The sequence below is a fragment of the Niabella terrae genome, assembly GCF_054783135.1.
Genome location: NZ_BAAGRD010000005.1, coordinates 1 through 57,671 on the forward strand (window position 1 = coordinate 1; position 57,671 = coordinate 57,671).

The following is a 57,671-nucleotide window of genomic DNA, read 5'->3' on the forward strand; positions in this document are numbered from 1 at the left end:
GATGGAAAGTAGAATTGTTTTTTAAATGGATTAAGCAGCATCTAAAAATAAAATCGTTTTGGGGTACTTCTGCGAATGCTGTAAAAATCCAGATCCATGTTGCCATCATTACTTATACGTTGGTAGCTATTATAAAAAGCCGATTGAAACTTGATCAATCAACGTATGAGATCTTACAGATATTAAATGTATCTCTGTTAGACAAAACGCCTTTGCGGCAGCTTTTTGAAAACCCTTTATCCCAAGATGTCAAAGAACAAAATTATACTCAGTTGAAAATCAATCTAATTTAACCGGACACTAATGAATTATTATAATGAACGTTCAATAGATAGTTTATGTTCATTATTTCCTCTCAAAAAAAGCGAAGAGGGGCTTTGCTTTTGGAAAACGCTGGAACGAAATAGTGAAAAGTCTGTTTATGATGAATATGGCATGATAAAAAATTACGAGTATCTCGGAGTTGATTCAACAGATTCGAAAGGGGTTGCTGTTTTCAAAGTACAATTTGCTAACAAAGGAGCCAAGGCTTTGAGCTTTAATCTTAAGAACCAAAAATTTGAAATTTTTCGCTTGAATACGTCTTCCGATTTTATAGAAGAAATGCTAAAGAAGAAAAAGTGACTGGCCGCTGACCTATCATAATAACGTAAATTCTTTTTAACAATGGTAGCACCAATGCATTTCCTGAGGTTCGTTAACGCTGAAATCAACGTGTCCACTGCCACATCGAGAGTATCAACGATATTTGCAGCTTCTCTTTTTCCAGATTTTTTATATAAACTTATGCTTATAATAGCGGATCCTGGATTATACCCTTGATCCGGTTTAGTCGCATTTTTAGTCGCAAAATCGGGTAGGAAGGTAGCGATTATTTCGCTACCTGACCTCCCACACCACCGTACGTACGGTTCCGTATACGGCGGTTCCTTAGCTAACCTGATGGCGTGATTGCAACTCCTTGAAGTAATCCAAGNGCAGCTATTTAAAAAAATGCCCGCTCATAAACGTATTCTATAAATATCGAATGATCGCTCGTGCAGCGATAACGCTAATCCAATATACATTAATTATGATGGAGGTTAAGGAAAAGACAGACATTGATCAGTATTTGGCCACGCATTATATCCACCGCAGTAACTGGCTGCGCGCAGCTGTGCTGGGAGCGAATGACGGCATCATTTCTGTTTCGAGCCTGGCGATTGGGGTCACGGCTGCCAGTTCTGAACGAACGCCGTTATTATTGGCGACCCTGGCAGCAGTAGTGGCGGGGGCACTATCCATGGCTGCAGGTGAATACGTATCCGTCAGTTCACAAATGGATATTGAGCGGGCGGATACGGAAAGAGAACGACAGGAACTGGAAGCCATGCCAGAGGCGGAGTTACAGATGTTAACGGCCATCTATGAAAAAAGGGGCCTGAAAGCCGAGACGGCTCAACTGGTTGCGCGGGAGCTAACGGCACATGATGCGCTGGGTACCCATATCAGGGAGGAGCTGGGCATCACTGAAACCAGTACAGCCAAACCGATCCAGGCGGCATTCGCCTCAGCGGCGGCTTTCCTAACCGGCGGCCTGTTGCCACTGCTGGTAACATTGTTGGTGCCGCTCAGCCAAATGGTGTATTTTTTATACGGCTCAACCATACTGGCACTGGTAGTGCTGGGAGCCATTTCAGCTAAAGCCGGTGGCACACCTGCCAAAGGCCCCATCTTTCGGATTGTCATATGGGGTACCGTTGCCATGGGACTTTCTGCGCTGGTGGGCTATTTGTTTGGTGTATCTATTTAGGCGAAAGGAATTGCATCGGTAGGGACCTGAAAAAATGAGACGATCCGTACAATAATTGATATAGTTTGACGCCATCGAAGGGACTGGGTTATTTAATTTTGGCTATTTTATGCATACTTCAATAGCTGCCATCGAGCCCCCGCGTAGTGTCCCACTTTCCACAAAACCCCATTATCCCATATTGGACGGTTTGCGCGGTCTCGCAGCCATTGTCGTTGTTACTTTTCACCTGACGGAACCATTAGGTACCGGTTACCTGGATATTCTGGTCAATCACGGCTACCTGGCAGTTGATTTTTTCTTTCTGCTTTCGGGATTCGTAATTGGCTATGCCTACGATGATCGTTGGTCCAAAATGTCGGTGAAGACCTTCTTTAAACGGAGGCTGATCCGCTTGCAACCGATGGTAGTGTTAGGGATGACCCTGGGTGCGATCGGTTTCTATTTTACCGACTCCGCCATCTGGCCCCTGATACATCAAATTCCCCTTTGGAAAATGCTGCTGGTGATGCTGATTGGTTATACGATACTGCCGGTTCCGCTGTCGATGGACATCCGGGGCTGGCAGGAAATGCATCCGCTCAATAGCGTAGGCTGGTCGCTATTTTTCGAATATATCGCTAATATACTTTATGCCATAGGCATTAGAAAGTTTTCGAGAACGGCGCTAGGGCTGCTGGTATTGGTGGCGGCACTGGCCTTGGCCCATATGGCCATTACCAGCCCGAATGGGGATGTAAGTGGCGGATGGACCCTGAATGCCGAACAGCTCAGGGTTGGCTTTATCCGCACCATGTATCCTTTTTTCGCCGGATTGTTGCTTTCCAGAATTGCCCGCCCCATCCGGATTAAAAACGCCTTTCTCTGGTGTAGTTTGCTGGTCGTCCTGGTACTGTATATGCCCCGAATCGGCGGTGCGGCGCATTTATGGATGAATGGTTTGTACGAATCAATCTGTATTATCATTGTTTTTCCTTTGATCGTCTATATGGGGGCCAGTGGTAACTTATACCAAAAGCGCGAACAGCGAATCTGTCAGTTTCTGGGAAGGATATCCTACCCGTTATATCTGGTTCACTATCCCCTGGTGTATTTTTATGTTGCCTGGATCAGTAACCAGAAATCCGTCAGTTTTGGGCAGGCACTGCCTTATGCTGTACTGATCCTGGTGGGCAGTGTAGGACTGGCCTGGATAAGCCTGAAATGGTTTGATGAGCCGGTAAGGCGATGGTTGACCAGGAAGTTCGCATAAGCATCCGAACAGCACAACCAAGGAACACCCGGGTCAGAAATTTTGCGCATTGCCTGTTTCGATACAGTCCCTTTAAATCTTGTCTGCTCCTGATGAACAGGTCCCGTACTGGTTTTAAACGAAGTTCTTGGTGATATTGCTGCAATGGTTGTGCTGCAACCGGTTTTTGTAAATGGTATTTAAGTTTCTACCTTTAATCGTATTACAACAGTAACTGTTATACCGCCAACCGGATGGGATAGTTTGGTTAGTGATTAATATAAAATTTATGTACCAACAGACGGGATCTCCGATATATGATTTTTTTACCGCCGATCACCGTCGGATCGAGGCCCTGTTCGATGCAGCGACGGCGGACCCTCAACGGGTAGATATGGAACAGTATCATGCATTCCGGGTGGGTTTACTAACCCATATCAAGATGGAAGAAAAAATCCTGTTTGTTGCCGCTCAGAAAGCCAATGGGGGCCAGCCCCTTCCACTACAGGCTAAATTGAGGCTGGATCATGGTGCGCTGACCTCTCTATTGGTATGTTTTCCCGATCCACAGGTGATCAATGTTATTACCCATATCCTGGAAGCACATGATTTGCTGGAGGAAGAACAGGGAGGTATGTACGAAGCCTGTGAACAATTAACGCTGACCGAAAGAGAGCGGATTCTGCAGGAACTCCATCAAGTGACCCCTGTACCGGTACATCCTTTTAACCGTGCAGCGTATGTTGTCGATGTGGCCCGGCGCAGCGTAAAGCGGGCGGGTTTTGATTTTGATGCCATTTAGTTTGCCGGATGCTCGCGAGCCTCAGGTATGACTGAATGCGGCTTATGGGAGTGGTGCCAGGTGCTGCCCCGAAATTGACTGCAAACACACAACTTATAACTGAATCGTTTTAAAATAATCTGCTTCCAGTGTCGTCAGGTAACTGGCAAAAAGACCGCATTTATCGGCGGTTCCGCTGCTGACAGCTTCCATTTGGTGAACCCGGGTTCCATTAATATAGAAAAACCACTGACCTTCTTTGATTTCAAGCCGCAGGCGGTTAAAACCATTGGGCTTGATGCTGCTGTGCAGGGCCCAGTCCTTGTAGGTAATATAATTTTCACCATCCGGATAGCCGGTGATTTTGAAAGCACCTTCACTGTTGATCCAGAATTCAAAATCAGCATTGGTCGCAGGCTTTCTTTGCCAGATCAATCCCCCGGCGCCCGGCGTATCATCCGCATTGGCGCTAATTTTAATGCTGGTCTCCATCGCAACACCATCGCTTATTCCGGTGAAAATATCCGGAAAAGTATTCCAGTAAAAGCCGCTGGTATTGGCATTGTTGAAATGATATCGGCCATCTTCAATCGAAGCGGTTAGATTGCCGTCCGTACCGGTCCATAATTTGCCGTCGTCGGTACTGAAATCGGTCTGATACAGAATGTTTTCATCTCTGGCACTGTCTTTTTTGCATGCGGAAAATAAGGCAAAAAGGCCGACGGTCATCAGCAAGGTTTTCCATTTCATAGTTTATCGTTTTGCCCAAAGATCCGTTCTATTCCGGAAGAAGCAAGATTATAGAAGTCTTTTTTACTTCAGAGACCCTTCCCCAACCTTATTGCTGAATCCTTGATTTCAGGGGGTCAGGTCCAGGATCCGGTTGGTATAGGACCTTGTTTGCTCCAGCAATTCCGGATGATCTTCCAATTGCTTGCCATAAGAAGGAATCATTTCCAGCAGCCGGGGCATATTGGCTTCAGCGCGGTCGGGGAAACATTGATAGAGCAATTTTAACATGATCGAAACGGCGGTCGAGGCACCCGGAGATGCACCTAACAGGGCAGAGAGACTGCCGTCGGCTGCGGTAACGATTTCAGTGCCGAATTGAAGAACACCACCATGTTCCGGATCATTATAAATAACTTGCACCCGCTGTCCGGCTTCCTGTAGTTTCCAGTCCCGGGGATCCGCTTCGGGATAGAATTGGCGAAGCACTTCCATGCGCTCCTTGAAAGAAAGACTGAGCTGCCGGATCAGGTATTTTTCCAGGTCCAGGTTTTTAACGCCGACTTTTAAGAGGGGAAACAGGTTCCAGTATTTGACTGTTCCAAAGAGGTCCCAATAGGAACCTTCCTTCAGGAATTTGGTGGAGAAGCTGGCAAATGGTCCAAAAAGGATGGCTTGCTGGCCGTCGATAATCCGGGCATCCAGATGGGGAACGCTCATGGGCGGTGCACCTACCTCAGCCTGACCATAAACTTTTGCCCGGTGTTTGCGGACTACCTCGGGATTACGGCAAACCAGCCACTGGCCGCCCACAGGGAAACCACCGTATTTTTTCCCTTCCGGAATATCGGATTCCTGGAGCAGGTCCAGGGAGCCTCCGCCGGCACCGATGAATACAAATTTGGCCAACACATGATATTTTTTCCGGGTTTTGAGGTCCTTGACAGTGATCCTCCAGCGTTTGTCCTCCTGCTGTTTAAGTTTTTTGACTTCATGATCCAGATGCAGGGTTGCGGTCCCGTCCTTCTGTAGTGCCGTAATCAATGCGCTGGTAATGGCGCCGAAATTCACATCGGTGCCCAGACGTGCCCGGGTCGCAGCTATTTTCTCTTCGGCGTCCCGGCCCTCAATTATCAGCGGAGCCCATTCCGCAATAGTACTTCGATCTTCTGCGTATTCCATATCCCGAAACAGTCGGAATTGCTGCAGGGCCTCATATCTTTTCCGTAGAAAAACTATATCTTCTTCGCCTCGCACAAAGCTCATATGATGCACCTGTCGGATAAAATCTTTCGGATTCGCGAGTCCCTGTTTGTCGATCAGATAAGCCCAGAACTGTTTGGATACTTCAAACTGCTCCATAATTGACTTGGCTTTTTCAGTATGAATACTGCCATCGGGTGCCTGGGGGGTGTAGTTTAACTCACAGAGAGCAGAATGGCCGGTACCGGCATTATTCCAGGCGTCCGAACTCTCTTCTGCCACCCGGTCCAGTCTTTCAAAAATATGCATTGATTTTCCGGGTGCCAGCTGATGGATCAGCATGCCCAGGGTAGCACTCATAATTCCGCCTCCGATAAGGGCAACATCTGTTTCGATTGTTTCTTTCATGTCTTGACCACTATAATTTAAAGATGGGGGGTAGCTAACGATACACAGCATAAACCGTTCGTATTTTAACCCCTGGGATTGGCATCAGACCTGTGGACTCAGGATTGCGGTGTTGACTTTGTACAAAAAACCGGTGAAGTGGTGCCAATTTGGCCGCAAAAGTAAGAAGGAATCTTTGATTTATCAGTTGGCTTGTTCAGAAATCCTGTCATCGGATGTAGGTACGAACAGCGCCGGCCGACTGTTCCTGTCCGGCTCATATTCGTACTCGGGAGACTTTAAAGGGGCGTCGAACCGCTTTATGGGCGGCGGCTTTCGAAATCCGGGACTCTTTTTCGGAAACTTTTTCGGGTCGGTAGCTGTTTTTGCGGACGTCTATCCCGAAAAGCTTTTCGAACCAGGTACAGGCAACAGTAAACCGACCATAATCCAGTTGCAAATGATAACCGTCTCGGGTATAGTGGTCGCCGATCGAAGAACTGCGTCCATTTTGAACTGCCGTGCCCGCCGGCACGATAAAGGCAAACCGACCCGACCGGTCAAGTTTTCTGGTCACATCCCTGATCTTTTGATACATGGTGGATTGCTGCCGGTTATAATTGGCAAAGCCGGTATGTTTGGCGTCCTGCTGATAGGCCCAGGTCTGATGATAAATAAGCCGGGCCTGCGGGGCCCTCGTTTTTACATAATCGACCAGAAAGGGCAGGTCTTTCATAATGATATCATATTTCCCCGACAATGGGCTGGCCTGTTGCAGACTGATATAGTCCCAGTCTTCATCCGCAATAGCTTCCTCAAGGCTCACCTGTTTGCGAACCCGCTTGATCCCGTTTTCATGGATTTTTCGGTAGGAATAAGCCTGTTTGTTACTGTCTGCATTGCGTGCATGGCGTTCCAACGGGCAACCACCGATATACATATTGCCGATAATGACGGACTTTCCGGCAGCTTTCGCCAGATCATACAAATAATTTTCGACGGCATCTTCTGAGAAACTGTTCCCAATCGCCAGTACTTTTAATGTTTTGGTGGTTTGAGCCTGTTGGGCGAAAATAAACTGAAACTGGAGCAGCAGCAGGCCCAGGACCATCAATAATTTTTTCATTTGCGTAGTTCTATAACTCATTACTTATTTTAGATGGATTAAATGCATTAAGGGGTAGGTACTGCACCTTATCCTCCCAAAGCCTGTATGACGTCGTATTTGGTAATAATATGAAAATTCCCCAGTTCATCCCGACTGAGTACCGCCCCGTTTTCCTTTGTGATCAGGGTACGTAGTTTGTCGACCGGAGTATTGAATTCCACAACGGGAAACAGCGGTTCCGCTACATTACTAATCTTTTCATTTTTGATATCAGGATTGCTGAAGACTTTCTGAAATAAACCGCCTTCTGAGATCGAGCCGGTCATTTCACCGCCGCGCGTGACCGGAATATGTTCAATGTCATACTTTTTCATTATATCCACGGCTTCGGCAACGGTCTGGTTTTCGTCAATGGTCAGCAATTGTTGTACCTGTGGTCGGCCATTGACAATATCTTTGAATGTTTTGACTTCCAGGAAGCCCCGTTCCATCATCCACTGATCATTGTAGATTTTAGCAACATAGCGGCTGCCATGGTCATGCAGGATGCAGACAACCAGATCGTCTTTTTTAAGACTGTCTTTGAGCTGCATCAGGCCCTGCAGACAGCTGCCTGCACTATAACCGCAGAACAAACCTTCTTCCTTTGCCAGTTTCCGGGCCATTATGGCACCATCTTTATCACTAACCTGGGTGAAAGCATCAATGACTTCCATATCGTAGTTCTTCGGTATAAAATCCTCTCCGAATCCTTCACTTACATAGGGATAAACTTCGTTATTATCGATGGTGCCGGTGTTATAGTATTTGGTCAGCAGGGAGCCGTAGGCGTCTACTGCCCATACCCGAATCGACGGATTCTTTTCTTTGAGGTAGCGGGCGACCCCGGTAATGGTGCCTCCTGTTCCTGCAGTACAAACCAGGTGGGTGATCCTGCCTTCGGTCTGTTGCCAGATCTCCGGTCCCGTAGTCTCATAATGTGCCTGGCGGTTGGCGAGATTATCGTACTGGTTCATGTGGTAGGAGTTGGGTATCTCCCTTGCCAGACGGGCCGCCACGCTGTAATAACTCTGCGGGTCTTCCGGTTCAACATTTGTCGGACAGACAATAACTTCCGCACCCATGGCTTTGAGTACATCGGCTTTTTCCCTGGACTGTTTGTCGGTAGTGACAAAAATACATTTATAACCTTTCACAATGGCCGCCAGTGCCAGTCCCATCCCGGTATTGCCACTGGTACCTTCGATAATGGTACCGCCAGGTTTCAGCTTTCCTTCCGCCTCCGCCACTTCTACCATTTTGAGCGCCATACGGTCTTTAATACTGTTGCCAGGATTAAAATAATCCACCTTGGCCACCACCTTGCAGGGCAACTGTTGGGTGATCCGGTTGAGCCGGATCATGGGCGTATTTCCTATGGTCTCAAGAATATTGTTTTTGATATCCATGCGATGTCATTAGGGTGATTCATAACCGGTACCGCACCGACTGGCGGCAGTCTTCCTTACAAAGTTAAGGGCTTTGGCTCCTCAATGGGTTGCTGCCAACAGCGCCAGTGCTTTCAGTACCAGTGTGTCGGTGATATTCATGACCTGATAATAACCCGGGTCCCGCCATTTAAATCTGGCCAGCCTTGCTTCCATACGGTCTTCGACTTTTTTCTTTTCAAAATCGGGTACACCCGAAAGATTTACCGTGTCTTTTTTGACCCAACGGGTAAATGCCGGCCACATACCTACAGAGGGTTCGAATTCCAGGGCGAAGGATTGGGGGTCCTTATAGGGGTCCAGCAGGGTCTTATGGTCCAGATAATAATGAAAAACGAAATCATTAAAGCTGCCATCCATAAATACCCGGTGTATTTCCCGGGAGTAATTCGATGTATCCAGGCCCACAAAGTTATCCGGCATGATACCACCGCCGTCATATACCTTTTTGCCACCAGGCGTAGTAAAGGCCTTGCCGGTGCTGACTTTATTGCTGTCCGCATAGTAAAGCTGACCACTGGCATAACGCTGCCAGACTTCATCCAGATAAATCTTCTTTCCGCCCGCATAAGACTTCTGGATAGAGCGACCCAGCGGGGTATAGTATCTGGCTACCGTCAACCGGAGTGCCGAACCGTCACCGAGTAAAAACGGTTCCTGTACCAGTCCTTTACCAAAACTGCGCCGTCCTACAAGCGTCGCGCGATCCCAGTCCTGCAGGGCACCCGCCACGATTTCACTGGCGCTCGCGGAAAGCTCATCTATCAATACGATCAGCGAACCTTCTTCAAATAGTCCTGGCCGCTTGGCCCGGTATTCTGTTTTGGGATTATTGACGCCCTGGGTATAAACAATCAGCTTATCCCCGCTTAAAAATTCATCGGCGATTTCAATTGCCTGATCCATATAGCCGCCACCATTGCTGCGCAGGTCAAATATCAGCCGGGTCATCCCCTGTTTTTTGAGGTCTTCCATGGCTTTCATAAATTCCCTGTAGCTTCTTTCCGTAAAACTGGCCAGCTTCAGGAACCCGGTGGTTTTATCCATCATATAAGCGGCAGTTACCGCAGGTGTGGGGATGCGGCCCCTGGTGACGGTTACCTGCAGGTTACGGTTCTTCCGAAGCAGACCCAGGTTGACCTGGGTATTGACTTTGCCCCTTATGATATTTTTGATATAGGTGATACTGATCTCAGGTCCTGTCAGGGTTTTGCCGTCAACGGTAATGATCTGATCACCTATCTGCAGTCCGGCTTTTTCACTGGGTCCTTCGGGGAAGACATAAGTGATATTTACGGTATCCCGAATCTGATTGAACTCCACGCCGATACCTTCAAAATTACCGGCCAGGTCTTCATTGGCCTCTTTTAGCTCAGCCGGCGGCATATAGACCGAATGCGGGTCCAGTTCATTCATCATTTCTGATATGGCCTGGGCTTCCAGGGTATCCACATTCACCGAGTCTACATAGCGGGTCCGGATAATATCCAGCGCCTGCTGCAGCGTATTGGAATGTTCTGTTTTGAATATTTTTTTACGGGGTTGACCGGTCGCGAACCGATAGCCGATATACATGCCTGCAATCATCACCAAAGCCAGTATCAGCGGCTGCCATATATCTATTTTCTTGTTCATTGTCCGGTAATTTGGAAGGCTGCAAAATAGACAAAAATGTGGGAACCCGTCCGAAGGCAGGCCTTCAAGTTCCTAAAAAAGATCCTAAAACCACGAAATCTCTTTTCTGCGGCCTGGAAGGATGATGGTTGGCAAGCTATTGCTGCTTATATTAGCATCTTAATTACCAATAACAGCAATATGTCAAAAACGATATTGATTGCGGATGCGGGTTCTACGAAAACAGAATGGTGCCTGCTGGGAGCGGGCCGGGTGAAGTCGATTGACACCCTGGGTATCAGTCCTTACTTTCTGAATACCGTCCAGATTACGGAATTATTGCAACGGGAACTGCAACCCCGCCTTAAAAAAGTGGTGGTGGATGAACTTTATTTTTACGGAACCGGCTGTCTGAATCCTGAAAACAACCGACTGGTTAAAAAAGCGTTGCGTAGTTTATTTCCGGAAGCTAAAATAGCGGTTACCCATGATGTGCTGGGAGCAGCCATCGGTCTTTGTGGTCGACAGAAAGGTATCGCCTGCATTCTGGGAACGGGATCCAGTAGTTGTTATTATGACGGCAGGCGGATAAAAAAGAATAGTCCGGGACTGGGCTATGCATTGGGCGATGAAGGCAGCGGCGCTTACCTGGGTAAGAAAGTATTACAATACTACCTCTACAATACCTTTGACGAAGATTTGCGTGCCCGCTTTGATGCCACCTATCTGACCAATGTCACCGAAATTCTTGAGAATGTTTATAAAAAGCCCCTGCCCAATCGTTATCTGGCTGGCTTTGCCAGGTTTCTGGCCGAGAACCGGGGCCATTACATGGTGGAAAATATTATCGAAGATGGTTTGAATGATTTCTTTTTCACGCATCTTTGCAAATATGCTGAAGCCTGGAAGTTTCCGGTTAGCTTTGTAGGCGGTATCGCATATGGCTTCAGCGATGTGATCCGGGATTTATGTGCATCATACAATTTTGAGATCGGCAGGATTCTGCAAAAGCCGATGAAGGGCTTAATTGAATTTCATAGTGTCGGTTAAAATTCGAAAGCCGAACCATTATTCCAGAAAATGAATCAGAAAATTACAGAACAGCCCAGCAACTACGATCATCTGGAAAAGATGAGTGTCAAGGAATTGCTGGTGTCTATCAATAAAGAAGATCAGACAGTGCCCCTGGCGGTTGCTGCGGTCATCGACCAGATCGAAAAGCTGGTAGAGGCAATCGTGGACCGGATGATGGCAGGAGGACGTCTGTTCTATATCGGTGCGGGAACCAGCGGTCGTCTGGGAATTCTGGATGCCAGTGAAATACCTCCCACCTATGGGATGCCACCAGGCGTCGTCATCGGAGTGATTGCGGGCGGTAGTCTGGCGATAACCACTCCTGTGGAAAATGCAGAAGACGATGAACAGCAGGGCTGGATCGATCTGAAAACCTATAATATTACTGAAAAGGATGTTGTGGTTGGTGTTGCCGCCAGCGGTACAACGCCCTATGTAATAGGCGCACTAAGATATTGCCGCGAAAATCACATTACGACCGGCAGCTTATCCTGCAACCCTCATGCTGATATCAGCCGTGAAGCGGACCATCCTATCGAAGTGATTGTCGGACCGGAATTTGTTACCGGCAGTACCCGCATGAAAAGTGGTACCGCACAAAAGTTGGTGCTCAATATGATTTCGACGACGGTGATGATCAAACTTGGCCGGGTGGAAGGCAACCGAATGGTCAATATGCAGTTAACCAATGATAAGCTGATGGATCGCGGCACCAAAATGGTCATGGAAAAAACCGGTATTACGGATTATGATACTGCCAGGAACCTGTTGGTTGAAAAAGGCAGTGTTAAAAAGGCCATTGACTCCGTTTTGCCACAGTCCTGATACGCGCCTGCTGGTTAGTCCTCAGGCAGGCTTGCCGAAGCTTACGGATAGTTTTCCGGACCTGCCTAAAGCGCCCGCCATCGCTGAACTACCCGGTGAAGGCTTCAGTATCTCATTTACATTTCTCGCTGAGTGAAAAAATAACGTAAAAAAGGAAGGTGATGCACCTTCCTTTTAGTATCGTTTTTATGTAATTGCTGCTATCGCTCTTTCGCCTTTTCCAGCCGAAAGAATTAGTTGGCTGCAGCAGCGTTAATTTTCTTCGCCAGCTTGCTTTTGAGGTTGGCCGCCTTATTGCGGTGAATGATACCTCTTTTTGCCAGTTTGTCGATCATGCTTTCTACAGAAGACAATTTTTCGGATGCCTCTTTTTGTTCAGCAGCTTTGATATCCCTGATCGCATTACGGGTCGTTTTACCGTAATACCTGTTCCGATCCCTGCGTTTAGCCGCCTGACGTGCATCCTTTTTTGTCGCTTTATGATTGGCCATCTGTTCTAGATTTTTTGGACGGCAAAGGTAAGGGTATTTTTAAAAAAAGCAAGAATTTTTTTGGATTTCCTGAGGTGCTGCAAAACACTTGGCGGTCCTTCTGTCAGCTACCCGGCAACTTTAGGTCCAAATGCGGACAATAAAACGTAAACACGATGATCTTTATTGTGTGCTATCCAAATTATATACTAATTTTGGGGCTAAGATCTGAAAGCTGTCCGATGACATTCTAAATCTCAGTTAAATTAAAATAATATAATATATATTAACGACTGATCTACAATGAAAGATTTCTCTTATATCACTGGTTCTTCTCCCGAGTTTATTGAAAATATGTATAAGGAGTTTGTTGCTGACCCTCAAAGTGTAGACCAGGACCTCAGAAAATTTTTTGAGGGATTTGATTTTGCCATGGGCAATGGGCTGGCCACTGCCAATGGAACTGCGGCAAAAACCAATGGGGTGGCAGTAGCGGCACCAGCAGGGGGGAAAAACGACTGGCGGCGGGAACTGGCTGTCTACCGGTTAATCCTTGGATACCGGAACAAAGGTCATTTACTGGCCAATACCAACCCCATCAAAAAACGTAAAGACCGCAAACCCAATGTGGAACTTTCATTTTATGGACTCGGAGACGCAGACCTGGATATGGAATTTGAGGCCGGCAACCTGATCGGCTTGGGTACCACCACCTTACGGAATATTTTTGAGCACCTTAGTGACTGGTACGCAGGTCATGTGGGGGTGGAATTTAAATATATCAGTGATCAGAAAAGAGTAGACTGGATCACCCGGGAAATTGAACAGAATTTTTCCAGACCGCTGCCGATTGAAAAGAAAAAAAGAATTCTGGAGAAACTCAATCAGGGGGTGATGTTTGAGAAATTTCTGCATACGAAATATGTCGGCCAGAAGCGATTTTCGCTGGAAGGTGGGGAGACCACCATTCCGGCCCTCGATGCCATTATTAACACGGCTGCTGCACTGGACGTGAAGGAAGTGGTGATTGGCATGGCGCACCGCGGCCGCCTGAATGTGCTGGCTAATATACTGGGCAAAACCTACGAACAGATATTCAGCGAATTTGAAGGGACGGGTGAAGTCACCCAGACCATGGGCAGTGGTGATGTAAAATATCACCTGGGATACGGCAGTGAAGTCACTTCAGCTGACGGTGACAAAATGTACCTGAAACTGATGCCCAATCCATCCCATCTGGAAGCCGTAGATCCTGTTGTCGCCGGATTTGCCAGAAGCAGTGCAAATAACCTGCACGATGCGGTTTACGATAAGGTAATTCCGATCCTGATTCATGGAGATGCCGCCATTGCCGGCCAGGGAGTTATTTATGAACTCTTACAAATGTCCAAACTGGAAGGGTATGCCGTAGGTGGAACCATCCATTTTGTGATCAATAACCAGATTGGATTTACAACGGATTTTGAAGACGCGCGGAGTGCCAATTATTGCACCTCACTGGCCGCTATGACCCAGAGTCCCGTATTTCATGTAAACGGTGATGACCCTGAAGCCGTGGTAAAATGTGTCGAAATCGCTACCCGCTATCGCAGCGAATTCCATGATGACGTATTTATCGATATGGTTTGCTACCGCAAGCACGGTCACAATGAAGGAGATGATCCCAAGTTTACCCAGCCTTCCATGTATTCCCTGATCGATAAACATCCCAATCCAAGGGAAGTCTATGTCAAATACCTGTTGGACCATGGTGAAGAGGATGCGAAGGAGCTGGCCAAGGAGATGGAGACAAAATTCTGGGCTGATCTGCAGGACAGGCTGGACGATGTGAAACAGAAGCCGCTTCCCTACACCTATCAGACGCCGGAACTTCTCTGGAAACAATTGAGAAAGGCGACAGAAGAGGATTTTGAAAAAAGTCCTGATACAGGAATCAGTTCCGGCGATCTGAAAAAGGTTTTTGATGCGATCATGACCGTTCCCGAAGGATTTACTCCTCTGAGGAAGGTGGAGAAAATTCTCCGTGATAAAATTAAATTATTCGAGACCGCACAACAGATTGACTGGGCTACCGCGGAACTGCTGGCATTTGGTTCTGTCATGTTGGATGGCGCCGACGTCAGAATGAGTGGTCAGGACGTGGGGCGCGGCACTTTTAGTTCAAGACATTGTATTCTGACCGATGAGAAAACCAACCAGCCTTATAACCGGCTGGACAATATCCAGGACGCGGCAGGTAAAATCCGGATGTATAATTCACTGCTCAGTGAAAATGCCGTGCTCGGATTTGAATATGGATATTCACTGGCTACGCCCAATGCACTGGTACTCTGGGAAGCACAATTCGGAGATTTCGTCAACGGGGCGCAGACGATCATCGATCAGTTCATTACCGGAGCGGAACAGAAGTGGAACCGTATGAGCGGTGTGATCATGTTGCTGCCCCATGGTTATGAGGGGCAGGGGCCCGAGCACAGCAGCGCCCGGATGGAACGCTTCCTGATTGCCTGTGCCGAACTCAATATTGTTGTAACCAATATTACAACGGCATCAAACTATTTCCACGCCTTGAGGCGTCAGTTGGCCTGGCCCTTCCGAAAACCCCTGATCAATTTTGCGCCCAAGGCCAACCTTCGCCATCCGGGCACCTATTCCAATAAGGAGGAATTTACCCAGGGGGGATTCCGGGAAATCATCGATGACGAAATGGTAAAAGCGTCGGAAGTGAAGAAAGTCCTGTTCTGCAGCGGTAAAGTATATTTTGATTTACTGGATCGACAAACCAAAGACAACCGCAGCGATGTGGCTATTGTCCGGCTGGAACAGATATATCCTTTGCCGACCAAACAGTTGGAAGCACTTTATAATAAATACCGCAATGCTGTTTGGTATTGGGTACAGGAAGAACCCCTGAATATGGGTGCTGCCTCTTTCCTGCAAATGAACCTGAAGCATATCAATTATGGTATCATCGGCCGCAAAGCCAGCGCCTCCACCGCTTCCGGATTTATGAAAGTCCACAAAGCGGAACAGGAGGAAATCGTCAATACAGCGTTTACCATCTAAATGCAGGTCACCGCGATCTGAAGCAAGCTATGACCCGGCTTTTAAAGAACCCCGCAGGCTTCATCCGGTTTCATGGGGCGGCGCAATGCAGCCGTAAAAAGTTTCGGGCGGAATAGAAATTCCGCCCTCTTATATTCAAAACTAAACATGAGATCTTTAAATAAGTTTCTGCTTCAGCGCTTTGACAACCGCCTCTGCAACTGAATTGACCTGAAGTTTTTCGTATATTTTCTTGATATGGGTATTAACGGTATGGATGCTGAGACCACAGGCCGAAGCCACCATCTTGTGGCTATACCCTTTTACCAGGAATCCCAGTACTTCTCTTTCGCGCGGTGTCAGTGAAATCTCCTGGTTGTTCTCATAAAAGACATTTTTCTGGAAAGCTGTCAGTACTTTACGTGCAATAGAAGCGGTCATCGCAGCATCACCATTATATACATCTTCTACCGCTTGTAAGATCTGGGCAGGACTGGACTTTTTCAGGATATAACCAGACGCACCGGCGCATATCGAGGCAAATATTTTGTCATCATCCTCAAACACGGTTTGCATCAATACCTGGACTTTCGGGAAATTTATCCGAATCAGTTTGACCCCTTCAATGCCATTGACATTGGGCATGTCAATGTCCATCATAACGACATCCGGCGCTGATTTTTTTACATCGTTGATTACATTGCTACAATCAAAGAAAGTGCCCGTACAGTGCATTTTTGACGATGAATTAATCAACATACACAGGCTTTCCCGCCGGTAAGCGTTATCATCAAAAACAGCCACTTTTATTCGTTCATTATTCATCTTGATTCAAAGATAGTTTATAGCCAATTGGTTTTTAATCCCTAATTTAAGGGATGTTTTCCAACCCGGACGGACAATCCCGGGAAATGGGATCGTCCGGGGGAAATGTCCGGGATGGAAAGTCTTCCCTAATGCGGTCACCGACGGAGACGAACCGGCTTCCCGCCTGCGGTCAATGCGGTACTGTGCCAGCGAAAAAGCCAATGCGGTTCGCTTTTTTTTGCGTAATTTGCCGCCTATTATTTTTAAATAGATTTAACCGATATATGGCTATTGATATCAAAGTGCCCACTGTGGGGGAGTCAATTAGTGAAGTTACCCTACTGAGATGGGTAAAAAATTCCGGCGATTATGTGGATCGGGATGAAGTTGTTGCCGAGCTGGAAAGCGAAAAAGCGACTTTTGAAGTGAATGCCGAGAAAGCCGGTCTGCTGACCACTTCCGTACAGGAAGGAGACACCATACAGATTGGAGATATCATTGGCAGTATCGATGAGACGGCTGCGAAACCGGCAACAGCAGCGGAGCAGAAGCCCAATGCTGCGCCCGCAGCACCATCATCGGAACCACCGGCCGAAGCGACGGAAGACGCCGGTAGCCTCGAACCTACAGGCAAGGAAGTGGAAGTGACCATACCGACCGTAGGAGAATCGATCAGCGAAGTCACATTGCTGAAATGGAATAAAAACAGTGGCGACTATGTGGAACGGGATGAAGTATTGGCCGAACTGGAAAGTGAAAAGGCGACTTTTGAGGTGAATGCAGAATTGTCCGGAATCCTGAAGACAAAAGCCAAGGAAGGAGATACGCTGAAAATCGGAGACGCGATTGCCCTTATTCAGGAAACCAAGGGAAAACCGGCCAAAACGGCTGCGGCAAAACCTCCAACAGCAGCGGGTAGTGAAAAAGCTCCGGCTGCGACAGGAACCCCTGCGCCTGCCACTGATATGAAAGCCACACCGGTTGCCTCGGCCATACTGGCTGATAAGAAAGTGGATCCCAAAACCGTTAAAGCTTCTGGCTTTTCGGGTAAGATCATTAAAGAAGATGTGCTGGCCGCTATTGCCAACGCCGGCCGGCGTTCCTTTGACGGTGGGGATTTATTCAGCCGTAATGATAGAAAGGAAAAAATGACCAGTCTGCGGAAAACGATTAGCCGTCGACTGGTGGAAGCCAAGAATTCCACGGCCATGCTGACTACTTTTAATGAAGTAGATATGCAGCCGATCATGGATATTCGGGCCCTGTATAAGAATAAATTCAAGGAGATTCATGGTGTGGGACTCGGATTCATGAGTTTTTTCTCTAAAGCCTGTGCCATCGCCCTGTCCGAATGGCCTACCGTAAACGCCTATATCGATGGCGACCAGATACTGTACCACGATTATGTGGATATCAGCATCGCCGTAAGCACCCCCCGGGGACTGACCGTGCCGGTAATCCGGAATGTGGAAAGTCTGGGAATGGCTGAAATTGAAAAAGCGGTTATCGAACTGGCAACCAAGGCGAAAAATAGCAAACTGACCGCAGAGGATCTGAGCGGCGGGACATTTACGATAACCAATGGCGGTGTTTTCGGCTCCATGCTGAGCACACCCATTATCAATATACCTCAAAGTGCCATCCTGGGCATGCATAATATAATTGAACGTCCGGTAGCAGTCAAGGGCCAGGTGGTGATCCGACCAATGATGTATGTAGCTTTGAGCTATGATCACCGGATCATTGATGGCCGCGAGTCCGTGAGCTTCCTGGTAAGAGTTAAGGAGCTGCTTGAACATCCGGAACTACTCTTAATCCAGAAAGATCCGATAAAATCATTACTGGAACTGTAAAAAATGTATGAAACCTGCCGTAAACTCAAAAGACTTTAAGTCTCAGGTTTACGGCGCAAAGTGCGCATAAGGCGCTTGCGGGTACAGTAGGGAGCGACGGCAGGACATTCGGTTTCCGGGGAAATACGCAGGTTCTTGTGACCTGGGAAGCTAAACAATTTCTGGTTGTCTGGTTGTTCAGTCAATGCCCGTACCCGTCTGGTAATGGCCGCTGATGTTAACGGACCATTTTTTAATCAATGATGTCATTCGATAATACCCATTCGCCGGATAAGCACCTGCTGGCGCATTTACGTACGGCAGTTGATTTGCTGGACGTCTATGATGGTGGTCTTCCTTTTTCACATTTTATAAAAGCCTATTTTTCGCAACATAAAAAGTACGGCAGCCGGGACCGGCGTCGGATTAGCATGCTCTGTTACTGCAGTTTCCGGCTGGGCGCTGCCTATCCCGGACTGGGCGGGGCTGCCAGAATATTGAAAGGGTTGCAACTCAGTCAACCGGCACAGTTGGCGGAATGGTCGGCTATCATGGACAGTTACGAATTGCCGACGGCAGCACCAGCGCGGATTTTTCCCTGGAAAAAAGCATTGAGTGCTGCCATAGATCCTATTGCTTTTGAAGCCTCTCACCTGCATCAGCCTGATTTATTTTTAAGGATCCGGCCCGGCTTTGAAGAACAGGTAACGGGTGCACTGGACCAAGCCGGACTGGATTATGATCAGGAAGGTGCCACAGTTCGGCTGCCCAATGCATCGGCGCTGCCCGATAACCTGGAACTCAATCGCCAGGTAGTAATACAGGATTTGAGTTCTCAGCAGACTGCGGGCGTACTCAAGCAACTGGCCGCTTTTTCCGTTGGGAAGCCGCGCGTCTGGGATTGCTGTGCCGCCAGCGGAGGCAAAGCCCTGATGGTCTCAGACCTGCTGGGACCCATGGAGCTGACCGTCTCTGATATCCGCCCCTCCATTATGGCCAATCTGAGAAAAAGGTTCGGGCAGGCTGGTATCGTTTCCTATTCCGCCCGGACAGGAGATGCGACAAAAATGCATTTTAAGCGGGGTTTTGATCTGATTATCGCCGATGTGCCCTGTACGGGCAGTGGTACCTGGTCCAGGACACCTGAACAACTCTGTTATTTTGATCCCGTGGCCATCGAAAGATATGCAAGCATGCAGCAGTCAATCCTGAACCATATTATACGATATCTGAATCCCGGCGGTTATCTGCTGTATATCACCTGTTCGGTGTTTCAACAGGAAAATGAGGCGCAGACCGGGTTTTTGCAGGAACGGGGACTCGTACTTCGGCAACAGATGCTGTTGGATGGTTATCGGAAAAAAGCGGATACTTTATTTTCTGCGCTGTTACAGCAGCCTTCGTAGTCCGCCCGGACTTACAGCTGGCCTTCCGCCAATTGCATTACAATTTCCAATGTTAAAGGCTTGGTTATATAAGACTTAATATCCGGAAAAGAGGCCGCTTTGTTTTTATCTTCCAGTGCAATGGAAGAACTTACTGTATAAACCGAGATGTCCTGCCTTTGCTGCTGAGGCAATTGCTGGTAATTTTCCAGAAAACTCCAACCATTCATGATCGGCATTTCAATGTCCAACAGAATGATGTCGGGTAATTTATCGGGAGGATTCAGGGATTTCAGGTATTTCATTGCTTCCAGTCCGTTTTCCTGAAAGACAATTTCATCAAACAGATGACTTTTCTCCAGCAGCTTTTTTGCGATCAGCCTGAAAATGGGATCATCATCAACCACCAATATTTTTTTGGAGCTGCTCATTAAAAGTAAATTTTAAATGTCGATCCTTTTTCCGGTTGACTTTCTACTTCAATCCTGCCACCCATGGCTTCTACCTGGTTCTTGGTAATATACAGCCCGATGCCTTTGGAATCAGGGTTATGGGTAAAGGTTTTGAACAGGCCAAACAGTTTCTGGCCATTTTGCTCCATATCAATACCAATGCCATTGTCTTTGATGATCAGTACTCTTTCCATATTCTCTTCGGCATATGTTAAGCTAACAAGGGGAAATGTCTGGGGCTTGCTATACTTAATCGCATTTGATATAAGGTTTAGGATAATGCTTTCAAGGTACGATTTATTATAGTCAATCACAACATCTTCGGGGACATTATTTAGGACAATCGCTTCCTTGGCCCGGATTTTATCCTGCAGAATTTTTATCGTATGGTCGATTACCGTTTTCAGGGAAAGCCGGTGTTTTGTGTAATCCAGTTGGGAATGAATGTTTACGACTTCGTTCAGCCCCTGCATGGTGGTGTGCAGGATGCCGGAAACACTGATCAGCGCGGCAATCAGTTCGCCTTTTTCTGCCTCATCATTCGAAGCATTGATCAGGTCACACAGCGAGCTCATATTGCTCACGTGAGAACGCAGGTTATGCGATACAATATAGGAGAAATTCATGAGCCGTTTATTCTGTTCCCGCAGAATATCCAGCGATTCAGCCAGCTGCTGTTCCGAATTTCTCAAATCGGTGATATCAATCATCACGCCGATTATGACACCCGGGCCGTAACTGTTTTCCCGGATACAATCAATAGTTTCCCGATACCACTTCGTTTTGTTGTCCCAGGTCTTCACCCGAAACTGACTTTCATAATGCTTGTTTTTCCTCAAATGGTCTTCCAGTTCCGGCAATATTCTTTCCAGATCCTCGGGGTGCAAAAAGTCTCTTTTCAATACAGATTTGCCAAGCCATTTTGCCTGTTTTTGACCGGTGATGGTAACCGCTTTTCTGCTGGAAAAGGTATACAGTAATGTCGCGGGATCTGCCGCCCAGACAATCCCATTGATATGGTCCAGTAAGGATTGCAATCGGATCGTTGCAGATTCGAGTTGTGCCTTGGAACGCTTCAGATCGGTCACATCGGAGGTCGTCAGAATAACATGATCGTAGTTATGTTCATGACCCGGAATCACCTGCCATTTCAACAAGGAGTTACCGAGGGCCCCAAAGCGGTCCCTGAAAGTACTTTCCGATTGAAACTGATGTTTTCCTGCACAGATAGCAGCCAGAATTTTCTGGGTGACGGTTTGGGTTTCGGCGGTCATGATATACTGCATGAAATTCTGCATCAGGTCTTCTTTGTTCAAGGCTTTATGCTGACGCACACATTCGTCATTAAATGCCGTGACCCGGACCAATTTCATGTATTCCATGGTAGCGTCTGGATTTTCGCGAAAGTATTTTAGGACCCGGGCCTGTGGTTGTCCCATCAGGCCGTCAAAGCGCAATTGCGCCACGACAGCCGAGAAATCCTCTTCCCATAAGGAGACCGGCGATTCATTAAACAACAGCTGGTATCTTTTGTCGGACTCCCTGATTTTCTCTTCGGCTCTGACACGCTCCGTAATATCTTCAGCTGAAATCACATAGCGGATATTGTCACGGTTATTATGATCGAGCAGGAAGATCCGGGCGTAGGTGGTTATCGTTTCTCCGTTTTCCTTGGTATGCCTGTAGTCAATATTGATTTCTGATTTCTGCCCGCTGATCAGTGCCGGTAGCTGCCGGGTGACCTCCCAGTATACCTGCCTTGGCACCAGACTTCTCATACGGATGCCGGAAAGAATGTCGGCTTTCTCGTAGCCGAAAATATTGCAAAACTTTTTGTTGGTGACTGTAATATGACCGCTGGCATTGTCAATAATAGCCAGACCAATGGGGGAGTCTTCAAAAATCGCTGCAAACTGGTGTTCGACGGCAGCGATTCCCCGTTCTTTCTCCAGTAACAGTGATTGAAGTCGAAATGGCCGTTCAAACCATTTTTTGGCAATCACCCCCAGCAGTATGGAGCCTAAAAAACTCAGAATAACCGGCAGCAGACTGGGATTATAAGCCCGCTTTCGGGGTACGATGTATAGTTTCCAGTTAATATTGGGGATTGTTTCCACATTAAAATCCTTTCGGGAAAGATCGGGGGTGCCATTGTAAAAAAAAGTTTCTTTTTTATCGGTGAGCCCGGTATGGGAAATATGGTAAACATAGCGACTACTGTCTTCATCCGATAGGATGATGGTTTTGATGGCATCTTTCAACTGTACCAACACACTGGTAAAGCCCCAGAACTCACCTTTCAGATATATGGGCATCCGGGCCACAACGGCACTGTCGTTATCAAAGGTTCGGAAAGGGCCGGAAAGTACAATTTGTTTGGAAGTCAGGGTGGCTTTGGCTGTGGCCTGTTCCTCGAGGGTGGTGGCGGTGAGGATATCTTTATTCAGTGAACGCAGTGAGGCCGGATAGGTATAGCGTATGACGGCATCCGGCGAGAGTGTGACATAGTGAATATGTGGATTAAGTTGACGGACTTCTTTGGCTGTAGCTTTGAAATTATTCACATTTCCGTCGGCATCCACGATCCGGGCCACCATGACCAGCGAGCTGTATAGTTCATTGAAATAGGCACTGAAGCGCTGACTGATTTCATCACTTTTTCTGGAAAGTTCAAGTTGGTTGGCAGAGAGGCTGGTGTCTTTTCTCAGACCAATAACGAATACGGAAGTGGAAAAAAGAATCGCCGTCACCAGTATTCCAAACAGGAAGGGCGATTGATTGATAAGATCGTTACCTTGTTTCGCTGCAGTTTTCATCCCGAGGTCCGATGTTTCAGTTTTTGATAAGATTTTAAAAGTACAGAATTCTCACCGTCCCGGCCAAGGGCAGACAGCAGGTTAAAGATAGTTAATTATTTGTCAATTACGCCAGGGCTGAACGGATTCGGGAAAGGCGTTGTCTTACGCGGATTTACTTGAATTTCTTAGCTGAATTGTCCCTATTTTTGCGGGTATGACAATCGAAAAATTACAGGATATGCGGTCCCGCGTTCTCGGGATAAGGAGGTTTCTTTGACGTCACTAATCGTCAGCAGAAATTAGAGCAGGACAGGCAACTTTCGCTGAGCCCGGGATTTTGGGATGACAATCAGCGTGCCACTGCGATCCTTAAAGATATCAAGACCAACGAATACTGGATTCAGCTGTTTAAAGAAGTTGAAACTGCCGTCGAAGATTTCGCGGTGCTTTTTGATTTCTTTAAATCCGGCGATGCTTCGGAAGCGGAGACCCAGGAGGCTTATGACAAAGCCCTGGGCGCCCTGGACGATGCCGAATTTAAAAGTTCCCTCAATGAGCCTGAGGATGAATTACCGGCTGTATTACAAATCAATTCAGGCGCCGGTGGTACGGAAAGTCAGGATTGGGCTGAAATGCTGGCCCGGATGTATCGGATGTACGGCGAAAAGAATGGCTGGAAAGTAACGGAGTTGGACTGGCAGTGGGGAGACGGCGCCGGTATTAAAACGGCGACCCTGCAGTTTGACGGCCCTTTTGCCTATGGTTTTCTGAAAGCGGAAAGCGGTGTGCACCGCCTGGTCCGGATCTCTCCTTTTGACAGCAATGCCCGTCGTCATACATCCTTTGCTTCCGTATTTGTTTATCCGCTAGTGGACGATTCCATCGAGATAGATATTAAAGACAGCGAAGTGAAAATGGAGACCGCGCGTAGCGGCGGTGCCGGTGGGCAGAATGTTAACAAAGTGGAAACCAAGGTGATGTTGACCCATATCCCGACAGGTATTGTTGTGATATGTCAGACAGAACGTACCCAGTTGGGCAACCGGGAAAAAGCCATGCAGATGTTGAAGAGCCGACTGTATGAGGAAGAATTGAGGCGCCGGGAAGCCCTGAAGGACGCTACCAATGCCAGCAAGAAAAAAATCGAATGGGGCAGTCAGATCCGCAGCTATGTGTTTCATCCTTATAAAATGATCAAAGACCACCGTACGGATTATGAGGTGGGGAATGTGCAACCTGTGATGGACGGTGAGCTGGACGGTTTTATCAAGGCCTACCTGATGAGTGGAACTGATGTGGAAAGTTCAGACGGCGCCGCTTAGTCGCTGTCTCCTTCCGGAGAATTTACGTCTCCCGCTGGGGCCGCTAAACAAATATTAACCTTTAATTATCCTGAATTAACTCAGTCCGGCCTTCGACGAGCGGTTCTGGCATTGATTGCTTTTCTTTGCAATTGTACTGCCTGACGGGCAGTGCCTAATATCAGAACGCGTCACTTAAAATATTGAGATATGCATCAGGGAAATTTTTCGTACCCGCTTCCGGCCAATGAACCCGTATTAAATTATGCACCAGGGAGTGCAGAACGACTGCAGCTTCAGGCGACCCTGGCAACACTGAAGGCTGCTGAGGCGGATGTGCCGATGTACATTGGAGGTCAGGAGATCCGCACCGGAAAGAAAGTAGCCATGCGACCACCCCATGAACACAGCCATGTGCTGGGATATTTTCATGAAGGGGAGAAAAAACATGTCGTACAGGCCATTGAGGCTGCTTTGAAAGCCAGGGAAAGCTGGGCGGCCATGAGTTGGGAGAACCGGGCCGGTATTTTCCTGAAAGCTGCCGACCTGATCGCCACCAAATACCGCAGTTACATGAATGGCACCACCATGCTGGGCCAGAGTAAAAATGCCTACCAGGCCGAAATTGACAGTGCCTGTGAGCTCATAGATTTTCTGCGTTTCAATGTTCATTTTCTTAATGAGATTTATAGCCAGCAGCCAAAGAATGCGCCGGGTACACATAATCGGATGGAATGGCGACCGCTGGAAGGATTTGTACTGGCGGTAACACCTTTCAATTTTACGGCCATCGGTGGCAACCTGCCAACTTCGGCTGCCATGTGTGGCAATGTCGTGGTCTGGAAGCCGGCCCATACCCAGGTCTATTCTGCTCAGATGCTGATGCGCATTCTGAAAGAAGCCGGTCTGCCTGACGGCGTGATTAACCTGATCTATGTAGACGGCCCTATGATGGGTTCAGTAGTATTTAATCACAAAGATTTTGCGGGGGTGCATTTTACAGGTTCCACCGGCGTTTTCAATACGATGTGGGAAACGATTGGCAAGAATATGGGTAAGTACCGGAGCTATCCGCGTATTGTGGGAGAAACCGGCGGCAAGGATTTTGTGATCGCCCATAAATCAGCTGATCCCCAGGTAGTTGCTACCGCTTTATTGCGGGGTGCTTTTGAGTTCCAGGGACAAAAATGTTCCGCTGCTTCGCGGGCTTATATACCATCCAATATTGCCAAAGAAGTAAAAAAGCGTCTGGTGGCGGATTTGAAAAGTCTGAAGATGGGAACCGTAGAAGATTTTTCCAATTTTATTAATGCGGTGATTGACGAACGCTCTTTTGATAAAATAAAAAAATATATCGATCAGGCCAAAAAAGCCAAAGGTGTCAGCCTGCTGGCCGGGGGCGGATGCTCCAAAAAAACCGGCTATTTTATTGAACCTACCGTACTGGAAGTTACAGATCCGCATTATGTCACCATGTGCGAGGAAATCTTTGGTCCCGTACTCACCCTGCATGTTTATCCGGCCGCCCAGTTTGAGAAAACACTGGAACTGGTAGACAGGACTTCCCCTTATGCACTGACAGGAGCAGTGATTGCCACCAACCGTGCTGCAGTAGAACTGGCGACCCGTAAACTGTCCCATGCAGCTGGTAACTTTTATATCAATGACAAGCCCACCGGTGCAGTAGTCGGCCAGCAACCTTTCGGCGGTGCCCGGGCATCCGGCACCAATGATAAGGCCGGTTCCATGTTGAACCTGTACCGCTGGCTCAGTGCCCGGACCATTAAGGAAACCTTTAATCCCCCGACGGATTACCGGTATCCCTTCCTGGCCTCCGAATAAGCTGGTACGGCAGGACTTAAATTTCAGAGATGGATCTTTGGTGTTATATTTGGAGCATCAAAACCTGTTGAAGGGAGGCTTCTGCGTCCCTGATGCGGTGAATGACGGTGCCCTGTACAGTAAGCAGCGGGCCGGAAATATGAACCCTAAATTGAAGTCGCTTGAAGTCGATACTGAATGAACGGCATATTGCCATTACCATAAAACGTCTGGCCCGGCAGATTATTGAAAATCAAATGAATCTGTCCGATCTGGTGCTGATCGGTCTGCAGCCCAGAGGTATATTTCTCTCCGACCGGATTTATGCGGAAATCTGCCAGCTGACCGGTGAGGTTCGATTGCCTTATGGTAAACTGGATATAACTTTTTACCGGGATGATGTAAGACAGGTCTTGCATAAAGCCAATGAAACTGATATTCCCTTTAGCATCCAGGATAAGACGGTCGTATTGATCGATGACGTACTGTTTACCGGCCGTACCATTCGCGCCGCCATGGATGCCCTGCTGGATTTCGGTCGTCCGGCCCGGGTAGCCCTCTGTGTGCTGATCGATCGCCGCTATAGCCGGGAATTCCCCATACAGGCCGACTATGTTGGCAGCTATATAGATTCCTTTGAAACCCAGAAAGTACTGGTCCGCTGGAAAGAAAACAGTCCGGCGGACGAAGTGACCATCACCGAAGGCTGAACGCCTGTTTTTTCACATATTGTGCATAAATCCCAAATACCGGTTGGGGTTGAGTTTGATTATATTTGCCGGACCGGCCGGCAGCGCAGCAGGCTGATTGCATTGTCTTGCTGCCGGAGCTGCAACATAGTTGCGAAGTAGCGATGGCTATGGTATAAATGATTAATTTAAAGTGATTTAATAAAAGGAGTTGATATATGGCAAAGGAGAAACTCAGCAACCCGGGCTCGGATTATGATGAAGACAGTATCAGGAGTCTTGACTGGAAAGAACATATCCGCTTACGCCCGGGCATGTATATCGGTAAGCTCGGCGACGGCAACAGCCCCGATGATGGCATTTATGTGCTGGTCAAAGAGGTGATGGATAATTGTATTGATGAATACACCATGGGTTATGGCAAAACCATTGAGTTGACAATTGATGGGAAAATGGTGACGGTCAGAGACTACGGGAGGGGAATACCGCTCGGTAAGGTCGTCGACGTGGTAAGTAAAATCAATACCGGGGCCAAGTATGACAGTCGGGCCTTTCAGAAATCAGTTGGTCTGAACGGCGTGGGTACCAAGGCGGTCAATGCCCTGAGTAATTATTTCAAAGTCGTGTCCGTAAGGGATCAGAAGGAGAAAACCGCTGAATTCGAAAGAGGCGTACTGGTGACCGAACACAAGGAGAAAAAAACCACCGAAGCCAATGGCACCCTGGTGCATTTTATCCCTGACGATACCGTGTTTAAGAATTTTAAGTATCACCATGAATTTCTGGAAAACCTGATCTGGAACTATTGTTTTCTGAATGCGGGACTGAAAGTACTTTTTAACGGTAAATCCTATATCAGCCGCAACGGATTACTCGACCTGTTGGAAAGGAAAACCAATCCGGACGAGATCCGTTATCCCATCATACACCTGAAAGGCAACGATATTGAAATCTCACTGACCCATGCCAATGAATACGGGGAAGAACTTTACAGTTTTGTCAACGGGCAGCATACCACCCAGGGTGGGACCCATCAGCAGGCTTTTCGGGAAGCGTTTGTAAAAACCATCCGGGATTTTTATAAGAAGGATTACGATACGTCAGATATCCGTACCGGCATTGTCGCAGCCATCAGCGTCCGGGTCGTAGAGCCGGTATTCGAAAGTCAGACCAAGACCAAACTGGGCTCTCAGAACGTAGATATCAACGGACCCAGCATGCGTCAGTTTATGGCTGATTTCCTGAGCCGCGAACTGGACAATTACCTGCATAAAAATCCAAAGACCGCCGAAGCCCTGAAAAAGCGTATTGAACAAAGTGAACGCGAAAGGAAGGACCTGGCGGGTATCAAGAAGCTGGCAAATGAGCGGGCCAAGAAAGCGAACCTGCACAACCGTAAATTGCGTGATTGTCGCTATCATCTTAACGAAGACCCTCCCGCAAAAGGGAAACAGGAGTTTATGGAGAAGCAGCAGGAAACCACGATTTTTATCACGGAGGGTGATAGCGCCAGCGGTTCGATCACAAAGGCCAGAAATGTGGAGACACAGGCTGTTTTCAGTTTACGGGGTAAACCCCTGAACGCTTTCGGATTGACAAAGAAAGTGGTCTATGAGAACGAGGAATTCAATCTGTTGCAGCACGCCCTTAACATTGAAGAGGGTATGGAAGGACTGCGCTACAATAATATTGTAATTGCCACAGATGCTGATGTCGACGGGATGCACATTCGACTACTGATCATGACTTTCTTTCTGCAGTTCTTCCCTGATCTGGTCAAGCAGGAAAAAGTATACGTACTGGAAACGCCCTTGTTCCGGGTACGGGATAAAAAAGACACCATTTACTGTTATAGTGAGTCAGAAAAGAAAGCCGCGATAAAAAAACTGACCGGTAAACCTGAAGTAACCCGTTTTAAAGGACTGGGAGAAATCAGTCCGGAAGAATTTGCCCAGTTTATCAGCACCGATATGCGTAAACAACTGATGCGGGTAGAACAGGGTGATCATATTCAACAGTTGCTGGAATATTATATGGGCAAAAATACCGCCCAGCGACAGGAATTTATTATTAACAATCTGGTGGTGGAAATTGATCAGGAAGATGAAGTGGCCGCACGTAAAGTCGAACTGACAGAAGAAGCGGCTGCCTGAAGATAAACATAGGATGGCTCTGTTGTGGCATTGCGGCCGGCGATGCAGCCCACAGGAGAAATCCTTAAATAAATTATTAGAAGATACATGATACATATAGTTTTTAATGAAGCGGAGATAGCGCTGATGCAACAGGTGCAGGAGCTGGATGAAACACTTTCCGGACCTGTAGTACTTATTCGGGATGATTATGCTGTCGGGCCCTTGACAGCACTGGACGAGCCTGCGGGTTACCAGGCCCGTCGGGACTGGTGGCAGCAATTACTGGAAGGCAGTCCCTATAAAGACCAGGATGCGGTAAATGACGATCGGCTGACCGTACATCAATTGCAGCGGCAACTGGAGGAAGAGCATGAAACTGAAGTCTGGATATGGATGGGACAAAACCAGCATGATGTCTGTGGATATTACTGGCTGATGCCGCAACTTCGCGCTTACCAGGGGCGGGTGATGATACTCTATCTCAACAACCTGCCTTTTATCAATGAGAAGGGACAGATTTTCTATCCCTCCTGGCTGCATGAAATCCAGCCCAGCGAATTTATTAAAGCCAAGAAGCTGGCCCGGCCGATCACCCTTAGTGAATATGAAGTGGACCCTGATGAGTGGAAAAGGTTGTCGGAAGAGGATGCCCTGGTGCGCATTCTTGAAGGCGGCAAGAAAATCGCCAGTCAACCGGCATCCTTTTATGATGCAGAGATACTGAAACATTTATCGGGAGAATGGCAAAAAGTTTCCCGGGCCCTGCAGCATATAATGAATCGGCTTCAACCCAGGACGGGAGATGTATTCATTATGTGGCGGATTAAGACCCTGATAGCAGCGGGACGGATCCAGGCAGAAGGTAATATCGATAAGGACTGGAAAAGTTTTGATATCAAAAAAGGCGCTGCACAGGCGCAGGAAACCGAGGTGTCAGCCGGACAGTCTGAAGCTTAAAACCGTTTGGTATATGAAAATAGTCTTAAAACTGGAAGAGCTGATGATGCTGATGCTGAGCCTGGTGCTGTTATGGAACAGCGATGCATCCTGGTACTGGTATCTGTTATTATTACTGGGGCCGGATATCAGCATGCTGGGCTACCTCGCGGGCAATACCACCGGCGCCGTCGCCTATAATCTGCTACACCATAAAGGGGTGGCTATCGGCGTTTTTCTGACGGGGGTATATTTGAATAACCTGATATTGCAACAGGCAGGTATGGTTATTTTCGGACATGCTTCCCTGGACCGTTTGCTGGGTTATGGCCTGAAATACCAAACCGGTTTCGGTCATACACATCTGGGCCCTATTGGTCCGGCATCCCGAAGCCAGGATACAACGACCCGTCAGGGTTCCTAATATTTGAAAGTGATAAAGCGTGGATATAAAAGATGAAAGAAGATAAAGCAGCATTTGCAGAACAGAGTGATAATAGTGGCATACAGGGACAGTTTAAAAACTGGTTTCTGGATTATGCCTCCTATGTGATTTTGGAACGGGCCGTTCCGGCCATTGAAGATGGCCTGAAACCCGTACAGCGGCGGATCCTGCATGCCATGAAACAAATGGATGACGGGAGGTTGCATAAAGTGGCCAATATTGTGGGGCAGACGATGTCTTACCATCCCCATGGTGATATGAGCATCCGGGATGCATTGGTAAACATGGGGCAGAAAAACCTCCTGATCGATACCCAGGGTAACTGGGGTAATGTCGAAACCGGTGATGATGCGGCGGCATCCCGATATATTGAGGCGCGCCTGAGCAAATTTGCCCTGGACGTCGCCTTCAATCCCAAAACCACTGATTGGCAGTTGAGTTACGATGGAAGGAATAATGAGCCGATTACCCTGCCTATGAAGTTTCCGCTGGTGCTGGCACATGGGGCTGAAGGAATCGCTGTGGGGCTTTCCACCAAGATCCTGCCGCATAATTTCTGTGAACTGATTGAGGCATCGATCAAATACCTGAAGGGCAGGAAATTTGAAATCTTTCCTGATTTTCAGACAGGTGGTATGATTGATGTGACGGATTATCATCAGGGCCGGCGGGGCGGCAAGGTCAAAGTCCGGGCCCATATAGAAGAACTGGATAAGAAAACCCTGTTGATTAAAAGCGTGCCTTACGCTGTGACGACCGACCAGCTGATCGAGTCAATTGTAAAAGCCAATGACCAGGGAAAAATAAAGATTAAAAAAGTTACCGATAACACGGCGGCAGTGGTGGAAATACAGGTAGACCTGCCGACGGGTATCTCTCCCGATATTACCATCGACGCACTGTACAAATTTACGTCTTGCGAGATATCCGTTTCGCCCAATGCCTGTGTGATCGTGAAGGGAGAAGATGATCATCCCAAACCACAGTTTCTATCGGTACAGGAACTGCTCAAGCAATCGGCGGACCATACCAAGGACCTGCTCGAAAAAGAACTGCAGATCAGGCTGGCGGAGCTCAACGAAAAATGGCATTATACTTCTCTGGAGAAAATTTTCTTCGAAGAAAAAATATACAAAGAGCTGGAGAAGAAACATGACAGTTGGGACAAAGTCATCGCCGCCATCGACAAAGCTTTTGATCCGTTTAAAAAGAAGCTAAAACGGGAAATTACCCGCGAAGATATACTCAAGCTGACCGAGAAACCGGTACGTCGTATTTACCGCCTGGACATTCATGAGTTGCAGGAGCAGATTAAGAATCTGGAAGCCGAAATAAGAGCCGTAAAACATGACCTGGGCCATCTGGTGGACTTTGCGATTGCTTATTTTGAGAACCTGTTGAAGAAGTATGGTAAAGGCCGGGAACGTAAAACCGAGATTCGTCAGTTTGAAGTGATTGAAGCGAAGCACGTCGTGATGGCCAATACCAAATTATACGCAGATCGTAGTGGCGGATTTATCGGTACCGGACTGAAAAAAGATGAATTGCTTTTTGAATGTTCCGATCTGGATGATATCATCGTTTTTACCAAGCGGGGCATCATGAAAGTGATCAAGGTTGCCGACAAGACTTTTATCGGAAAGGATATTATTCATGCCGCAGTATTTCAGAAAAATGATGAACGAACCACTTACAATATGATTTATGCGGACGGCAAATCAGGTGTCAGTTACGCGAAGCGGTTCAATGTGACGAGTGTAACACGGGACAAGGTATATGATCTAACCAAGGGCGATGAGAAAAGTAAGGTTCATTATTTTACCATCAATCCCAACGGAGAGGCCGAAGTAGTTAAAATAATTTTAAGTCCCAATAGCAGTGCCCGCATCAAGGAATTTGATTTTTATTTTGAAGAACTTGCTATTAAGGGACGCGGCAGCATGGGTAATCAGGTGTCCAAGTATCCCATAAAAACAGTCAAGTTCAAGGAAGCAGGACGCGCTACACTGAGTGGAAAGAAGCTTTGGTTCGATGATAAGTTCGGTCGGCTGAATACAGAAGAAAAAGGCAGTTTTTTAGGCATGTTTGAACCGGCAGATCAACTGCTTGTCATTTACAGCGACGGCTATTATGAAATAACCGATCAGGAAATGACCCAGAAATTTGATCCTGAGAAAGTACTGGTGATAGAAAGGTTTGATGCCGAAAAGATCATTACTGCCGTCTATGCGGACATGGACAAACTGCAGTATAATGTAAAACGATTCAAAATCGAAACATCCACCCTGAAATCGAAATTCCTCTTTATCAAGGAGGGGAAAAATAATTACCTGGAATGTGCCACCACTGCAGAAGAGCCGGTCTTGCAGGTACAGAGTGGTAAGGGCGCTCAGGTGCGAAGTGCAAAATTTAAGTTGGCCAAAGTGACGGAAGTAATGGGCTGGAAAGCTGTAGGCGCCAAGCTCACGGATTATTCCAAATCCGTAGAAATGCAATGGGTGGAAGGTAGCCGACCCACCGCGCAACAGGAGTTGTTTGAATAAGGACTAAAATAATAGCCATGCAGTATGTATTGGAACCGGACGATATTTATAAAGCGCTATTTGCACTGATAGCGGGCCTGATTCTGGGTCTGGAACGGGAACTGAAAGATAAGGCGGCGGGCATTAAGACCATCAGTGTGATCTGTCTGGGCGCCTGTCTGTTTACCGTACTGTCCCTAAAAAGTGGTAACCAGTTTACAGATGGGGCGCGGATCGCCTCCTATGTGGTGGCGGGCGTGGGCTTTCTGGGGGCAGGGGTCATTTTCAAGGATGGCCATAATGTGTCCGGCCTGACTACAGCCAGTGTTATATGGATTGCCGCCGCCATCGGCATGGCCATCGGTTACGGAGAAATATTCCTGGCGGCGGTCTTTCTGCTGGCCTGTATGCTGATAGTTTATACAAGCCGCTACCTGAATCTGGCCCTGTTTTCCGGAAAAACCAATAAAGTACTCGTTATGGTCCTGCCGCAGAACAGCTGGCAGCTCAAAGGCCAGATCATTGAAAAAATCCGGCAGCTTTCCTACCGGGTGGAAGAGCTGAAACTGGAATCTTATCCCGATAAACTGATTGTCAGCCTGGATATTATGGTCGTCACAACAAGGCTTCCGCAGTTGGAGGCTTTCCTGATTGAAGAGAAGCGCATTGAGCGTTTCGAACTGTAATAAGTCAACAACACCATTCAGAACTGGTGCAGGTAGGAAAGCCCATAGGTGAAAATCAGGTTTTGCTTGCCCGTGCGGCCGATTTTATTATACGTGAATCGGGAAGCCATACTCAAACCCTTCCAGATCGAATAACTGAGCTCTGAATCACTAGAGAGGATATGGTCACTGATCTGCTCGAAAGAAGGTTGAAAGTAATTACTGGTTCTGAATTGCAGTCGCTCTGCCAGCAGATACTGAAACTGGATGCGCAGTGAGTTCCGGATGGTCTGGTAGCTAACGATACTGCTGTCAGTTTCAATGATACGACTGCGCTCACCCAGGATCCCATCGCTGATATTGAGCCAGATATTTTTTTTGTTCAGCAGGTTATAGGCCACACCAATACCCAGTTGTCCCTGGCTTTTAATATTGAGGGAATAACTGCTGGTATAGTTCAGCAAGCCCCAGTAATAAAACTCCGAGCCCGATCGATAAAGGTTGACATTGCTGCTGAGCGCAATATCACTATTGGTCCGTTTTTCAGGCGTGCCGCCATAGAGCCAGGCTGCATTCAGGTTCAGGGCGCTCCTGCCTTTGCGGGCGCCAAAACTCAAATTATTGTTGAGCAAATAGGAGGTGCCATCATTGGTCTTATTCAGTGAGCCCGTCGCGCTCAGTTTTAAAGAAGCGGAAACCGTATCGGCTTTTTGGGCCCAGGCATGAAAGCTGGTCAATAGGCCGATAAAGCAAATAATAATTTTCATTATTTAATTATTTCAGTTAAGGTCGAGATGCCGGAACCTAAAATACAGTGGATCGTTGCATCGCTGAGGGGTTCAGTCCCGAACCGGAGATTCGGTGAAAGTGGTCTGTTGCCACGGCGGTAAAATTAGTAAAAGAAAACAGGCCGCCAGCCGGGAGCGAAGCGGATTGGCACTTCAAAACCCGGAAAAGCGCCGGGCCGGGTTGGAGGAAGTGCAGATGGACAGGATCCGCCTATCTATTTAAGATACCGCTTCATTTCCCGGTCCAGTTCTTTTTGTTTCAGACTTTCCCTTTTATCATAGAGTTTTTTGCCCTTGCCCAAACCAATTTCCAGTTTGATAAAATTCCGGTCGTTCATAAAGATCTTCAAGGGGATGAGCGTGAAGCCCTTTTCTTTGAGCTGGGCGGCTATTTTACGGATTTCTCTTTTCTGTAACAGGAGTTTCCGGTCCCTGTCGGCATCGTGGTTATTGACGGTGCCATGAGAATAGGGGGCTATGTGCAATCCTTTAATCCAGAGCTCCCCTTTATGAAGAAAGCAATAACTGTCATTAAAGCTGGCCCGACCTTCGCGCAGGGACTTGACTTCAGTGCCCAGCAATACCATGCCACACACATAAGTGCTATCCACAAAATATTCATGAAATGCGGACCGGTTCTTTATGGAAATGGATGCGGCCATAGCCTCTATTTCTGATATTGACTGCTGCGTGCCGCGGGTAGTTGCAGGAACTGGCGGCCGGGGATTTTAATGTCCGAACAGGTAGATGACCTGCGCAAGTTTCTTTTTTAAATCATGACGGTTGACGATGAAATCAAGGAAGCCGTGTTCCAGCAGAAATTCACTGCGCTGGAAACCTTCCGGCAGGTCTTTTTTGATCGTTTCCTTAATAACACGGGGGCCGGCAAATCCGATCAGGGCGCCGGGTTCGGCAATATTCAGATCCCCGAGCATCGCAAAGGATGCCGAAACACCTCCGAAAGTGGGGTCCGTTAGAAGGGAAATATAAGGCAACCGGGCATCACTTAACTGAGAGAGTTTACCGCTGGTCTTGGCCATCTGCATCAGGGAGAAGGCACTTTCCATCATCCGGGCACCACCGCTTTTACTGATAAGGACATAAGGCAGGCGATGCTGAATGCAATAATCCACAGCGCGGGCAAATTTTTCGCCCATGACACTTCCCAGCGAACCACCGATAAATTCAAAATCCATACTGGCGATCACCATTTCCTGACCATCCACCTTACCGACTGCTACCCGCATAGAATCCGAAAGATTGGAATTAGCTGCGATGTCTTCCAGCCGCTTTTTATAGGCTTTCAGGTCTGTAAAGCCCAGAAAATCCTTGCTTTTGATATTATTAAACAGCTCCTGGTATTCATTGTTATCAAAAAGCACTTCGAAATACTGGCTGCTGTTCAGGCGGTGGTGATAACCACATTTCGGACAAACATATAATTGTTCTTTTAATTCTGCCAGTGTAGAAATATAGTTGCATTCGGGGCATTTGGTCCAGAGCCCTTCCTGAGTTTCTTTTTTTTCAGAAGTTTTTGTGAGGATACCCTTTTTGATTCTCCTGAACCAGCCCGATTTCTGGTCCTTACCCTGCTCGCCGGCCAGGTCAGCATCAAAATCTTCTATCTGTTCTGCCATATTAACTGAATATGATTTGATAAGGTCACAAACCTACATAAAATTTTCCATTCCGGCTGTCCGTGTATTATTCGTACTGCTGACTGCTCCCGGCGGAATATCGGGTCGGCTACCACCCGGAACGATAGGGTCCGGGTGGTCCGCGATACGGCTATTTATGTAAGAACCGGGTTTTCCTGCCGGATTTTGCGGGAAGGCAGGCTGGTCTTTTTCTTTTTCCTGCGTCGTCCCCACCAGATCAGGAAGCCGGTGATAGGCAGGCTGGTGGCGATCAGTCCGCCCAGGAAAGTCAGCAGTTTGCCCAGCTGTCCCATCCATTTACCCATGTGCAGGTTCCAGTAGGCATTTTCCACTTTGTTATGCCGGTTGACATAAGCCGGGGGGAGCAGTTCGCGGCCCGTACGCTGATCCACATAGATCCGTTGGGCATTTTCGGCACTTTTCAGCCCAATGCTTTTGGCGATTTTCATCACATAATATGCGGAAGAGTCGTTCATGTCCCAGGTATAAATCTGAATTTCTTTCTTGTCCGGATATTTTTCGAAAAGCCTGGTTTCGAGGGTTGCATAATGGGCGTTGTGGCCGGGGGCAGTTCTTGCGTCTTCGATCTCATGTTCCCATTCGTGGGCCGCTGCCGAAGTACCAAAAGTTTTCAGGGTGAGGTTTTGTACCGGTTTAAAAGCGATAATCAAACCTGTTAGCGTAAGGATCAGACAAACGGTCAGTGCATAGAACCCCATGACATTATGCAGGTCGTAGTTCAATCGCTTGAATTTAGCCTTCCATTTGATCTTAAAACTGGCATCCCGATTGTGTTTGTTCCATTTGGCCGGCCACCAGAGTATCAGCCCCGTGATCAGCTCTATCAGAAAGATAATTGACGCAATATCGACGATCCAATGGCCGATTTCACCACTCAGGAGTTCAGCATGCAGGTGGGCGGTCACGTAGAAGAAATGAATGGTGGGATCCACTTTCAGAATCTTGCCGGTATACGGGTCCATATAGGCCATACGAAGCCCTTCTTTCGGATTGAATATATTCAGTCGGGTCGCCCTTTTGGGATCTTTATAACTGACTATATAACCCGGATTGCGTTCTCCGGGAAAGGCCGCTTGGAATTTGGCCACTATGGCTGCCGGGGAAAGCTTTTCAGCACCCACCTGTTCTACAAATCGATGCTTGCCGGCCGAAAGTTCCATGATCTCGTCTGAATAGACGACGATGGTACCCGTCAGACAAACTACGATAAGGATCAGCGCTGAAATTAAACTGGGCCATAAATGAATCCAGGCTATGATTTTGTCAAAAGTCTTGTTTTTCTTATGCTTTCTGGGTGCTTCCCCCCCTGATTTTCTTCCCATCATGGATCAATTGATTTCGGTTTGATAGTATTAGTGATTATGGGCAACTTCAGCAACAACTGGTTGAAGCCCCTGGTTCCTGAGAGATGGCCCAAAAACAGCGCTTGCCACATGGGTTTTTGCCGGGCCCTCTTTTCCAGGTGGCGCAAAGGGCCGACCCGGTAATTGGCTTGTAAACGAAATGGATAAACAGGTATGTAGAAACATGTTATTAGGATAATACGCGAGCATTCTTCTGTCTGTCCGTCCGCGCACTCCTTTCGAAGGCAGAAAACAGTCAAAAACGCTGCAAAATTAACCATACCGGTATGGCCGGTGTTTTCGAGATCGGGAAAAAATTAGGCAGGGAACCGGCAGGTCAGCATACTGCGCCAGCAGGAGGGTCCGCTTTTTTCAGGGTAAAGCAGCCAGCCTTCGGGGTTAGTTCCCTGGTATCTCCAGTTTTTGGGCCAGCCAACTTTCACCAAGGGGAAGGATCCAGCGGGTTTCCAGTTCCTTTTTTGACCCTACCAGATTATTGAAATAAAGGGTCTGATTATCAATAAAGCCCTGTTCCAAAGCATATTGTACCTGGCTGTAGGGGATTACCTGCACTTTGTCCTTTACCAGAAATGCCAGATTGGTTCTGTCGAAAAGACTGATTTGGTAGGTCTGCTCCAGGCTTTTAATAAACCGGACGGAACTGTCGGTACTGCAGCCACTTACGCCCGCATAGGTTTCGTCCGCCATCAATACGATGAACTGACCGAAGAAAAGGAAGGCGGCGGTTTTAAGGGCATTGCCATGACTTTGCCACTCCCGGCTAAACGTGCTCAGTCTTTCTTCAGCATCGAGCGCCTCACCCAATGATAGTATTCTGCTGGACTGGTAAATCCATACCCGGGATGCGGGATCAAAATCCACCGGCAGTTGTTCTTTATAGTTCAGATTCATAAAATCAAAATTCCTTGCACTGTAAAACCACAAAATTAAAGCTTCTCACCGGAATCCGGAAGCTCACCGGATACGGCACTGATACTGAGGGCTACAATTTCCGCAATGTCCAATACCTGGACCTGATCTTCCTGTTCGCTGTTCTTAATGCCATCGGTCAACATGGTGTTGCAAAACGGACACGCGGACGCAATAATCCCGGCGCCGGTCTCCAGTGCTTCACGGGTACGTTCGGTATTAATCCGCCTTTCGCCTTTTTCCTCTTCCTTAAACATTTGAGCCCCACCAGCGCCACAACAGAGCCCATTGGAACGGCAACGACCCATTTCTACGAGTTCGGCATCCAGCTGTTCCAGAATCTGCCGGGGTGCTTCATAGATATCGTTCGCCCTTCCCAGATAGCAACTGTCATGATAAGTAATTTTCCGGCCCTGAAAACTGCCCGATTCCTGCATCACAATTTTGCCGGTATCCAACAATTGCTGCAGGAAGGTGGTATGATGAATGACTTCATACCGGCCACCAAGTTCCGGATATTCATTTTTGAGGATATTAAAACAGTGCGGGCAGGTGGTGATGATTTTCTGAACGCCATATCCGTTCAATAACTGGATATTCTGATAGGCCATCATCTGAAACAGAAATTCGTTGCCCGCTCGTCGGGCGGGATCGCCGGTGCACATTTCCTCTTTGCCGAGGATGGCATAGCGTATTTTTATTTTTTCAAGAATCTGCACAAAAGCCCGGGTAATACGTTGTGCCCGCTGGTCGAAACTCCCGGCACAGCCCACCCAGAAAAGCACTTCGGGTGTTTCACCCCTGGCGGCAAATTCTGCAATTGTAGGTACCTTCATCATATATGGATATTAAGGTTGCTTAAAAGTACTCTTTTATCCGACCCGAACCAACAGGCGGCACAGGTTACCTGATGGAGCTATCGCATATTAATATTATGTTTGTGACCTGCGAATGACAAATTTTTTGAAGAAAATATCTGCCTGGGAGCGTTGGAATTTTTTTGTACTGTATGCGCCCATCGCCCCGGTATGGTTATGGTACTGCCTGCGCAGCAGGTCACTGTGGTTTTTCAGCGCTTCAAATCCGACCATTACTTTTGGAGGTTTTGAAGGTGAGGGTAAAAAAGAAATGTACGAGCAGTTGCCGGCTGAAATGGTTCCCCGCTCGATATACATTACCGCAGGTATGCCTGCCGATGTGTTGCTGAATAAAATTGCCGTAGAGGGTTTTTCCTATCCATTTATCGTAAAGCCAGATGTAGGTATGAAAGGGATTTTATTCAGGGTAATCGGCGATCGGACCCAGTTACTACGTTACCATGAACGGATACCTGTCGAATATATTGTCCAGCAGAAAGTGGATCTGCCGGTCGAAGTCAGTGTTTTTTACTACCGTTACCCCTGGCAACAGCAGGGCCATATTACCGGATTTATTCAGAAGGAACTGCTGCAGGTGACCGGTGATGGTCAGCACTGTTTGAAGGAACTGATCTTGTCCCATCCCCGCGCCCGGCTGCGTTTTGAAGAAATGGAACACCGGCACGGCCACCGTTTCGACCGTATACTGGAAAAGGATGAAGTATTCTATCTGTCATATGCCGGCAATCACAACCGCGGGGCTCATTTTATCAACCTGAATACAGAAATTGACGAACGGCTATTGGAAGTTTTTGATCGTATCAGCCATTATACCGGCACGTTTTATTACGGACGATATGATATTAAAACGACATCGGTGGCTGACCTGAAAGCAGGCCGGAATTTTCAGATTCTGGAGTTTAATGGGGCGGGTGCGGAACCGAACCATATTTATGATTCTGGGATGTCGCTCTGGCAGGCATATCGGGTAATCCTCCGGCATTGGAAGGTTCTTTTTAAGATCAGCCGTTACAACCATCGCCACGGCAGCCCTTACTGGGCCTATCGCAAAGGAAAGGATTTTTTACAGTCGGCCAGGAAGCACTTCCGAATGCTGGAGCAATACGATTAATGTCCTATCAAAAGGGTCGGTGATTTCTTTCAAAACGCCTTGAAAAATTACCTACTTTTAGGTTCAGGGAACATTCGCTTTGTTTTTAAAAGACCCGTTTCCCTCAGCATTCCATTTTGCCTTTCAACCACAAAACCAGAGACCATGAATGTTCAGATACGCCGCCCGATTTTGCTGAATCTTTTGCTTTTGGTATGGATGCAGGCAGGTGCCCAGCATCTGGATTCCAGTTATATCTCGGCCCATTATCAACTGAAGGTTTTTGATATTCCCATGCGGGATGGCATTCGCCTGCATACCCTGGTGTATCTTCCCCTTGATCGACAGCAGCATTATCCGATCCTGCTTAACCGGACCTGTTATAATGCTTCTTTGTTTGGGCACTATGCGTTCAACGGCCGACCCTCGGACTACCTGGTTCGGGATGGTTATATTTTTGTATTTCAGGATGTAAGGGGTCGTTATATGAGCGAAGGTGCGTTCAACAATATGACGCCCAATATTCCAGGGAATGACCCCCGGAATAAAAAAGATATTGATGAAAGTTCCGATACCTGGGATACCATTGAATGGTTACTGGCACATATTAAAGGCCATAACGGCAAGGTGGGGATTTTTGGAATTTCCTATCCGGGCTTTTATTCCTCAGCGGCAATTCCTGATGCCCATCCTGCCCTAAAAGCAGTCTCCCCCCAGGCGCCTGTTGCAGATTTTTACTTTGACGATTTTCACCATAACGGCGCCTATCTGGAAAGTTACACAGCCGCTTTTCCGGTATTCGGTGTGCCTAAACCAGGCAGGGTCAATGCCGCCTGGTACCAGGATCAGCTCGCGCCGTTTTATGAACAACCGCATCCCGATGCCTATGATTTCTATCTCCGTCTGGGACCATTGAAGCAGATCACGGAACAGCTGTACCCCGGAAATAATATTTTCTGGCAGCAGGTGACAGAACATCCCAATTATGACAGTTTCTGGCAGCGTCGCAATATCCTCCCGCATTTGAAAAATGTCCGGCCGGCAGTCATGGTTGTGGGTGGTTGGTTTGACGCTGAGGATCTCTATGGGCCGCTGAATACCTACAAAACGATTGAACGGCATTCGCCCGGTGCGGCAAATACCCTGGTAATGGGCCCATGGGGTCATGGCGACTGGGCCAGGGAAACGCAGCATGCCGTGCACAATCATCTTTATTTCGGCGATAGTATTTCTACCTATTACCTGCGTGATGTGGAACTCCCGTTTTTTCAGCATTATCTCAAGGACATGCCGGTAGCCGATGCGCCTGAAGCCCTGATGTTCAACACAGGCACCAAATCATGGGAGCGCCATGAGCAGTGGCCGGATAACGATCAACCCGTCCTGCATTTTTATTTCGGACTGGATTATACCCTGACCCGAAAAGCGCCTGCGCCTGGCAGCGAATATCGTTTTTCCTATGTCAGCGATCCTGCCAAACCGGTCCCTTACCGGTCTGAAACTGAAGGGCTGGCATTTACACCCCGCCTTTATATGAGCGACGATCAACGACAGGCGTCCAGAAGAACCGATGTCCTGAGTTTTCAGACCGATACGCTCCGCGAAGCCCTCACCTTCTCAGGAGAGATCATGGCCCGCCTTAAAGTTTCGATGACGGGCAGTGATGCTGATTTCATCGTAAAAATCATTGATGTTTATCCCGATAACACGCCACAGAATCCGTTGAATCCGCCCAATATAATTATGGGTGGCTACCAGCAACTTGTTCGGGCAGAGGTTTTCAGGGGCCGGTTCCGCAATAGTTTTGAAAGACCTGAGGCTTTTGTGCCCGGCGTTCCGGCCTGGGTGCCCATACGGCTTCAGGATGTGTTGCATACCTTCAAGAAAGGCCATCGTATTATGGTACAGGTACACAGCACCTGGTTTCCTTATATCGACCGTAATCCCCAGAACTATGTTGACAATATATATAAGGCCGATGCTTCAGATTTTACAAAGGCAACGATTACGCTTTATCCGGAGTCAGAGATCCTCGTAAACGGCAGACAAGATTAAAAGGCCCTAACGCTGGGTTCAGAACGGGTGTAACGCTTGAAATTCAGCCGTATTCATTTAAATTTGCCGGTATAGAATTATACTAATATATGAGTGCAGATAAACATGTGGAGGAGCCCCAAAGCCTGAATTTTCTGGAAGAAATTGTTGAAAAAGATCTGGCATCCGGTAAGTACCAGTCGATTATGACCCGTTTCCCGCCAGAACCCAACGGGTACCTGCATATAGGTCATGCCAGCAGTATCTGCCTTAATTTCGGTTTGACCGAAAAATACGGCGGAGGCACCAACCTCCGTTTTGACGATACGAACCCGGTTACCGAAGAAACCGCTTACGTAGAAAGTATCAAGAATGACATCCGGTGGCTGGGTTACAAGTGGGCTAATGAGTATTATGCGTCGGATTATTTTGAAACCCTGTATGGATTGGCCGTTCGTTTGATTGAAAAAGGGCTGGCCTATGTGGATGATAGCAGCAGTGAGACCATTGCCACTGAAAAAGGTACACCGACCCAGCCGGGGCGGCGCAACGCATTTGCGGACCGTTCAGTGACTGAAAACTTGCAGCTTTTTGCCGATATGCGCGCAGGTAAATATCAGGATGGTGAAAAAGTGCTTCGGGCCAAAATCGATATGGAGTCATCCAATATGCTGATGCGGGATCCTATTTTATACCGGATCAAGCATACTGCCCACCACCGTACCGGTGACAGTTGGTGTATCTATCCCATGTATGATTTTGCTCATGGACAGAGCGATGCCATCGAGCAGATTACCCACTCCATCTGCACTATGGAATTTGTTCCCCACCGGGAGGTATACGACTGGCTCATCAGGCAGCTGGAGATCTATCCTTCACACCAGTATGAATTTGCCCGCAGAAACCTGAGTCATACCGTAACCAGTAAACGAAAATTACTGGAACTGGTGACCAGGGGTTATGTCAAAGGCTGGGATGATCCCCGGATGCCGACGATTGCCGGTTACCGCAGACGAGGTTATACCCCTGCCAGTATCCGGGAATTCTGCCACAGGATCGGGGTCGGTAAAAGAGATAATATGGTGGATCTTGGCCTGCTGGAATTCTGTGCCCGTGAAGATCTCAACCGAATTGCGCTGAGAAGGATGGTGGTATTTGATCCCGTCAGGCTGGTGATTACCAACTACGAAAAAGACAATGAATTACTCGATGCTGAAAACAACCCCGAAGATCCGGATGCCGGACATCGGCAACTGAGCTTTAGCCGGGACTTGTTTATCGAAAGGGAGGATTTTATGGAAAATCCCCCTAAAAAATATTTTAGATTGGCACCCGGTCAGAAAGTGCGTTTGAAACATGCCTATATCATACAGTGTGATGAAGTAATTAAAGATGAAAACGGTGTCGTGCAGCAATTGAATTGTACTTATTTCCCGGATTCGAAAAGCGGGGATGATCGTTCGGGGATTCATGTGAAAGGCACCCTACATTGGGTGAATGCTGCAGACCATATATCCATAGACGTACATGAATATGACCGGCTTTTCACGGTGGAAGATCCTGCCGCTGAAGGAGGCGACTTTACCGACTTTATCAATCCTGATGCATTACGAACCGTTTCGGGTGCATTGGCAGAGCCGGCGCTGGCTGGTGCAGGCTCGGGAGATCATTTTCAGTTTTTGCGAAAGGGCTATTTTATTCTGGACAAGGACAGTCCGGAAAAGCCGCTGATTTTTAACCGGACGGTGACGCTCAAAGATGGCTGGGCCAAGAAGGGCCGTTAATGCTTTTTGGGGTTCATATCACCGGCATAAATGATTACCGGTATGCGCCATATCTACCTTTGTGACTGGCAGGATTTTTTTCTTTCGGGAGAGGGCTGGGGCTTTCTGCCTGAAGTGATGCTGCGTAGTTTTATTGCTTTTGCTGTGGTGCTGCTCGCCCTGAAACTTACGGGCAAGAAAGGCGTCAGGCAGCTCACCCTGTTCGAATTGGTCATTATCCTGACACTGGGTTCCGCTGCCGGTGATATGAGTTTCTACAAGGAAGTGGGGGTATTGCCAGCCGTGCTCACGATAGTGTGCATTATCATACTATACAAACTCATCACCTGGCTGATTGTCCGTTCTTCCCGGCTGGAACGTTTTATGGAGGGGGAACCGGTTGTGATCATTGAGCAGGGACGCTATACCCAGAAGGCGATCGAAGAGGAGCATATCTCTTTTGATGAATTTTTCATGGAACTCCGTCAGGCTGGTGTGGAGCATCTGGGTCAGGTCCGTTATGCTATCCTGGAAGTCAACGGGCAATTGAGCGTGTTTAAAAATGCCGAAAAGGATGTCCGGCCTGGTCTGCGTATTCTACCACAATACCTAGGGAAACATTATACCAGCAATTTTCCGGAAGACGGATGGTATGGTTGTGTGAGTTGCGGAACAACCATTTATGCCCATGGTGGCACTGCACCCGCCTGCCCTGATTGTGGTCATACCCGCTGGTCTGCGGGATCGGGAGGGACGACAGAGGCAGCACCCTAAAAAAAAATCCCGCCAATGGCAGGATTCTCTTTAATAATCTGAATGTTTTCAGCCTATGCTTTTGCTGCAGTTTTATCAGCAACAGCTCTGCGTTTTTCACGGATACGTGCGCTTTTACCGCTTCTTTTTCTCTGATAAAAAAGTTTGGCTCTGCGTACCTGGCCGACTTTATTCAATACGATTGAGTCGATATTGGGTGAAGTGTAAGGGAATAACCTTTCTACGCCAATTCCGTCAGAAATTTTTCTAACGGTAAATGTGGCCGTATGCCCGGTTCCCTGTTTTTTGATCACATCGCCTTTAAAAGACTGTATACGTTCTTTATTACCTTCTATAATTCTATAGTTTACAGTAATATTATCACCTGCTTTGAAAGCCGGAAATTTCTTTTTTTGAGTCAATTGCTCATGAACGAAAGCTACCGCGTTGCTCATAACTTAAATTTTTAAGGACTGCAAAGGTAAGGGAAATAGTTCACAATTTCATTCAACCCCGCCGAAAGATTTTAGACCTCCGCTGGTTCAGGTGGTTTCGAGAGGCAGACATCCCCACAGGTACCGGCAGGCTGACTGGTAAGGGCCTTTCCGGCAACACGACGCGCCAGAAATTTTCGGCCACTGTACAGGATCAACAGGGCGACGGTGGCACAAACGGCCATTACAAAACCCATCGGGACCGCCGTCTGATCATGAAACACGCTGACCAGGGCAGAAGAGATTGTACCTACGGCCATTTGGATGCAACCCATTAAGGCTGAAGCAGATCCGGCATTTTTTTCGAAGGGTTCAAGGGCCAGTGCCGAAGCATTGGGAAAAGTAAAACCCTGGCAAGCCAGAAAAATGCAACAAAGCAGTACCGAAGCCGTCATCCCCCACCAGCCGGCCATAAAACCTCCCAGCAGGAGCAGTCCTGTGACCACCTGCAGCAATACGGCTCTGGGTACGATGACCCGGCTGCTGGTGAACCGCAGAATCTGAGCATTGATCTGGGTGGCAATGATCAGTCCTGCGGCGATGATCGAGAAAATCCAGCCATATTCTTTTTCCGTGGTCCCGAAGATTTCCATAAAAACATGGGGCGACCCCGAGATATAGGCATACAGGCCGGCAGCGGTAAAAGCACCGGCAAAAGCGAATATGACAAATTGAGGCTGTTGGAAGACTTCCCCAAATTTGCGCAGAATGGAACGGGGGGCCAGCGAATATTCGGGATCGGGTTCCCGGCTCTCCGGCAGGTAGAAAATACAGAGAACCAGTACCAGGATACCCAGTAGCAATAAGACCGCAAATACATACCTCCAGCCCAGAGCAGCGGTCACATAGCCTCCCAGGGTGGGGGCAATAATCGGCGACACGCCTACCACCAGCATCAGCAGGGAGAATATCTTGGCATTTTCGGAGACCGGAAATAGATCCCTTACCATGGCCCGGGATGCCACCATTCCGACACATCCCCCCAGGGCCTGCAAAAATCTGAGGGCAATTAATAGGTTTACTGAACCGGCAAATGCGCAGCCTGCCGAAGCCAGGATATACACGACCAGACCGATATACAGGGGCTTTTTACGCCCGTATTTATCCAATAGCGGACCATAAAGCAACTGGCCGGCAGAAATACCGATAAAAAAGCTCGACAGGGTCAGCGAAACCCTGCTGACATCTGTGCCCAGATCCCCGGCAATACTGGGAAAGCCCGGCAGGTACATGTCGATTGAAAAAGGCCCGATCGCGCTCAGGAGCCCCAGGATGAATATTTTCAGGAATTTGCTACTGCCCTTCATTGAATAGTATTTACGGGGCAAGCTTTCGATACATTGAACAGCAAAATAACTGAATTTGTCAGAAATTGTTCAAAAGATATGAGAAGAAAGAATCTGTTTACCAGAAAACGCCGTTGAACGGTTTGCGGGAACAGGGAGGCTACTGTGTATTAAACAGGGGTCTCTTTGCAGGCGGATCCTGGCGCCGGGGCGGCCCATCTGGGTGCAAATCCTCCATTCCGATATAGACTTCCAGTGCTTTTTTGAGCTTGCCTTTGCGGGCCAGCTTATATGCGGCTTTATTGTTTTTTACCAGCCCGGTTACTTCTTCTCTGTCTGCGGCACGTATCCGGTCCTGATCTTCGATAAACAAGAGGTCTGAAGGGCTATTCGTCTGGTAAAAGCGTTCCACATTCCGGTGGAGTTTACAGAGCCAGTATTGATTTTCGAAATTAATCAGGGATTCCCGCCCGCCGGCAGTTTGTTGGCTGAGGCTTTTGATGGCTTCCGGTCGCAGGCTCCGGGTCCTGCCTTCCGCATTTTGCAGCTCCAGGATGGCAACGCCTTCCCGGATTTTAATCTGACCGGAACCCGTGATCCGGCTGCCGTCTTTGAGTTCGGCAAAGAATAACCGGCCATTGCCCTGCGAATGATCAGCGTTTTTCGGACGCTGCACGGGCCTGGCTGTAGTCGGAGGGTCTGCGGGTGCTGTTGTCTGGGCCTGAATCCTTGTCTGCAACAACAGACTACCACCCAGTAAAAATATAATAAACTTCATGTGATCTGGAATTAAAAGATCCGAAAAGCCAGCCGGTTTGCCGGTCGAACCTGCCTGTAAAGGTACCCTGCTATGCTCCGCCGGCCCACCAACAGCATGATAAAAAAAACTTAAACCCTGGACAAGGGCCTGAAAAAGCCGGTCAGATCACTGCCGGCTTTTAAAAAGTATTGAAATTTGGATGGATTAGCGGGCAACGTTAACCGCTCTTTTTTCCCGGATAACTGTGACCTTAATTTGTCCCGGAAAGGTCATTTCTGTCTGTATTTTCTGGGCGATTTCAAAAGACAGTTTATCGCTATCCTGGTCACTGACTTTTTCAGATTCCACGATCACCCGAAGTTCCCGTCCGGCCTGAATGGCATAAGCTTTTTCCACACCCGGATAGCTGGTCGCCAGGTTCTCCAGGTCCTTGATCCGTTGCAGGTATTGCTGCATGATTTCCCGGCGTGCACCCGGTCGGGCGCCACTGATGGCGTCACAGGCCTGAACAATGGGGGATATTACATACTGCATTTCCACTTCATCGTGGTGGGCGGCGATGGCATTGACAACAGCCGGATTCTCACCATATTTTTCAGCCAGTTTGGCCCCCAGCAGGGCATGACTCAGTTCGCTTTCTTCATCGGGGACTTTCCCAATATCGTGAAGGAGACCCGCTCTTTTGGCCAGTTTGGGATTCAGGCCCAGTTCCGCTGCCATGGTGGCACAGAGATTGGCAGTTTCACGGCTGTGCATCAGCAGGTTCTGTCCATAGGAAGAACGGTAACGCATCCTACCGACCATCCGGACCAGCTCCTTATGTAAACCATGTATACCCAGATCAATGACCGTACGTTCGCCAATTTCCATTACCTGCTCTTCGATCTGGCGGCGTGTTTTATCGACTACTTCCTCAATTCGGGCCGGATGGATTCTACCGTCGGCAACCAGGCGCTGCAAACTGAGTCGTGCTATTTCGCGGCGCAGGGGGTCAAAACAGGACAGCAGGATGGCTTCCGGTGTATCATCGACGATCAGATCCACTCCGGTAGCAGCTTCCAGGGCCCGGATATTCCGCCCTTCACGGCCAATAATCTGGCCCTTGACTTCATCACTGTCCAGGTTAAATACCGTAATCGAATTTTCGATGGCCTGTTCTGCCGCGGTACGCTGAATGGTCTGAATAACGATCTTGCGGGCTTCCTTATTAGCTTTTTGTTTGGCATCATCGATAATTTCCTGCTGGATACCAATAGCCTGGGTCTGGGCTTCATTCTTAAGGCTTTCCACCAACTGTACCTTCGCTTCTTCAGCGGTCAGACCGGCAATTTTCTCCAGTCGCCGGATATGTTCTTCCTGGTGTTTTTCCAGTTCGGTACGTTTGCGGTTAACTACCTCTATCTGTTTGTTGAGGTTTTCCTTGATAATATCGTTTTCCTTGATTTGTTTTTCGATATTATTTTCTTTCTGACTCAGGGATTGTTCTTTCTGCCGGATGCGATTTTCGCCTTCGGTAATCTTACGGTTGCGTTCGTTAACATCCTTGTCGTGAGCTGATTTGAGGCCGACAAATTTCTCTTTAGCCTGAAGTTCCTTTTCTTTCCGGATGTTTTCAGCCTTGAGTCCGGCTTCCTTGATAATGGTATTTGCTTTTAATTCAGCTTCTTCGATTTTTTGTTGGGTATTTTTGGCAAAAATAAATTTACCTGCCACGATGCCCGCTACGAGGCCTGCCAGCGCAACCAGTACAGTAATTATTATGGGATCCATTAAAGTTCATTTAAATTTTTCTTTCGAAAACGGTTCTACAAAATCATTATTATTAAAAAATACCCGGCCTTAGGGCGGGTAAGAGGCGAAGATAACAAAAAATGGGCTAGACCCTGTATAGAATTCTGCGGGTATTGGAACCCGTGCCGGCGCATTGCGTGACAGTCGTAATTTGGCGCATCTGCGCCTGCAGCTTCTAAAGGATCAGCAATTTTCGAAAACGATTTTGGGGGGTAGACTGGTGAAAAGAAGGGGTGCAGCTGACGGCTATGCCCGAACCGCCTCACCGGGGCAGGTGCAAATTAAGACAATTTTTCGTCGATAAGCGATTCGATCTGACCGAGTTTCTGCATCAAATGTTTTTCATCGGCCATCGAAACGTTTTTCGATGCACTCTCAGTGGCAAACCAGACCAGGACCATGGAAATATAGTCCTGCATATCCTTACCCGGCATGGCCTTTTTAAACTCCACAATCTTATCATTGATGATTTTGACCGACTGCCTGACCGTTTGTTCGTCCTCGGCGGACATATGTACATGAAAATTTCTGTCAGCGATATTGATATTGGCGGGGATTAGATTTTTTTTGGACATAAAAGCCTGAAGTTTTATCATTGAAGGCGCTGCTGCAGGTTCGGTTACCTATACACTCAACAGCGCGATACATTTATCGATTTCTTTAATGTAGCCGTTGATTTTCTTTTCGAATGCTTTCTTTTCCCCGGGTTCCATTCCGTTCTGGCTGTATTTTTTGGCGTCCAGCTGATGTTGAAGTGCTTCAGCGGCACCGGCTGCCGCCAGTGTCTGTTGTTTCGCTTCGTCGAGCGCGTTTCTTAAAGATTGATTTTCCTTGACGATGGCTGCATGCCTGCGGATCAGTAATTGGAGTTTGTCCTGAATGGATTTTATTTTTTCTTCAAGTACCTGGGACATAGCGGGAAAGAATCAAATAATATTGAAAAAATAGATACCGGTTACCCTATACTTTCCCGGCAAAATAGTTTCACGAAAGGAAAGATACGCTAAACTGTGCAAATATCATACCGTCCTTAGCCAGGTTTTTTAGAGATCAGTGGGCGTAATGCCTGCTGCTACTTGCGGATCTCTGCGTTCAGCTCCGTTTCCAGGCTACGCATGATTTTATTCATCCAGCCATCCACTTCCTGATCTGTCAGGGTCTTCTCCCGGTCCATAAAACTGAAGTTTAAAGCCAGAGATTTGCGGTCGGTACCCAGTTTCTCGCTTTCGAAAATATCGAAGAGCTGAACGGATTGCAGTTTTTTCAACCTGAGTTTTTCAATCTGGGCCGCTACAGCAGCATAGGGCAGGGATTTGGGGACCACCAATGCAATATCCCTTTGAACCGGCTGGAATTTAGGAATCGGCTTGAACGAGGTCTTAAATGCGGCGGCTTGCCGGGAGATCTCATCCCAGTTGAGATCGGCATAAAATACCGCTTGCCGGATGTCAAAAGATTTTAACAGGTCCCGGTTGACCAATCCCAGACTTCCCAGCAGGTTACTCCTGCTTCGGATTTCGAGACCGTACTGAAAGGCTTCCGTGCTGGCTTCGGCATATTCAATTTCGGTAATGCCCGCCAGGTTCAGCAATTGGGCGACCATACCTTTCAGGGTGAACAGATCATTGGATGCGCTTTTGCCTTTCCAGGCATCGGCGTGCTGTTTGCCACTCAGGTATAAACAAAGGTGTTCAGGTTCCTCAAACTGGCCCTTATCGTTGATCAGGTAGGTCCTGCCGTATTCGAAAAGACGTAACTGCTCGTTTTTGCGGTTCAGGTTATGGGCGATGACTTCCAGTCCTGTTTGCAGCATACGGGGACGCATGATATTCAGTTCTGCACTCAGACTGTTTTTCATCCGCACCATTGTTTCCGGTTCAAGAGCCGGGAAATAAGCTTTATTGGTAATGGAATTAGTCAGGATTTCATGTGCACCCAGCCCCACCAAATAGGCAGCTGTTTTCTCCCGCAACAGCGCGGTCGCCCTATACGGATTGATTGCCGGTGTCATATGGATGGCGCTCGGGATCTGGATATTGTCCAGACCGTCGATACGCAGTATTTCTTCTACGATATCTGCCGGCAGGCTGACATCGGGTTTATGGTAGGGTACCGCAATCTTCAGGGAATCGATATCTTCCTTTTCGATCTCAAAACCCAGGGCGCCCAGAATTTTTTTCACGGCATCCGGATGATAATTTTTGCCGCTCAGCTTTTTTAGGTAATGATATTTTAGGATCACCACCTTCCGGGGTTGGGGATCGGGGTAACGATCGACGATTTCGGATACCGGTTCGCCGCCACAATATTCCAGGATCAAAGCGGCCGCTCTTTTTAGTACATTGACAGTAGCCGAAATATCCGTACCCTTTTCAAAGCGGGTGGCGGCATCCGTTCTCAGCCCATGGGCAAAGGAAGTCCGGCGGATTCCGACGGCTTCAAAACAGGCACTTTCCAGAAATATATTCCTGGTGGTATTCGTAACACCGCTATTCAGACCACCGTAAACGCCGGCGATACATAGGGGGCCTTCTGCGTCGCAGATCATCAGATCTGAAGCATTCAGTTTGCGCTCTTTGCCGTCCAGGGTTACAAAAGGGCTACCCGGTTCCGGTTTTCGAACGATGATACGCCCCCCCCGGATTTTATCGGCATCGAATGCATGCAGGGGCTGGCCGGTTTCATGAAGTATGAAATTGGTGATATCCACCAGATTATTAATAGGTTTGACGCCTATCGCCCGCAGCTGATCCTGCATCCAGACAGGTGAAGGACCGATGCTTACATTGGTGATACTGAGACCGCTGTAACGGGGGCAGGCCTGGGTGTCTTCTATCGATATTTCAATCGGGGATTGCGTTTTCGATATAGGTAATGGGGCAATGGCCGGCAGGCGCAACCCGTCTTTTTTCTGTTCATGATGGGCCAGATAGGCAGCCACATCGCGGGCAACGCCCCAATGACTCATGGCGTCCATTCGATTGGGTGTCAGGCCAATCTCATAAATGGTATCCGTATAGACCGCCAATTGGTCCGCTGCAGGGGTACCGGCTTTTGCGGTGTCGGGTAAAACAAGAATCCCTTCATGCGAGCTGCCCAGACCGATTTCATCCTCAGCGCAGATCATGCCCTGGCTTTCCTCACCCCGTATTTTGGCTGCTTTCATCGTCAGGGGCTCACCGGTAGTCGGATATATGGTCGTTCCGATGGGCGCAACAATCACTTTCTGGCCCGCTGCCACATTTGGTGCACCGCAAACGATTTTCAGTGGCGCTGTGCCACTGATATCAACCGTAGTAAGGCTCAATTTATCTGCATTGGGATGTTTGGCTGTGGTCAACACTTCGCCCACCACCAGCCCGGCTAGTCCGCCAGGGACGGAACTATAGGATTCCTGGCTTTCGACTTCCAGTCCGATCGAGGTTAAGATCTGACTCAACCGGTCTGCCGCAATGGTTTCAGGCAGGTATTTACTCAGCCATTTATAAGAAATTGTCATATTTGCTAGTCCAAAATTTATAACCGGAGAACGCCTCCGAAGCGCCGCAAAGATACAGGATTTAGGGCGTGTAAGCCAGCCGCCATCGGCCCATAAATGTAAAATAGCCCCGGTCAAATGGCCGGGGCTGGGTTGTTACAGGGTACGGGTTTACTGTTTCGGATCCATGATCCGTCCCATAAACAAGATTGTATTCGAAGTCTTTTCACTTATGATCAGGCCAAAGGGTTTATTGCAGATGAACTGGGGTGGGGGCGCCGGTGCCGATGTGACTTCTACGCCAATCGTGGTTACTGCAGCGGCTTCCGTGCCCTGTTCATCCACTGCAGCGAAAGTATTTTGCTTGACAAAACTTACAAATAGTGGTTTTACCGGAGAAATACCTTCCAAATTTGCTGCGTCAGGCTGGAACACTTTTACCATTCCCATATCCTCCAGGGTCTTGTTTAAGTCATAAGCCGCTGAAAGCTTGAATTTGGGTAAGCCCAGTTGAACCGTGCGGGTTTGAAAACTTCTTTGCAGCTGTTGCCAAGCAGCGGCATCCAGCTGATTAAAAATATCAGTAATGGATTTATCCTCATCAGGCAGCAACAGGGTAGCCCGAAACTGCCCATTGCCATAAGCCAGTTGCAGGGCTCGGTAACCCGATCCGGTCGCCAGCTCAAAGGTATCTTTCCGCTGCATCATCTGAACCGTAGACGCGGTAGCGGCTTCCCGGTAAAAAGGCTGGGCGGCGGTGTTTTTTTTGTCGAACCGGATGCGCCAGTCGCCTTTGAAGTAGAGTGCATTCATTAATAACATGACCAGATTCGGACTCAGCTCCTGAAGTACTTGAGGGATCTTGCCATTGGTATGGTCACTGGCCCATTGATTGATAATCGTCAGATCTTCCGGCAGAAAGGGCAAAGCAGTGATCTCCGCATTGAAACTGTTATGCAGGATACCGAGAAATGGTGCCTCCACGGAAAAACCATTCTTATAAAATATGGCATTGGCCAAAGCCATTTCCACAGCAGGGTCTGCCTGGGGGAGTTCCGTAAGTAGGGTGCTGTAGGCCTGGTTCAGGGCTCCCTGGGAGAGTTGTTCCGCTTTCAGTGCGTTCATTATTTCTGTATGGGTGCTGCCTTCAGCACCGTTGGCCAGCATCCCCAGGGCGATATGTAGGCTGAGCGGTGATACAAAAAGGTCTTCAGTTACGCCGGCCCGGGATTGCTGGGTTTTAAAAAAATCGAAGGAGAAGCTAGTAAATACATTGGCTACGGGTGCCGCGAGGCTGATCGGGTGCTGTTGATCGCTACCCTTTCGGTCTTCCTGCGTTGGCAGGTTTTTTTTACTGCATCCTGTCATGATTAGGAGCGCAAACCCGATACTTAAAAAAAAGCCTGTTTTCATTAATCTCGTTTTTCGTTAATCAGGCGCCGGCGTTCCGCCAGCCTTAAAGATCACCTGGTCCTATTCCGGATTCCGATGGCAGTAAAGCGGCATTCGGCGGATGAACAGCCCTGAGCATTCTATTTTTTCAAGACGTTTCTGAAACGATAAATGCAACAGCAGCAGAATATTGTGTATAAACCTGTGTATAATTTACGAATTTTGTTGAGAAATAAAGATTTTTTTCTACCCCGTTTCAGGTCTAAATTCGCCTTTTGATTTAAGGGTACAGCGCCAGTTCAATATAAATTTTTTCTTAATTTACAAGTTGGATTGCACCTAGAAATCGTTGGTATTAAAACTAATGACGGGACTTTTATCGCCGGACAAGAACCATGGATATAACAAATGTAAATAAGGACAGAAAGCAGAAGAGAAGACCAGCAGTTGACCTGGGTACAATGGTATTTGGAAAAGTACCGCCACAGGCCCGGGAATTGGAGGAAGCCGTTCTTGGAGCCATTATGCTCGAAAAGGACGCTTTTGATTTGTCCATTGAGACCATCAAGGCAGAATGTTTTTATGTCGATGCCCATCAGCGCATTTTTCGGGCAATGGAGTCGCTCTCCAGTAAAAGTCAACCCATAGATATTCTTACCGTGGTGGAGGAGCTTAGGAGTAAGGAGGAACTGGATATTGTGGGTGGCCCCTATTATATTACCAAGCTCACCAATAGTGTGGTCTCGGCTGCTAATATCGAGGCACATGCCCGGATCATTCAGGAGAAGTTCATTCAGCGGGAGCTGATTCGTATGAGCGGAGAAATCATTAGTGAAGCTTATGAGGACAGTACCGATGCTTTTCAACTGTTGGATGAGGCTGAATCGAAATTGTTTGAAATTACCAACGCACACATGCGCAGCAGCATGCAGCCCATCGATTCTGTACTGATTAAAACCATCCAGCGGATTGAGGACCTGCGGGGTCGCAACGAGGATGTAACCGGGGTGACGAGCGGTTTCAAGCCACTGGATAAAGTCACTTATGGTTGGCAAAACAGTGACCTGATTATCCTGGCAGCACGTCCTGCAGTGGGTAAGACGGCTTTTGCGCTCAATCTGGCCAGAAATGCAGTCATGAATCCGGGAAAGCCGACACCGGTCGCGTTCTTCTCGCTGGAGATGAGCGCCAGTCAGTTGGTACAACGGATTCTGGCAGCAGAGAGTGAAATCATGCTGGAGAAGATAGCCAGGGGTAAGATGGAGGAGCATGAAATGAAGCAGCTCTATACCAAAGGTATCCAGCGGCTCTCCCAGGCATCACTTTTTATTGACGATACACCTGCCCTGAATATTTTCGAATTACGTGCCAAATGCCGAAAACTCAAGAACAAACATAATATCGGCATGGTGATCATCGATTACCTGCAGTTGATGAGCGGTACCGGTGACAACCGCAACGGAAACCGGGAACAGGAGATCAGTAATATCAGCCGGAACCTTAAAGGATTGGCCAAGGAACTGAATATCCCCATTATCGCACTGTCGCAGCTGAGTCGTGCCGTCGAACAACGTGGGGCCAAAGAAGGCAGCCGCATTCCGCAGCTGAGTGACCTGCGGGAATCAGGAGCCATTGAGCAGGATGCGGATATGGTCATGTTCCTGTACCGCCCGGAGTATTATGATATCAATACCAATGCAGAAGGGGAGGATCAGAAAGGGTTGACTGAGGTGAAGATTGCCAAACACCGGAATGGCTCCCTGGAAACGATCAAACTCAAGGCCCTGCTCCATATACAGAAGTTCATCGCCTGGGACGAGGACCCCTATAATGCCATCGGTTTGGGAGGCGGCAACTGGCGTCCGGTAGACGACGGAGAAGCCGGCGGCGGAGCCCGGCTGTTTCAAGCCCAGAGCAAAATGAACGATATGAAAGACGAGGACCTGGATGATGCGCCGTTTTAAAATTGCCATTGACAGCACCCATAGGAACCTAATTCCTGTCCCATATCTGAATGCCGTTTTAATGCTGGAATGTTACCTTATTTCTATATAGAGGATTTTGACAGCGGTCAGCGTTATCTGACCCTGAATGAAACCAATTCCCGGCATGCAGTGCAGGTTTTAAGGATGAAACCTGGAGCGCCATTACATCTGACGGACGGCCAGGGGAAGCTGTTGACCGCTTCCATTATCCGGGACCATAAAAAGCATTGTGAAGTAGAAGTGCTGCAGGTTGTCCTTCAGCCGGCCGTTGCTCCGGAAGTTACTATCGCATTGGCGCCTACCAAAAACAACAGCCGTTTTGAATGGTTTTTGGAGAAAGCCACTGAACTGGGCGTGCATCGCCTGATTCCGTTGATCACCCACCGCAGCGAAAAGCAAAAGCTAAAGGCAGAACGCCTGCGGCAAATATTGATCAGTTCCATGTTGCAGAGCCGTCAGTGCCGACTACCGGAACTCTGGGAACCGCTGCCCTTTGAGCAAATATTTCAACAGGATTTTCTTCAGGATATGGCACACAAATATATCGCGCACTGTATCGAAAGCGAAAAACATTTCCTGGGCTACCAGAAGGCTCCGTCACTGATTCTGATTGGGCCTGAAGGTGATTTTACTCCTGGGGAAATAGCGCTGGCTTTGGACAGGGGCTTTGACCCGGTTAGCCTCGGGGGTACGCGTTTACGGACTGAAACAGCCGGCATAGCCGCAGCAACGCTGTTACGGGTGCCACGAGATTGATACATTCTTTATTTTTATTTTTTCGCTCATTGGTTTAGGTTTGCCTGAAAATTACCAGAATGCTAGAAGCGATTACCGCCGCAATGATTTACGATGGATCCTCGGCCCATAGCGGCAAAGTAGTGCTCGTAGAAAATGGGCGGATACAAGCCATAACAGAACAGGTGCCCCAAAATGCACGTATCCGGGATCTGGGAGCGCATCATCTGGCACCTGCGATGATCGACCTGCAGCTCAACGGGGGATACCAGTATTATTTTTCCAAAGAACTGAATGAAACGGCCCTGGAAGATATGACGAATGCCAGTTTGGAAACCGGGGCGGGATATTTTCTCCCCACCCTGATTTCTGCGCCGCCGGAAGCGATTATCCGGGCCATAGAACTGGTAAAAGCTTTCATGAAAAAGGAACCGGCTGTTTTGGGGCTGCACCTTGAGGGCCCTTTCATCAATGTGGAAAAGCGGGGGGCGCACCCGGCGGCTATTATCAGAAAGCCAACAGACGAAGAATTGCAACAAATCATTGCGGCCGGAAAGGAGGTAATTAAAGTCATTACCATCGCACCGGAATGTTTTACCGAATCCCAGTTGCAAATGCTCCTGGACAGTGGCATTCATGTCTCCTTGGGCCACAGTACCGTCAATTATGAGCAGGCAAAACATTACTTTTCAAGAGGCATCAGAATGGTAACCCATTTGTACAATGCCATGAACCAGATGGGGCACCGGGAATGCGGACTGGTAGGCGCCGTTTTCGATCATCCGCAAGTCTATGCGCCCCTGATCCTGGATGGGGGGCATTGTCATTATGCTGCGGCAAGAATAGCCTACCGCCAGAAAGGCGAGAAGCTGGTTTTGATTTCCGATGCGGCTTTCCTGGGTAGAAAAAAACAAAGTTTCGAGTGGGAACATCTGAACATTAGGATGGTCGATGGATT

47 protein-coding genes and 1 pseudogene (1 of these 48 running past the window's edge) are annotated in these 57,671 nt (G+C 48.0%); 25 read left to right on the forward strand and 23 right to left on the reverse strand.

The window, feature by feature from the left end; all coding sequences use genetic code 11:
* From ACYVI9_RS05965 to ACYVI9_RS05985, 5 genes and pseudogenes are all read left to right on the forward strand, one after another.
* Window positions 1–293 (forward strand): annotated as a pseudogene (locus tag ACYVI9_RS05965) (IS4-like element ISCARN70 family transposase); the annotation flags it as partial.
* Window positions 294–303: 10 nt separating this feature from the next.
* Window positions 304–624, forward strand: a complete 321-nt coding sequence (locus tag ACYVI9_RS05970) for a hypothetical protein (protein ID WP_460761969.1) — start codon at window positions 304–306, stop codon at window positions 622–624.
* A gap of 448 nt (window positions 625–1,072) precedes the next feature.
* Window positions 1,073–1,792 carry a VIT1/CCC1 transporter family protein gene (locus ACYVI9_RS05975; protein ID WP_460761972.1) on the forward strand — a complete coding sequence of 240 codons (720 nt, stop codon included), beginning with the start codon at window positions 1,073–1,075 and terminating at the stop codon, window positions 1,790–1,792.
* 109 nt (window positions 1,793–1,901) lie between these two features.
* Window positions 1,902–3,044 (forward strand): acyltransferase family protein, encoded by a 1,143-nt coding sequence (locus ACYVI9_RS05980; RefSeq protein WP_460761974.1) that lies wholly within the window; start codon window positions 1,902–1,904, stop codon window positions 3,042–3,044.
* 268 nt (window positions 3,045–3,312) lie between these two features.
* Window positions 3,313–3,825: a hemerythrin domain-containing protein gene (locus ACYVI9_RS05985; RefSeq protein WP_460761977.1), complete on the forward strand. Its 513-nt coding sequence runs from the start codon at window positions 3,313–3,315 to the stop codon at window positions 3,823–3,825.
* A gap of 93 nt (window positions 3,826–3,918) precedes the next feature.
* On the opposite strand, the gene ACYVI9_RS05990 is transcribed toward ACYVI9_RS05985, so the two are convergent.
* The 5 genes from ACYVI9_RS05990 to ACYVI9_RS06010 form a co-directional block, all read right to left on the reverse strand.
* On the reverse strand, window positions 3,919–4,554 hold the full coding sequence (locus ACYVI9_RS05990) for a hypothetical protein (protein ID WP_460761978.1): 636 nt from the start codon (window positions 4,552–4,554) through the stop codon (window positions 3,919–3,921).
* A 108-nt stretch (window positions 4,555–4,662) separates the two neighbouring features.
* Complete coding sequence (mqo, locus tag ACYVI9_RS05995; protein ID WP_460761981.1) at window positions 4,663–6,195, reverse strand: malate dehydrogenase (quinone); 1,533 nt, start codon at window positions 6,193–6,195, stop codon at window positions 4,663–4,665.
* A 205-nt stretch (window positions 6,196–6,400) separates the two neighbouring features.
* Window positions 6,401–7,270: a DUF4886 domain-containing protein gene (locus ACYVI9_RS06000; protein WP_460761983.1), complete on the reverse strand. Its 870-nt coding sequence runs from the start codon at window positions 7,268–7,270 to the stop codon at window positions 6,401–6,403.
* 47 nt (window positions 7,271–7,317) lie between these two features.
* Window positions 7,318–8,679 carry a pyridoxal-phosphate dependent enzyme gene (locus ACYVI9_RS06005; RefSeq protein WP_460761986.1) on the reverse strand — a complete coding sequence of 454 codons (1,362 nt, stop codon included), beginning with the start codon at window positions 8,677–8,679 and terminating at the stop codon, window positions 7,318–7,320.
* 81 nt (window positions 8,680–8,760) lie between these two features.
* Window positions 8,761–10,353, reverse strand: a complete 1,593-nt coding sequence (locus tag ACYVI9_RS06010) for a S41 family peptidase (RefSeq protein ID WP_460761988.1) — start codon at window positions 10,351–10,353, stop codon at window positions 8,761–8,763.
* Between the two features lie 180 nt (window positions 10,354–10,533).
* Here ACYVI9_RS06010 and ACYVI9_RS06015 point away from each other — a divergent pair, with 180 nt between their 5' ends.
* Together ACYVI9_RS06015 and murQ are read left to right on the forward strand one after the other, a co-directional pair.
* A complete protein-coding gene (locus tag ACYVI9_RS06015) occupies window positions 10,534–11,382 on the forward strand; it encodes an N-acetylglucosamine kinase (RefSeq protein WP_460761990.1) in 849 nt (282 codons plus the stop codon).
* A 30-nt stretch (window positions 11,383–11,412) separates the two neighbouring features.
* Window positions 11,413–12,231 carry an N-acetylmuramic acid 6-phosphate etherase gene (gene murQ, locus ACYVI9_RS06020; RefSeq protein WP_460761993.1) on the forward strand — a complete coding sequence of 273 codons (819 nt, stop codon included), beginning with the start codon at window positions 11,413–11,415 and terminating at the stop codon, window positions 12,229–12,231.
* Window positions 12,232–12,464: 233 nt separating this feature from the next.
* On the opposite strand, the gene rpsT is transcribed toward murQ, so the two are convergent.
* Window positions 12,465–12,722 carry a 30S ribosomal protein S20 gene (gene rpsT, locus ACYVI9_RS06025; RefSeq protein ID WP_460761996.1) on the reverse strand — a complete coding sequence of 86 codons (258 nt, stop codon included), beginning with the start codon at window positions 12,720–12,722 and terminating at the stop codon, window positions 12,465–12,467.
* Window positions 12,723–13,004: 282 nt separating this feature from the next.
* On the opposite strand from rpsT, the gene ACYVI9_RS06030 reads away from it, so the two are divergent.
* On the forward strand, window positions 13,005–15,767 hold the full coding sequence (locus ACYVI9_RS06030; RefSeq protein ID WP_460761998.1) for a 2-oxoglutarate dehydrogenase E1 component: 2,763 nt from the start codon (window positions 13,005–13,007) through the stop codon (window positions 15,765–15,767).
* 156 nt (window positions 15,768–15,923) lie between these two features.
* Here ACYVI9_RS06030 and ACYVI9_RS06035 read toward each other — a convergent pair whose 3' ends face one another.
* On the reverse strand, window positions 15,924–16,571 hold the full coding sequence (locus tag ACYVI9_RS06035; RefSeq protein WP_460762001.1) for a response regulator transcription factor: 648 nt from the start codon (window positions 16,569–16,571) through the stop codon (window positions 15,924–15,926).
* A gap of 266 nt (window positions 16,572–16,837) precedes the next feature.
* Between ACYVI9_RS06035 and odhB the strand changes: the two genes are divergently transcribed.
* Entirely contained in the window at window positions 16,838–18,406 is a 1,569-nt protein-coding gene (gene odhB / locus ACYVI9_RS06040) for a 2-oxoglutarate dehydrogenase complex dihydrolipoyllysine-residue succinyltransferase (RefSeq protein ID WP_460762004.1), read from the forward strand.
* Between the two features lie 239 nt (window positions 18,407–18,645).
* On the forward strand, window positions 18,646–19,791 hold the full coding sequence (locus ACYVI9_RS06045; protein ID WP_460762007.1) for an RsmB/NOP family class I SAM-dependent RNA methyltransferase: 1,146 nt from the start codon (window positions 18,646–18,648) through the stop codon (window positions 19,789–19,791).
* An 11-nt stretch (window positions 19,792–19,802) separates the two neighbouring features.
* Here the strand turns inward: ACYVI9_RS06045 and ACYVI9_RS06050 are convergent, their stop codons facing one another.
* Window positions 19,803–20,201 (reverse strand): response regulator, encoded by a 399-nt coding sequence (locus ACYVI9_RS06050; RefSeq protein WP_460762010.1) that lies wholly within the window; start codon window positions 20,199–20,201, stop codon window positions 19,803–19,805.
* A complete protein-coding gene (locus ACYVI9_RS06055) occupies window positions 20,201–23,038 on the reverse strand; it encodes a PAS domain S-box protein (protein WP_460762013.1) in 2,838 nt (945 codons plus the stop codon). The genes ACYVI9_RS06050 and ACYVI9_RS06055 overlap by 1 nt, the downstream gene beginning before the upstream one ends.
* Window positions 23,039–23,234: 196 nt before the next feature.
* On the opposite strand from ACYVI9_RS06055, the gene prfB reads away from it, so the two are divergent.
* The 8 genes from prfB to ACYVI9_RS06095 all read left to right on the forward strand — a co-directional run bounded on the left by prfB (window position 23,235) and on the right by ACYVI9_RS06095 (window position 33,555).
* Window positions 23,235–24,342, forward strand: a protein-coding gene (prfB, locus tag ACYVI9_RS06060) for a peptide chain release factor 2 (RefSeq protein WP_460762016.1) whose coding sequence is annotated in 2 segments (ribosomal slippage) — window positions 23,235–23,294 and window positions 23,296–24,342 — 1,107 coding nt in all. Because the reading frame shifts where the segments join, the coding sequence is not laid out codon by codon here.
* Window positions 24,343–24,531: 189 nt separating this feature from the next.
* The gene (gene pruA, locus ACYVI9_RS06065) at window positions 24,532–26,163 is read left to right on the forward strand and encodes an L-glutamate gamma-semialdehyde dehydrogenase (protein ID WP_460762019.1); all 1,632 of its coding nucleotides are present in this window, start codon (window positions 24,532–24,534) and stop codon (window positions 26,161–26,163) included.
* Window positions 26,164–26,324: 161 nt separating this feature from the next.
* The gene (gene pyrR / locus ACYVI9_RS06070) at window positions 26,325–26,852 is read left to right on the forward strand and encodes a bifunctional pyr operon transcriptional regulator/uracil phosphoribosyltransferase PyrR (protein ID WP_460762022.1); all 528 of its coding nucleotides are present in this window, start codon (window positions 26,325–26,327) and stop codon (window positions 26,850–26,852) included.
* 197 nt (window positions 26,853–27,049) lie between these two features.
* The gene (locus tag ACYVI9_RS06075; protein ID WP_460762025.1) at window positions 27,050–28,984 is read left to right on the forward strand and encodes a DNA topoisomerase IV subunit B; all 1,935 of its coding nucleotides are present in this window, start codon (window positions 27,050–27,052) and stop codon (window positions 28,982–28,984) included.
* A gap of 87 nt (window positions 28,985–29,071) precedes the next feature.
* Window positions 29,072–29,923: a DUF1835 domain-containing protein gene (locus ACYVI9_RS06080; RefSeq protein ID WP_460762028.1), complete on the forward strand. Its 852-nt coding sequence runs from the start codon at window positions 29,072–29,074 to the stop codon at window positions 29,921–29,923.
* Between the two features lie 13 nt (window positions 29,924–29,936).
* Window positions 29,937–30,326, forward strand: coding sequence for a DUF4260 domain-containing protein (locus ACYVI9_RS06085; RefSeq protein WP_460762032.1), 390 nt, complete (start codon window positions 29,937–29,939; stop codon window positions 30,324–30,326).
* A 32-nt stretch (window positions 30,327–30,358) separates the two neighbouring features.
* Window positions 30,359–32,890 carry a DNA gyrase/topoisomerase IV subunit A gene (locus ACYVI9_RS06090; protein WP_460762035.1) on the forward strand — a complete coding sequence of 844 codons (2,532 nt, stop codon included), beginning with the start codon at window positions 30,359–30,361 and terminating at the stop codon, window positions 32,888–32,890.
* Between the two features lie 17 nt (window positions 32,891–32,907).
* On the forward strand, window positions 32,908–33,555 hold the full coding sequence (locus tag ACYVI9_RS06095) for an MgtC/SapB family protein (RefSeq protein WP_460762038.1): 648 nt from the start codon (window positions 32,908–32,910) through the stop codon (window positions 33,553–33,555).
* 17 nt (window positions 33,556–33,572) lie between these two features.
* On the opposite strand, the gene ACYVI9_RS06100 is transcribed toward ACYVI9_RS06095, so the two are convergent.
* From ACYVI9_RS06100 to ACYVI9_RS06125, 6 genes are all read right to left on the reverse strand, one after another.
* Entirely contained in the window at window positions 33,573–34,301 is a 729-nt protein-coding gene (locus ACYVI9_RS06100; protein ID WP_460762041.1) for a DUF481 domain-containing protein, read from the reverse strand.
* Window positions 34,302–34,537: 236 nt separating this feature from the next.
* Window positions 34,538–34,984 (reverse strand): SsrA-binding protein SmpB, encoded by a 447-nt coding sequence (gene smpB / locus ACYVI9_RS06105; RefSeq protein ID WP_460762044.1) that lies wholly within the window; start codon window positions 34,982–34,984, stop codon window positions 34,538–34,540.
* 66 nt (window positions 34,985–35,050) lie between these two features.
* Window positions 35,051–35,959, reverse strand: coding sequence for an acetyl-CoA carboxylase, carboxyltransferase subunit beta (gene accD / locus ACYVI9_RS06110; protein WP_460762047.1), 909 nt, complete (start codon window positions 35,957–35,959; stop codon window positions 35,051–35,053).
* 155 nt (window positions 35,960–36,114) lie between these two features.
* Window positions 36,115–37,326 carry a PepSY-associated TM helix domain-containing protein gene (locus ACYVI9_RS06115; RefSeq protein WP_460762049.1) on the reverse strand — a complete coding sequence of 404 codons (1,212 nt, stop codon included), beginning with the start codon at window positions 37,324–37,326 and terminating at the stop codon, window positions 36,115–36,117.
* Window positions 37,327–37,743: 417 nt separating this feature from the next.
* Complete coding sequence (locus ACYVI9_RS06120) at window positions 37,744–38,256, reverse strand: hypothetical protein (protein ID WP_460762052.1); 513 nt, start codon at window positions 38,254–38,256, stop codon at window positions 37,744–37,746.
* A gap of 35 nt (window positions 38,257–38,291) precedes the next feature.
* Window positions 38,292–39,113, reverse strand: coding sequence for a (Fe-S)-binding protein (locus tag ACYVI9_RS06125; RefSeq protein WP_460762055.1), 822 nt, complete (start codon window positions 39,111–39,113; stop codon window positions 38,292–38,294).
* Between the two features lie 124 nt (window positions 39,114–39,237).
* On the opposite strand from ACYVI9_RS06125, the gene ACYVI9_RS06130 reads away from it, so the two are divergent.
* From ACYVI9_RS06130 to ACYVI9_RS06145, 4 genes are all read left to right on the forward strand, one after another.
* Window positions 39,238–40,263, forward strand: a complete 1,026-nt coding sequence (locus tag ACYVI9_RS06130) for a hypothetical protein (protein WP_460762058.1) — start codon at window positions 39,238–39,240, stop codon at window positions 40,261–40,263.
* Window positions 40,264–40,407: 144 nt separating this feature from the next.
* Entirely contained in the window at window positions 40,408–42,297 is a 1,890-nt protein-coding gene (locus ACYVI9_RS06135) for a CocE/NonD family hydrolase (protein WP_460762061.1), read from the forward strand.
* An 89-nt stretch (window positions 42,298–42,386) separates the two neighbouring features.
* Window positions 42,387–44,060 carry a glutamine--tRNA ligase/YqeY domain fusion protein gene (locus tag ACYVI9_RS06140; RefSeq protein ID WP_460762063.1) on the forward strand — a complete coding sequence of 558 codons (1,674 nt, stop codon included), beginning with the start codon at window positions 42,387–42,389 and terminating at the stop codon, window positions 44,058–44,060.
* A gap of 42 nt (window positions 44,061–44,102) precedes the next feature.
* Window positions 44,103–44,813 carry a DUF421 domain-containing protein gene (locus ACYVI9_RS06145; RefSeq protein ID WP_460762066.1) on the forward strand — a complete coding sequence of 237 codons (711 nt, stop codon included), beginning with the start codon at window positions 44,103–44,105 and terminating at the stop codon, window positions 44,811–44,813.
* Between the two features lie 53 nt (window positions 44,814–44,866).
* Here ACYVI9_RS06145 and rplS read toward each other — a convergent pair whose 3' ends face one another.
* The 8 genes from rplS to ACYVI9_RS06185 form a co-directional block, all read right to left on the reverse strand.
* Complete coding sequence (gene rplS / locus ACYVI9_RS06150; RefSeq protein ID WP_460762069.1) at window positions 44,867–45,247, reverse strand: 50S ribosomal protein L19; 381 nt, start codon at window positions 45,245–45,247, stop codon at window positions 44,867–44,869.
* 71 nt (window positions 45,248–45,318) lie between these two features.
* On the reverse strand, window positions 45,319–46,593 hold the full coding sequence (locus ACYVI9_RS06155; RefSeq protein ID WP_460762072.1) for a multidrug effflux MFS transporter: 1,275 nt from the start codon (window positions 46,591–46,593) through the stop codon (window positions 45,319–45,321).
* Window positions 46,594–46,732: 139 nt separating this feature from the next.
* Window positions 46,733–47,350: a hypothetical protein gene (locus ACYVI9_RS06160; RefSeq protein WP_460762075.1), complete on the reverse strand. Its 618-nt coding sequence runs from the start codon at window positions 47,348–47,350 to the stop codon at window positions 46,733–46,735.
* 186 nt (window positions 47,351–47,536) lie between these two features.
* Window positions 47,537–49,102: a ribonuclease Y gene (gene rny / locus ACYVI9_RS06165; protein ID WP_460762078.1), complete on the reverse strand. Its 1,566-nt coding sequence runs from the start codon at window positions 49,100–49,102 to the stop codon at window positions 47,537–47,539.
* A gap of 302 nt (window positions 49,103–49,404) precedes the next feature.
* Window positions 49,405–49,698, reverse strand: a complete 294-nt coding sequence (locus ACYVI9_RS06170) for a cell division protein ZapA (protein ID WP_460762080.1) — start codon at window positions 49,696–49,698, stop codon at window positions 49,405–49,407.
* A 48-nt stretch (window positions 49,699–49,746) separates the two neighbouring features.
* Window positions 49,747–50,037 (reverse strand): hypothetical protein, encoded by a 291-nt coding sequence (locus ACYVI9_RS06175; protein WP_460762083.1) that lies wholly within the window; start codon window positions 50,035–50,037, stop codon window positions 49,747–49,749.
* A gap of 158 nt (window positions 50,038–50,195) precedes the next feature.
* On the reverse strand, window positions 50,196–52,622 hold the full coding sequence (gene pheT, locus ACYVI9_RS06180) for a phenylalanine--tRNA ligase subunit beta (protein WP_460762086.1): 2,427 nt from the start codon (window positions 52,620–52,622) through the stop codon (window positions 50,196–50,198).
* Between the two features lie 150 nt (window positions 52,623–52,772).
* Window positions 52,773–54,014, reverse strand: coding sequence for a serpin family protein (locus ACYVI9_RS06185; protein WP_460762088.1), 1,242 nt, complete (start codon window positions 54,012–54,014; stop codon window positions 52,773–52,775).
* A gap of 374 nt (window positions 54,015–54,388) precedes the next feature.
* On the opposite strand from ACYVI9_RS06185, the gene dnaB reads away from it, so the two are divergent.
* From dnaB to nagA, 3 genes are all read left to right on the forward strand, one after another.
* Window positions 54,389–55,957, forward strand: coding sequence for a replicative DNA helicase (dnaB, locus tag ACYVI9_RS06190; protein ID WP_460762090.1), 1,569 nt, complete (start codon window positions 54,389–54,391; stop codon window positions 55,955–55,957).
* A gap of 69 nt (window positions 55,958–56,026) precedes the next feature.
* Complete coding sequence (locus ACYVI9_RS06195) at window positions 56,027–56,734, forward strand: RsmE family RNA methyltransferase (protein WP_460762093.1); 708 nt, start codon at window positions 56,027–56,029, stop codon at window positions 56,732–56,734.
* 59 nt (window positions 56,735–56,793) lie between these two features.
* On the forward strand, window positions 56,794–57,671 hold the 5' portion of the coding sequence (gene nagA, locus ACYVI9_RS06200; protein WP_460762097.1) for an N-acetylglucosamine-6-phosphate deacetylase. Its footprint extends 235 nt past the window's final position; the window shows 878 of its 1,113 coding nt (coding positions 1–878); it begins with the start codon at window positions 56,794–56,796; the stop codon falls past the right edge of the window.

What these genes read in the sequence shown, in the direction of transcription:
- ACYVI9_RS06085 (WP_460762032.1), top strand. Translation starts at nt 29,937, where the DNA reads ATGAAAATAGTCTTAAAACTGGAAGAGCTGATGATGCTGATGCTGAGC.
- ACYVI9_RS06005 (WP_460761986.1), bottom strand. Translation starts at nt 8,679, where the DNA reads ATGGATATCAAAAACAATATTCTTGAGACCATAGGAAATACGCCCATG.
- ACYVI9_RS06010 (WP_460761988.1), bottom strand. Translation starts at nt 10,353, where the DNA reads ATGAACAAGAAAATAGATATATGGCAGCCGCTGATACTGGCTTTGGTG.
- smpB (WP_460762044.1), bottom strand. Translation starts at nt 34,984, where the DNA reads ATGGCCGCATCCATTTCCATAAAGAACCGGTCCGCATTTCATGAATAT.
- ACYVI9_RS05990 (WP_460761978.1), bottom strand. Translation starts at nt 4,554, where the DNA reads ATGAAATGGAAAACCTTGCTGATGACCGTCGGCCTTTTTGCCTTATTT.
- ACYVI9_RS06170 (WP_460762080.1), bottom strand. Translation starts at nt 49,698, where the DNA reads ATGTCCAAAAAAAATCTAATCCCCGCCAATATCAATATCGCTGACAGA.
- rny (WP_460762078.1), bottom strand. Translation starts at nt 49,102, where the DNA reads ATGGATCCCATAATAATTACTGTACTGGTTGCGCTGGCAGGCCTCGTA.
- ACYVI9_RS06175 (WP_460762083.1), bottom strand. Translation starts at nt 50,037, where the DNA reads ATGTCCCAGGTACTTGAAGAAAAAATAAAATCCATTCAGGACAAACTC.
- ACYVI9_RS06185 (WP_460762088.1), bottom strand. Translation starts at nt 54,014, where the DNA reads ATGAAAACAGGCTTTTTTTTAAGTATCGGGTTTGCGCTCCTAATCATG.
- ACYVI9_RS06115 (WP_460762049.1), bottom strand. Translation starts at nt 37,326, where the DNA reads ATGATGGGAAGAAAATCAGGGGGGGAAGCACCCAGAAAGCATAAGAAA.
- ACYVI9_RS06015 (WP_460761990.1), top strand. Translation starts at nt 10,534, where the DNA reads ATGTCAAAAACGATATTGATTGCGGATGCGGGTTCTACGAAAACAGAA.
- ACYVI9_RS05975 (WP_460761972.1), top strand. Translation starts at nt 1,073, where the DNA reads ATGATGGAGGTTAAGGAAAAGACAGACATTGATCAGTATTTGGCCACG.
- ACYVI9_RS06145 (WP_460762066.1), top strand. Translation starts at nt 44,103, where the DNA reads ATGCGCCATATCTACCTTTGTGACTGGCAGGATTTTTTTCTTTCGGGA.
- ACYVI9_RS06100 (WP_460762041.1), bottom strand. Translation starts at nt 34,301, where the DNA reads ATGAAAATTATTATTTGCTTTATCGGCCTATTGACCAGCTTTCATGCC.
- murQ (WP_460761993.1), top strand. Translation starts at nt 11,413, where the DNA reads ATGAATCAGAAAATTACAGAACAGCCCAGCAACTACGATCATCTGGAA.
- ACYVI9_RS06050 (WP_460762010.1), bottom strand. Translation starts at nt 20,201, where the DNA reads ATGAGCAGCTCCAAAAAAATATTGGTGGTTGATGATGATCCCATTTTC.
- ACYVI9_RS05985 (WP_460761977.1), top strand. Translation starts at nt 3,313, where the DNA reads ATGTACCAACAGACGGGATCTCCGATATATGATTTTTTTACCGCCGAT.
- ACYVI9_RS06080 (WP_460762028.1), top strand. Translation starts at nt 29,072, where the DNA reads ATGATACATATAGTTTTTAATGAAGCGGAGATAGCGCTGATGCAACAG.
- ACYVI9_RS06155 (WP_460762072.1), bottom strand. Translation starts at nt 46,593, where the DNA reads ATGAAGGGCAGTAGCAAATTCCTGAAAATATTCATCCTGGGGCTCCTG.
- ACYVI9_RS06055 (WP_460762013.1), bottom strand. Translation starts at nt 23,038, where the DNA reads ATGAAAACTGCAGCGAAACAAGGTAACGATCTTATCAATCAATCGCCC.
- ACYVI9_RS06000 (WP_460761983.1), bottom strand. Translation starts at nt 7,270, where the DNA reads ATGAGTTATAGAACTACGCAAATGAAAAAATTATTGATGGTCCTGGGC.
- ACYVI9_RS06125 (WP_460762055.1), bottom strand. Translation starts at nt 39,113, where the DNA reads ATGATGAAGGTACCTACAATTGCAGAATTTGCCGCCAGGGGTGAAACA.
- ACYVI9_RS06075 (WP_460762025.1), top strand. Translation starts at nt 27,050, where the DNA reads ATGGCAAAGGAGAAACTCAGCAACCCGGGCTCGGATTATGATGAAGAC.
- mqo (WP_460761981.1), bottom strand. Translation starts at nt 6,195, where the DNA reads ATGCTGTGTATCGTTAGCTACCCCCCATCTTTAAATTATAGTGGTCAA.
- accD (WP_460762047.1), bottom strand. Translation starts at nt 35,959, where the DNA reads ATGGCAGAACAGATAGAAGATTTTGATGCTGACCTGGCCGGCGAGCAG.
- dnaB (WP_460762090.1), top strand. Translation starts at nt 54,389, where the DNA reads ATGGATATAACAAATGTAAATAAGGACAGAAAGCAGAAGAGAAGACCA.
- ACYVI9_RS06090 (WP_460762035.1), top strand. Translation starts at nt 30,359, where the DNA reads ATGAAAGAAGATAAAGCAGCATTTGCAGAACAGAGTGATAATAGTGGC.
- ACYVI9_RS06035 (WP_460762001.1), bottom strand. Translation starts at nt 16,571, where the DNA reads ATGAATAATGAACGAATAAAAGTGGCTGTTTTTGATGATAACGCTTAC.
- ACYVI9_RS06045 (WP_460762007.1), top strand. Translation starts at nt 18,646, where the DNA reads ATGATGTCATTCGATAATACCCATTCGCCGGATAAGCACCTGCTGGCG.
- rpsT (WP_460761996.1), bottom strand. Translation starts at nt 12,722, where the DNA reads ATGGCCAATCATAAAGCGACAAAAAAGGATGCACGTCAGGCGGCTAAA.
- ACYVI9_RS06095 (WP_460762038.1), top strand. Translation starts at nt 32,908, where the DNA reads ATGCAGTATGTATTGGAACCGGACGATATTTATAAAGCGCTATTTGCA.
- ACYVI9_RS06030 (WP_460761998.1), top strand. Translation starts at nt 13,005, where the DNA reads ATGAAAGATTTCTCTTATATCACTGGTTCTTCTCCCGAGTTTATTGAA.
- ACYVI9_RS06120 (WP_460762052.1), bottom strand. Translation starts at nt 38,256, where the DNA reads ATGAATCTGAACTATAAAGAACAACTGCCGGTGGATTTTGATCCCGCA.
- ACYVI9_RS06160 (WP_460762075.1), bottom strand. Translation starts at nt 47,350, where the DNA reads ATGAAGTTTATTATATTTTTACTGGGTGGTAGTCTGTTGTTGCAGACA.
- ACYVI9_RS06135 (WP_460762061.1), top strand. Translation starts at nt 40,408, where the DNA reads ATGAATGTTCAGATACGCCGCCCGATTTTGCTGAATCTTTTGCTTTTG.
- pheT (WP_460762086.1), bottom strand. Translation starts at nt 52,622, where the DNA reads ATGACAATTTCTTATAAATGGCTGAGTAAATACCTGCCTGAAACCATT.
- ACYVI9_RS05980 (WP_460761974.1), top strand. Translation starts at nt 1,902, where the DNA reads ATGCATACTTCAATAGCTGCCATCGAGCCCCCGCGTAGTGTCCCACTT.
- ACYVI9_RS05970 (WP_460761969.1), top strand. Translation starts at nt 304, where the DNA reads ATGAATTATTATAATGAACGTTCAATAGATAGTTTATGTTCATTATTT.
- rplS (WP_460762069.1), bottom strand. Translation starts at nt 45,247, where the DNA reads ATGAGCAACGCGGTAGCTTTCGTTCATGAGCAATTGACTCAAAAAAAG.
- ACYVI9_RS06140 (WP_460762063.1), top strand. Translation starts at nt 42,387, where the DNA reads ATGAGTGCAGATAAACATGTGGAGGAGCCCCAAAGCCTGAATTTTCTG.
- ACYVI9_RS06195 (WP_460762093.1), top strand. Translation starts at nt 56,027, where the DNA reads ATGTTACCTTATTTCTATATAGAGGATTTTGACAGCGGTCAGCGTTAT.
- pruA (WP_460762019.1), top strand. Translation starts at nt 24,532, where the DNA reads ATGCATCAGGGAAATTTTTCGTACCCGCTTCCGGCCAATGAACCCGTA.
- odhB (WP_460762004.1), top strand. Translation starts at nt 16,838, where the DNA reads ATGGCTATTGATATCAAAGTGCCCACTGTGGGGGAGTCAATTAGTGAA.